Annotated in this window: 66 protein-coding genes, 7 tRNA genes, 3 rRNA genes and 1 other annotated feature (1 of these 77 running past the window's edge); of the genes, 75 read left to right on the top strand and 1 reads right to left on the bottom strand. The window is 33.3% G+C overall.

Annotated elements, in window-relative coordinates:
• Positions 1-11: 11 nt before the first annotated feature.
• The 16 genes from murD to disA all read left to right on the top strand — a co-directional run bounded on the left by murD (position 12) and on the right by disA (position 15449).
• Positions 12-1391: a UDP-N-acetylmuramoyl-L-alanine--D-glutamate ligase gene (gene murD / locus CLPA_RS18095; RefSeq protein WP_004455600.1), complete on the top strand. Its 1380-nt coding sequence runs from the start codon at positions 12-14 to the stop codon at positions 1389-1391.
• 230 nt (positions 1392-1621) lie between these two features.
• Positions 1622-1698 (top strand) — tRNA-Ile (locus CLPA_RS18090).
• 3 nt (positions 1699-1701) lie between these two features.
• Positions 1702-1777: transfer RNA gene (locus CLPA_RS18085), tRNA-Ala, on the top strand.
• Positions 1778-2486: 709 nt separating this feature from the next.
• Positions 2487-3993, top strand: a 16S ribosomal RNA gene (locus CLPA_RS18080).
• Positions 3994-4101: 108 nt separating this feature from the next.
• Positions 4102-4177, top strand: a tRNA-Ala gene (locus tag CLPA_RS18075).
• Positions 4178-4182: 5 nt separating this feature from the next.
• A tRNA-Ile gene (locus CLPA_RS18070) sits at positions 4183-4259 on the top strand.
• A 161-nt stretch (positions 4260-4420) separates the two neighbouring features.
• Positions 4421-7318, top strand: a 23S ribosomal RNA gene (locus CLPA_RS18065).
• Positions 7319-7511: 193 nt separating this feature from the next.
• Positions 7512-7628 (top strand): 5S ribosomal RNA (gene rrf, locus CLPA_RS18060).
• The 16S, 23S and 5S rRNA genes sit together here with 3 tRNA genes alongside, the layout of an rRNA operon.
• A gap of 9 nt (positions 7629-7637) precedes the next feature.
• A tRNA-Asn gene (locus CLPA_RS18055) sits at positions 7638-7712 on the top strand.
• A 144-nt stretch (positions 7713-7856) separates the two neighbouring features.
• Positions 7857-8114, top strand: a complete 258-nt coding sequence (locus CLPA_RS18050; RefSeq protein WP_003447943.1) for a hypothetical protein — start codon at positions 7857-7859, stop codon at positions 8112-8114.
• 149 nt (positions 8115-8263) lie between these two features.
• A complete protein-coding gene (locus tag CLPA_RS18045) occupies positions 8264-8722 on the top strand; it encodes a CtsR family transcriptional regulator (RefSeq protein WP_003447944.1) in 459 nt (152 codons plus the stop codon).
• 73 nt (positions 8723-8795) lie between these two features.
• Positions 8796-9311, top strand: coding sequence for a UvrB/UvrC motif-containing protein (locus CLPA_RS18040; RefSeq protein ID WP_003447946.1), 516 nt, complete (start codon positions 8796-8798; stop codon positions 9309-9311).
• 17 nt (positions 9312-9328) lie between these two features.
• Positions 9329-10351 (top strand): protein arginine kinase, encoded by a 1023-nt coding sequence (locus CLPA_RS18035; RefSeq protein WP_003447948.1) that lies wholly within the window; start codon positions 9329-9331, stop codon positions 10349-10351.
• A 12-nt stretch (positions 10352-10363) separates the two neighbouring features.
• On the top strand, positions 10364-12802 hold the full coding sequence (locus CLPA_RS18030; RefSeq protein ID WP_003447949.1) for an ATP-dependent Clp protease ATP-binding subunit: 2439 nt from the start codon (positions 10364-10366) through the stop codon (positions 12800-12802).
• 205 nt (positions 12803-13007) lie between these two features.
• Positions 13008-14360: a DNA repair protein RadA gene (radA, locus tag CLPA_RS18025; RefSeq protein ID WP_003447950.1), complete on the top strand. Its 1353-nt coding sequence runs from the start codon at positions 13008-13010 to the stop codon at positions 14358-14360.
• A gap of 15 nt (positions 14361-14375) precedes the next feature.
• Entirely contained in the window at positions 14376-15449 is a 1074-nt protein-coding gene (gene disA / locus CLPA_RS18020) for a DNA integrity scanning diadenylate cyclase DisA (RefSeq protein WP_003447951.1), read from the top strand.
• Positions 15450-15493: 44 nt separating this feature from the next.
• On the opposite strand, the gene CLPA_RS18015 is transcribed toward disA, so the two are convergent.
• Complete coding sequence (locus tag CLPA_RS18015) at positions 15494-15898, bottom strand: nucleoside triphosphate pyrophosphohydrolase family protein (RefSeq protein WP_003447952.1); 405 nt, start codon at positions 15896-15898, stop codon at positions 15494-15496.
• A 145-nt stretch (positions 15899-16043) separates the two neighbouring features.
• Between CLPA_RS18015 and CLPA_RS18010 the strand changes: the two genes are divergently transcribed.
• The 59 genes from CLPA_RS18010 to CLPA_RS17720 form a co-directional block, all read left to right on the top strand.
• A complete protein-coding gene (locus CLPA_RS18010) occupies positions 16044-16514 on the top strand; it encodes a CarD family transcriptional regulator (protein WP_003447953.1) in 471 nt (156 codons plus the stop codon).
• A gap of 128 nt (positions 16515-16642) precedes the next feature.
• Positions 16643-17749, top strand: a complete 1107-nt coding sequence (locus CLPA_RS18005; RefSeq protein WP_003447954.1) for a PIN/TRAM domain-containing protein — start codon at positions 16643-16645, stop codon at positions 17747-17749.
• Positions 17750-17762: 13 nt separating this feature from the next.
• Complete coding sequence (gene ispD, locus CLPA_RS18000; protein WP_003447955.1) at positions 17763-18464, top strand: 2-C-methyl-D-erythritol 4-phosphate cytidylyltransferase; 702 nt, start codon at positions 17763-17765, stop codon at positions 18462-18464.
• Positions 18465-18779: 315 nt separating this feature from the next.
• The gene (cysS, locus tag CLPA_RS17995; protein WP_003447956.1) at positions 18780-20177 is read left to right on the top strand and encodes a cysteine--tRNA ligase; all 1398 of its coding nucleotides are present in this window, start codon (positions 18780-18782) and stop codon (positions 20175-20177) included.
• A 16-nt stretch (positions 20178-20193) separates the two neighbouring features.
• Positions 20194-20613, top strand: coding sequence for a Mini-ribonuclease 3 (locus CLPA_RS17990; RefSeq protein ID WP_003447957.1), 420 nt, complete (start codon positions 20194-20196; stop codon positions 20611-20613).
• Positions 20614-20616: 3 nt separating this feature from the next.
• Positions 20617-21411: an FAD-dependent thymidylate synthase gene (gene thyX, locus CLPA_RS17985; protein WP_003447958.1), complete on the top strand. Its 795-nt coding sequence runs from the start codon at positions 20617-20619 to the stop codon at positions 21409-21411.
• Positions 21412-21425: 14 nt separating this feature from the next.
• The gene (gene rlmB, locus CLPA_RS17980; protein ID WP_003447959.1) at positions 21426-22256 is read left to right on the top strand and encodes a 23S rRNA (guanosine(2251)-2'-O)-methyltransferase RlmB; all 831 of its coding nucleotides are present in this window, start codon (positions 21426-21428) and stop codon (positions 22254-22256) included.
• Between the two features lie 2 nt (positions 22257-22258).
• A complete protein-coding gene (locus CLPA_RS17975; RefSeq protein ID WP_003447960.1) occupies positions 22259-22774 on the top strand; it encodes an NYN domain-containing protein in 516 nt (171 codons plus the stop codon).
• Positions 22775-22847: 73 nt separating this feature from the next.
• Positions 22848-23495 (top strand): RNA polymerase sporulation sigma factor SigH, encoded by a 648-nt coding sequence (sigH, locus tag CLPA_RS17970; protein ID WP_003447961.1) that lies wholly within the window; start codon positions 22848-22850, stop codon positions 23493-23495.
• Positions 23496-23560: 65 nt separating this feature from the next.
• Positions 23561-23635: transfer RNA gene (locus tag CLPA_RS17965), tRNA-Gly, on the top strand.
• Positions 23636-23645: 10 nt separating this feature from the next.
• Positions 23646-23721: transfer RNA gene (locus CLPA_RS17960), tRNA-Thr, on the top strand.
• Between the two features lie 94 nt (positions 23722-23815).
• Positions 23816-25009 carry an elongation factor Tu gene (tuf, locus tag CLPA_RS17955; RefSeq protein ID WP_003447962.1) on the top strand — a complete coding sequence of 398 codons (1194 nt, stop codon included), beginning with the start codon at positions 23816-23818 and terminating at the stop codon, positions 25007-25009.
• Between the two features lie 187 nt (positions 25010-25196).
• Positions 25197-25346: a 50S ribosomal protein L33 gene (gene rpmG / locus CLPA_RS17950; RefSeq protein WP_003447963.1), complete on the top strand. Its 150-nt coding sequence runs from the start codon at positions 25197-25199 to the stop codon at positions 25344-25346.
• A gap of 42 nt (positions 25347-25388) precedes the next feature.
• On the top strand, positions 25389-25613 hold the full coding sequence (gene secE / locus CLPA_RS17945; protein ID WP_003447964.1) for a preprotein translocase subunit SecE: 225 nt from the start codon (positions 25389-25391) through the stop codon (positions 25611-25613).
• Positions 25614-25662: 49 nt separating this feature from the next.
• Positions 25663-26184 (top strand): transcription termination/antitermination protein NusG, encoded by a 522-nt coding sequence (nusG, locus tag CLPA_RS17940; protein WP_003447965.1) that lies wholly within the window; start codon positions 25663-25665, stop codon positions 26182-26184.
• Positions 26185-26259: 75 nt separating this feature from the next.
• Positions 26260-26685 carry a 50S ribosomal protein L11 gene (rplK, locus tag CLPA_RS17935; RefSeq protein WP_003447966.1) on the top strand — a complete coding sequence of 142 codons (426 nt, stop codon included), beginning with the start codon at positions 26260-26262 and terminating at the stop codon, positions 26683-26685.
• Positions 26686-26737: 52 nt separating this feature from the next.
• Positions 26738-27427, top strand: coding sequence for a 50S ribosomal protein L1 (gene rplA / locus CLPA_RS17930; RefSeq protein WP_003447967.1), 690 nt, complete (start codon positions 26738-26740; stop codon positions 27425-27427).
• A 38-nt stretch (positions 27428-27465) separates the two neighbouring features.
• Positions 27466-27596, top strand: a sequence feature (ribosomal protein L10 leader region).
• Positions 27597-27628: 32 nt separating this feature from the next.
• A complete protein-coding gene (rplJ, locus tag CLPA_RS17925) occupies positions 27629-28141 on the top strand; it encodes a 50S ribosomal protein L10 (protein WP_003447968.1) in 513 nt (170 codons plus the stop codon).
• 29 nt (positions 28142-28170) lie between these two features.
• Positions 28171-28542, top strand: a complete 372-nt coding sequence (rplL, locus tag CLPA_RS17920) for a 50S ribosomal protein L7/L12 (RefSeq protein ID WP_003447971.1) — start codon at positions 28171-28173, stop codon at positions 28540-28542.
• 373 nt (positions 28543-28915) lie between these two features.
• Positions 28916-32620, top strand: a complete 3705-nt coding sequence (gene rpoB, locus CLPA_RS17915) for a DNA-directed RNA polymerase subunit beta (protein WP_003447972.1) — start codon at positions 28916-28918, stop codon at positions 32618-32620.
• 22 nt (positions 32621-32642) lie between these two features.
• Complete coding sequence (gene rpoC, locus CLPA_RS17910; protein ID WP_003447973.1) at positions 32643-36167, top strand: DNA-directed RNA polymerase subunit beta'; 3525 nt, start codon at positions 32643-32645, stop codon at positions 36165-36167.
• A 104-nt stretch (positions 36168-36271) separates the two neighbouring features.
• Entirely contained in the window at positions 36272-36511 is a 240-nt protein-coding gene (locus CLPA_RS17905; RefSeq protein WP_003447978.1) for a ribosomal L7Ae/L30e/S12e/Gadd45 family protein, read from the top strand.
• Positions 36512-36571: 60 nt separating this feature from the next.
• The gene (gene rpsL, locus CLPA_RS17900) at positions 36572-36949 is read left to right on the top strand and encodes a 30S ribosomal protein S12 (RefSeq protein ID WP_003447980.1); all 378 of its coding nucleotides are present in this window, start codon (positions 36572-36574) and stop codon (positions 36947-36949) included.
• Between the two features lie 194 nt (positions 36950-37143).
• The gene (rpsG, locus tag CLPA_RS17895; RefSeq protein ID WP_003447987.1) at positions 37144-37614 is read left to right on the top strand and encodes a 30S ribosomal protein S7; all 471 of its coding nucleotides are present in this window, start codon (positions 37144-37146) and stop codon (positions 37612-37614) included.
• 84 nt (positions 37615-37698) lie between these two features.
• Positions 37699-39762, top strand: a complete 2064-nt coding sequence (gene fusA / locus CLPA_RS17890; RefSeq protein WP_003447988.1) for an elongation factor G — start codon at positions 37699-37701, stop codon at positions 39760-39762.
• 30 nt (positions 39763-39792) lie between these two features.
• Positions 39793-40986: an elongation factor Tu gene (gene tuf / locus CLPA_RS17885; protein WP_003447962.1), complete on the top strand. Its 1194-nt coding sequence runs from the start codon at positions 39793-39795 to the stop codon at positions 40984-40986.
• A 369-nt stretch (positions 40987-41355) separates the two neighbouring features.
• Entirely contained in the window at positions 41356-41664 is a 309-nt protein-coding gene (gene rpsJ, locus CLPA_RS17880; RefSeq protein ID WP_003447989.1) for a 30S ribosomal protein S10, read from the top strand.
• 72 nt (positions 41665-41736) lie between these two features.
• Entirely contained in the window at positions 41737-42366 is a 630-nt protein-coding gene (gene rplC / locus CLPA_RS17875) for a 50S ribosomal protein L3 (RefSeq protein ID WP_003447990.1), read from the top strand.
• Positions 42367-42390: 24 nt separating this feature from the next.
• Complete coding sequence (rplD, locus tag CLPA_RS17870; RefSeq protein ID WP_003447991.1) at positions 42391-43011, top strand: 50S ribosomal protein L4; 621 nt, start codon at positions 42391-42393, stop codon at positions 43009-43011.
• Positions 43011-43307, top strand: coding sequence for a 50S ribosomal protein L23 (rplW, locus tag CLPA_RS17865; RefSeq protein WP_003447992.1), 297 nt, complete (start codon positions 43011-43013; stop codon positions 43305-43307). Before rplD ends, rplW begins: the two co-directional genes overlap by 1 nt.
• A 58-nt stretch (positions 43308-43365) precedes the next feature.
• Positions 43366-44199 carry a 50S ribosomal protein L2 gene (gene rplB / locus CLPA_RS17860; RefSeq protein ID WP_003447993.1) on the top strand — a complete coding sequence of 278 codons (834 nt, stop codon included), beginning with the start codon at positions 43366-43368 and terminating at the stop codon, positions 44197-44199.
• Positions 44200-44261: 62 nt separating this feature from the next.
• A complete protein-coding gene (rpsS, locus tag CLPA_RS17855) occupies positions 44262-44546 on the top strand; it encodes a 30S ribosomal protein S19 (RefSeq protein ID WP_003447994.1) in 285 nt (94 codons plus the stop codon).
• Positions 44547-44568: 22 nt separating this feature from the next.
• The gene (rplV, locus tag CLPA_RS17850) at positions 44569-44904 is read left to right on the top strand and encodes a 50S ribosomal protein L22 (protein WP_003447995.1); all 336 of its coding nucleotides are present in this window, start codon (positions 44569-44571) and stop codon (positions 44902-44904) included.
• 16 nt (positions 44905-44920) lie between these two features.
• Positions 44921-45589: a 30S ribosomal protein S3 gene (rpsC, locus tag CLPA_RS17845; protein ID WP_003447996.1), complete on the top strand. Its 669-nt coding sequence runs from the start codon at positions 44921-44923 to the stop codon at positions 45587-45589.
• A gap of 17 nt (positions 45590-45606) precedes the next feature.
• Positions 45607-46050: a 50S ribosomal protein L16 gene (gene rplP / locus CLPA_RS17840; RefSeq protein ID WP_003447998.1), complete on the top strand. Its 444-nt coding sequence runs from the start codon at positions 45607-45609 to the stop codon at positions 46048-46050.
• Complete coding sequence (gene rpmC / locus CLPA_RS17835; protein ID WP_003448001.1) at positions 46040-46243, top strand: 50S ribosomal protein L29; 204 nt, start codon at positions 46040-46042, stop codon at positions 46241-46243. Before rplP ends, rpmC begins: the two co-directional genes overlap by 11 nt.
• A 20-nt stretch (positions 46244-46263) precedes the next feature.
• Positions 46264-46518, top strand: a complete 255-nt coding sequence (gene rpsQ / locus CLPA_RS17830; protein ID WP_003448002.1) for a 30S ribosomal protein S17 — start codon at positions 46264-46266, stop codon at positions 46516-46518.
• A gap of 28 nt (positions 46519-46546) precedes the next feature.
• Positions 46547-46915 (top strand): 50S ribosomal protein L14, encoded by a 369-nt coding sequence (gene rplN / locus CLPA_RS17825; protein WP_003448004.1) that lies wholly within the window; start codon positions 46547-46549, stop codon positions 46913-46915.
• A gap of 18 nt (positions 46916-46933) precedes the next feature.
• Complete coding sequence (gene rplX, locus CLPA_RS17820; RefSeq protein WP_003448006.1) at positions 46934-47257, top strand: 50S ribosomal protein L24; 324 nt, start codon at positions 46934-46936, stop codon at positions 47255-47257.
• Positions 47258-47279: 22 nt separating this feature from the next.
• Entirely contained in the window at positions 47280-47822 is a 543-nt protein-coding gene (gene rplE / locus CLPA_RS17815; protein WP_003448007.1) for a 50S ribosomal protein L5, read from the top strand.
• A 15-nt stretch (positions 47823-47837) separates the two neighbouring features.
• Positions 47838-48023 carry a type Z 30S ribosomal protein S14 gene (locus tag CLPA_RS17810; RefSeq protein ID WP_003448009.1) on the top strand — a complete coding sequence of 62 codons (186 nt, stop codon included), beginning with the start codon at positions 47838-47840 and terminating at the stop codon, positions 48021-48023.
• A gap of 29 nt (positions 48024-48052) precedes the next feature.
• Positions 48053-48451, top strand: coding sequence for a 30S ribosomal protein S8 (gene rpsH, locus CLPA_RS17805; protein ID WP_003448010.1), 399 nt, complete (start codon positions 48053-48055; stop codon positions 48449-48451).
• A gap of 23 nt (positions 48452-48474) precedes the next feature.
• On the top strand, positions 48475-49014 hold the full coding sequence (gene rplF / locus CLPA_RS17800; RefSeq protein ID WP_003448011.1) for a 50S ribosomal protein L6: 540 nt from the start codon (positions 48475-48477) through the stop codon (positions 49012-49014).
• Between the two features lie 24 nt (positions 49015-49038).
• On the top strand, positions 49039-49401 hold the full coding sequence (gene rplR / locus CLPA_RS17795) for a 50S ribosomal protein L18 (RefSeq protein WP_003448012.1): 363 nt from the start codon (positions 49039-49041) through the stop codon (positions 49399-49401).
• A gap of 16 nt (positions 49402-49417) precedes the next feature.
• Positions 49418-49915: a 30S ribosomal protein S5 gene (gene rpsE, locus CLPA_RS17790; protein ID WP_003448013.1), complete on the top strand. Its 498-nt coding sequence runs from the start codon at positions 49418-49420 to the stop codon at positions 49913-49915.
• A 12-nt stretch (positions 49916-49927) separates the two neighbouring features.
• Positions 49928-50107, top strand: coding sequence for a 50S ribosomal protein L30 (gene rpmD / locus CLPA_RS17785; protein WP_003448014.1), 180 nt, complete (start codon positions 49928-49930; stop codon positions 50105-50107).
• A gap of 26 nt (positions 50108-50133) precedes the next feature.
• The gene (gene rplO / locus CLPA_RS17780; RefSeq protein ID WP_003448015.1) at positions 50134-50574 is read left to right on the top strand and encodes a 50S ribosomal protein L15; all 441 of its coding nucleotides are present in this window, start codon (positions 50134-50136) and stop codon (positions 50572-50574) included.
• A gap of 1 nt (position 50575) precedes the next feature.
• A complete protein-coding gene (gene secY / locus CLPA_RS17775) occupies positions 50576-51859 on the top strand; it encodes a preprotein translocase subunit SecY (protein WP_003448023.1) in 1284 nt (427 codons plus the stop codon).
• A 20-nt stretch (positions 51860-51879) separates the two neighbouring features.
• Positions 51880-52527 carry an adenylate kinase gene (locus tag CLPA_RS17770; protein WP_003448024.1) on the top strand — a complete coding sequence of 216 codons (648 nt, stop codon included), beginning with the start codon at positions 51880-51882 and terminating at the stop codon, positions 52525-52527.
• A 2-nt stretch (positions 52528-52529) separates the two neighbouring features.
• Positions 52530-53288, top strand: coding sequence for a type I methionyl aminopeptidase (gene map / locus CLPA_RS17765; protein WP_003448025.1), 759 nt, complete (start codon positions 52530-52532; stop codon positions 53286-53288).
• 4 nt (positions 53289-53292) lie between these two features.
• Entirely contained in the window at positions 53293-53571 is a 279-nt protein-coding gene (locus CLPA_RS17760) for a KOW domain-containing RNA-binding protein (protein WP_003448026.1), read from the top strand.
• 7 nt (positions 53572-53578) lie between these two features.
• Positions 53579-53797, top strand: a complete 219-nt coding sequence (gene infA / locus CLPA_RS17755; RefSeq protein ID WP_003448027.1) for a translation initiation factor IF-1 — start codon at positions 53579-53581, stop codon at positions 53795-53797.
• 18 nt (positions 53798-53815) lie between these two features.
• The gene (gene rpmJ / locus CLPA_RS17750) at positions 53816-53929 is read left to right on the top strand and encodes a 50S ribosomal protein L36 (protein ID WP_003448032.1); all 114 of its coding nucleotides are present in this window, start codon (positions 53816-53818) and stop codon (positions 53927-53929) included.
• 146 nt (positions 53930-54075) lie between these two features.
• Positions 54076-54447, top strand: a complete 372-nt coding sequence (rpsM, locus tag CLPA_RS17745; protein ID WP_003448033.1) for a 30S ribosomal protein S13 — start codon at positions 54076-54078, stop codon at positions 54445-54447.
• A 17-nt stretch (positions 54448-54464) separates the two neighbouring features.
• A complete protein-coding gene (gene rpsK / locus CLPA_RS17740) occupies positions 54465-54860 on the top strand; it encodes a 30S ribosomal protein S11 (protein WP_003448034.1) in 396 nt (131 codons plus the stop codon).
• Between the two features lie 29 nt (positions 54861-54889).
• Positions 54890-55510, top strand: coding sequence for a 30S ribosomal protein S4 (gene rpsD / locus CLPA_RS17735; protein ID WP_003448035.1), 621 nt, complete (start codon positions 54890-54892; stop codon positions 55508-55510).
• Between the two features lie 60 nt (positions 55511-55570).
• A complete protein-coding gene (locus CLPA_RS17730; protein ID WP_003448036.1) occupies positions 55571-56518 on the top strand; it encodes a DNA-directed RNA polymerase subunit alpha in 948 nt (315 codons plus the stop codon).
• Positions 56519-56530: 12 nt separating this feature from the next.
• Positions 56531-56872, top strand: coding sequence for a 50S ribosomal protein L17 (gene rplQ, locus CLPA_RS17725; RefSeq protein ID WP_003448037.1), 342 nt, complete (start codon positions 56531-56533; stop codon positions 56870-56872).
• 296 nt (positions 56873-57168) lie between these two features.
• Positions 57169-57501, top strand: the 5' end (the start) of a protein-coding gene (locus CLPA_RS17720) for an energy-coupling factor transporter ATPase (protein ID WP_003448038.1). It continues 513 nt past the right edge of the window; the window shows 333 of its 846 coding nt (coding positions 1-333); its start codon is at positions 57169-57171; its stop codon lies beyond the right edge, outside the window.

Genomic DNA, 57501 nt, shown 5'->3' with positions numbered 1-57501 from the left:
CGGGGGTAATTATGAGCAGAAATTTTGATGATTTTAAAAAGTTTATAAATAATAAAAAAACTGCAGTTGTAGGAATCGGTATAAGCAATAGACCTCTAATTAATTTTTTGTTAGAATTGGGAGCTGAAGTAACAGCTTTTGATAAAAAAACAAAAGATGAGATAGGTGATGCTGTTAATGAATTTACTCAAAGAGGAGTGAAATTGGTTCTCGGGAAAAATTATTTGGATTTTCTTGAAGGGTATAAAGTAATATTTAAAACTCCTTCTATGAGAATAGATAGTCCTGCATTGGTTAAAGCAAAAAAAAGTGGAGCATATATAACTTCCGAAATGGAAGAGTTCGTTAAATATTGCCCTGCTAAAATTATTGGAGTTACAGGAAGTGATGGTAAAACTACCACTACAACTTTGATATATAATATCCTTAAAGAAGAAGGTTACAAAACATGGGTGGGAGGAAATATAGGAACTCCATTATTTGCGAATATTACAGATATAAGTGAAAAGGATAGGGTAGTTTTGGAATTGTCAAGTTTTCAACTTATGACTATGGATGTATCTCCTCAAATATCTGTTATAACAAATTTAAGTCCAAATCACTTGGATATCCATAAGGATATGGATGAATATGTAAATGCAAAAAAAAATATATATAGATTTCAAAATAAAGATGATTTACTTGTAGTAAATAGAGATAATGCAATTACAGCTTACATGATAAATGAAGCAAAAGGAAAAGTTATGGAGTTTAGTAGAAAATGTAGAATAAATAATGGAGCATATTTTAGTGATGGGAAACTATATATATTACAAAAGTTCGTTTGCAATAAAGAAGATATAATAATAAAAGGAATGCATAATGTGGAGAACTTTTTAGCAGCTTTTTGTGCTACTGTAGATGATGCTAGTATTGAATCTATGAAAAAAATAGCAACTACATTTTCTGGTGTGGAGCATAGAGCTGAATTTGTAAGGGAACTTAATGGAGTTAAATATTATAATGATTCTATCGCTTCTAGTCCTACTAGAACATTAGCAAGTTTAAGAGCCTTTGAAAGGAAAGTTATATTAATTGCTGGTGGATATGATAAAAATATTCCTTTTGAACCGTTAGCTGAACAAGGACTAAGTATGATTAAAAAACTTATACTTTTAGGTAATACAAAAGATAAGATAGAAAACACATTTAGTCAAGTGATGAATAAAAGACAAATGTATATTCCTATAATTAAAGTTAATACATTAGAGGAAGCTATAAATACTGCCAAAAATGAAGCTAGCGAAGGTGATATAGTTACGCTTTCACCGTCTTGTGCAAGTTTTGATATGTTTCCTAATTTTGAAGTGAGAGGGAATAAATTTAAAGAAATTGTGAAAAAAATGAAATAGATAAATTATTAAATAAAATAATTTAAAAAAACAGTTGACAAAATACATCAATCCATATATAATTGATTACTGTAATGAGCTTGTAGCACATGAAAATGTGATTTGCATTTTAAGTCTAATAGTTATTTTAAAGGTATATATTATTGTTGCTTTGTTTGGTAATTGGAAAATATACTTTGTTTTATGATAAATATTGTGGCTTTACATTTAGCTTATTAATAAGTGATTAAGGATCTTTAGCTCAGTTGGTTAGAGCAACCGGCTCATAACCGGTTGGTCCGGGGTTCGAGTCCCTGAAGGTCCACCATATGGGGGTATAGCTCAGCTGGGAGAGCATCTGCCTTGCACGCAGAGGGTCAAGAGTTCGAATCTCTTTATCTCCACCAAAAATCAGCCTATTAATAGGCTGATTTTTTTATAGAGTCATATTTTTATTTTATATAATATTGATTTTACAATAATTTGTTCTATCTCATCCTCTGTTAAAGAGTGATTTTTTTACAAAATTAAAAATTTCAGCTTTATTTTATATGAGATGTATATGCATTGTGAAGCGGCTTTTTGATTATTCTAAAACTAAAAATAGTTATTGAAATCTAATTTTTAATAATTAAATGGATATTAAAGTTCATAAATATTTATTACTTTGGAGAAAGTAATTATAATTTTAACATTAAAATTATAAAGAGGATCAATATGTATAAATTTATTAATAAGAAATAAAAAAAACGCTACCAAGTGTATCTGTATAAGAAAAATCAAGTATTGATGAGAAATTATAAGATTACATGAGATAAACACAAAAAATAAGAGATATGTGTTATTCATATATATTTATTTATGATAGAATACTACTTGTCGTTTGGAGAGAGAACAACTTTCTGATTAATAATAAAAAGTTATTAAAAAGTAGTTGACATCAAATGATTATTTTGATAGACTATAACAGTCGCAAGTAGATATAATGATCTTTGAAAATTAAACAGAGTATAAGAATAGTAAGTAAACCAGCAATTCTTTAGATTTTAAGAAATTAAAATTGAGAGTAACAAACTCTTCATTGAGAAGAGAAGCGATGAGCTAACATCAAACTTATAAATTGAGAGTTTGATCCTGGCTCAGGACGAACGCTGGCGGCGTGCTTAACACATGCAAGTCGAGCGAGAAACCTTCGGGTTTCTAGCGGCGGACGGGTGAGTAACACGTGGGTAACCTGCCTCAAAGAGGGGAATAGCCTCCCGAAAGGGAGATTAATACCGCATAATATTAAAGTTTCACATGGAGCTTTAATTAAAGGAGTAATCCGCTTTGAGATGGACCCGCGGCGCATTAGCTAGTTGGAGAGGTAACGGCTCACCAAGGCGACGATGCGTAGCCGACCTGAGAGGGTGATCGGCCACATTGGAACTGAGACACGGTCCAGACTCCTACGGGAGGCAGCAGTGGGGAATATTGCACAATGGGCGAAAGCCTGATGCAGCAACGCCGCGTGAGTGATGACGGTCTTCGGATTGTAAAGCTCTGTCTTTTGGGACGATAATGACGGTACCAAAGGAGGAAGCCACGGCTAACTACGTGCCAGCAGCCGCGGTAATACGTAGGTGGCAAGCGTTGTCCGGATTTACTGGGCGTAAAGGATGTGTAGGCGGATACTTAAGTGAGATGTGAAAGCCCCGGGCTCAACCTGGGGACTGCATTTCAAACTGGGTATCTAGAGTGCAGGAGAGGAAAGCGGAATTCCTAGTGTAGCGGTGAAATGCGTAGAGATTAGGAAGAACATCAGTGGCGAAGGCGGCTTTCTGGACTGTAACTGACGCTGAGGCATGAAAGCGTGGGGAGCAAACAGGATTAGATACCCTGGTAGTCCACGCCGTAAACGATGAGTACTAGGTGTAGGAGGTATCGACTCCTTCTGTGCCGCAGTTAACACAATAAGTACTCCGCCTGGGAAGTACGGTCGCAAGATTAAAACTCAAAGGAATTGACGGGGGCCCGCACAAGCAGCGGAGCATGTGGTTTAATTCGAAGCAACGCGAAGAACCTTACCTAGACTTGACATCTCCTGAATAGCGTAGAGATACGTGAAGCCCTTCGGGGCAGGAAGACAGGTGGTGCATGGTTGTCGTCAGCTCGTGTCGTGAGATGTTGGGTTAAGTCCCGCAACGAGCGCAACCCTTATCATTAGTTGCTACCATTAAGTTGAGCACTCTAGTGAGACTGCCCGGGTTAACCGGGAGGAAGGCGGGGATGACGTCAAATCATCATGCCCCTTATGTCTAGGGCTACACACGTGCTACAATGGTGAGAACAACGAGATGCAATACCGTGAGGTGGAGCTAAACTTGAAAACTCATCCCAGTTCGGATTGCAGGCTGAAATTCGCCTGCATGAAGTTGGAGTTGCTAGTAATCGCGAATCAGAATGTCGCGGTGAATACGTTCCCGGGCCTTGTACACACCGCCCGTCACACCATGAGAGCTGGTAACACCCGAAGTCCGTGAGGTAACCTTTATGGGGCCAGCGGCCGAAGGTGGGATTAGTGATTGGGGTGAAGTCGTAACAAGGTAGCCGTAGGAGAACCTGCGGCTGGATCACCTCCTTTCTAAGGAGTAATTGCAGCAGGATAACTGTTGTATACACTGGTTGCTTACTCTTATCTCTGTTTAATTTTGAGAGATTAATATTATATATTAATTCTCAATAGTAATATGGGGGTATAGCTCAGCTGGGAGAGCATCTGCCTTGCACGCAGAGGGTCAAGAGTTCGAATCTCTTTATCTCCACCATTTATGGGCTTATAGCTCAGCTGGTTAGAGCGCACGCCTGATAAGCGTGAGGTCGATGGTTCGAGTCCATTTAAGCCCACCATTTTGGAGTAATATCCAAAATAAATTGTACTTTGAAAATTGCATAGAGAAACAAAGTAAAGTAAAAAATAATCCTTTGTATAATATGATTTTAATCGAAAGATTGAAATTAAAACAAATAAAGACTAAACTCTAAAAGGCTAACGCCTAAAAGAGTAACAAGGTCAAGCTACAAAGGGCGCATGGTGAATGCCTTGGCACTAGAAGTCGAAGAAGGACGTGACAAGCTGCGATAAGCTTCGGGTAGGCGCAAATAGCCTGTGATCCGGAGATTTCCGAATGGGGCAACCCACATGTTTAACGACATGTACTGTATACTGAATTCATAGGTATATGGAGACATACCCGGGGAACTGAAACATCTAAGTACCCGGAGGAAGAGAAAGAAATATCGATTTTCTTAGTAGCGGCGAGCGAAAAGGAATCAGCCCAAACCAGGGACTTTGTCCCTGGGGTTGTGGATAGATCATCACTGCATAATATCTTAACCGAAGAGTTCTGGAAAGCTCTACCGCAGAAGGTAATAGTCCTGTAGGTTAAAAGAGAAAATTGCAAGATCTAATCCAGAGTACCACGAGACACGTGAAACCTTGTGGGAAGCTGGGAGGACCACCTCCCAAGGCTAAATACTAACTAGTGACCGATAGTGAAGCAGTACCGTGAGGGAAAGGTGAAAAGAACCCCGGAAGGGGAGTGAAATAGAACCTGAAACCGTGTGCCTACAACCGGTCGTAGCACTTTTTATGTGTGACGACGTGCTTTTTGTAGAACGAGCCAGCGAGTTACGGTATGCAGCAAGGTTAAGCACTTATGGTGCGCAGCCGAAGGGAAACCAAGTCTTAACAGGGCGACTAGTTGCATGCTGTAGACCCGAAACCGGGTGACCTATCCATGGCCAGGTTGAAGCGGAAGTAAAATTCCGTGGAGGACCGAACCACATTGGTGTTGAAAAACCATGGGATGAGCTGTGGATAGCGGAGAAATTCCAATCGAACTCGGAGATAGCTGGTTCTCCTCGAAATAGCTTTAGGGCTAGCGTCGATTAATTGAGTTATGGAGGTAGAGCACTGAATGAGGTAGGGGCTGACAACAGTTACTGAACTCTATCAAACTCCGAATGCCATATACTTTTATTTCGGCAGTCAGACTGCGAATGATAAGATCCGTAGTCAAAAGGGAAACAGCCCAGATCATCAGCTAAGGTCCCAAAGTGTAAGTTAAGTGGTAAAGGATGTGGGATTTCTAAGACAACTAGGATGTTGGCTCAGAAGCAGCCACTCATTTAAAGAGTGCGTAATAGCTCACTAGTCAAGAGATCCTGCGCCGAAAATGTCCGGGGCTAAAACTTACCACCGAAGCTATGGGCTCGTAAGAGCGGTAGAGGAGCTTCCTGCACCGGTTGAAGTCGTACCGTAAGGAGCGGTGGACAGTGCAGGAGTGAGTATGCTGGCATAAGTAGCGAGAACTAAGTGAGAATCTTAGTGGTCGAAAACCTAAGGTTTCCTGAGGAAGGCTCGTCCGCTCAGGGTTAGTCGGGTCCTAAGCCGAGGCCGAAAGGCGTAGGTGATGGATAATCGGTTGATATTCCGATACCACCTTTCTCCGTTATGAGAGATGGGGTGACGCAGAAGGATAAGATGTGCGCACTATTGGATGTGCGTCTAAGCACTAAGACGTGCAGGCTGGCAAATCCGCCTGATTAGTCAAGGTGTTATGGGGAGCTAATTTTTAGCGAAGTATCTGATTTCACACTGCCAAGAAAAGCCTCTATCAAGGAAAAAGGTGCCCGTACCGCAAACCGACACAGGTAGGTGAGGAGAGAATCCTAAGACCATCGGAAGAATCGTTGTTAAGGAACTCGGCAAATTGACCCCGTAACTTCGGGAGAAGGGGTGCCTGCTTTTAGCAGGCCGCAGAGGATAGGCCCAAGCAACTGTTTAGCAAAAACACAGGTCTCTGCTAAAGCGAAAGCTGATGTATAGGGGCTGACGCCTGCCCGGTGCTGGAAGGTTAAGGGGATCCGTAAGAGTAATCGAAGCGGTGAACTTAAGCCCCAGTAAACGGCGGCCGTAACTATAACGGTCCTAAGGTAGCGAAATTCCTTGTCGGGTAAGTTCCGACCCGCACGAATGGCGTAATGATTTGGGCACTGTCTCAACAACGAATCCGGCGAAATTGTAGTGCAAGTGAAGATGCTTGCTACCCGCGATTGGACGGAAAGACCCCGTAGAGCTTTACTGTAGTTTAGCATTGAGTTTCGGTATTGTCTGTACAGGATAGGTGGGAGACTGGGATACAGTGGCGTCAGCTGCTGAGGAGTCGACCTTGGGATACCACCCTGACAGTACTGGAATTCTAACCGGAGGCCATGAAGCTGGTCACGGGACATTGCTAGATGGGCAGTTTGACTGGGGCGGTCGCCTCCTAAAAAGTAACGGAGGCGCCCAAAGGTTCCCTCAGCGCGGTTGGAAATCGCGCGAAGAGTGCAAAGGCAAAAGGGAGCCTGACTGCGACACAAACAAGTGGAGCAGGGACGAAAGTCGGGCTTAGTGATCCGGTGGTTCCTCGTGGGAGGGCCATCGCTCAACGGATAAAAGCTACCTCGGGGATAACAGGCTGATCTCCCCCAAGAGTCCACATCGACGGGGAGGTTTGGCACCTCGATGTCGGCTCGTCGCATCCTGGGGCTGAAGTAGGTCCCAAGGGTTGGGCTGTTCGCCCATTAAAGCGGCACGCGAGCTGGGTTCAGAACGTCGTGAGACAGTTCGGTCCCTATCCGTCGCGGGCGTAGGAAATTTGAGAGGAGCTGTCCTTAGTACGAGAGGACCGGGATGGACTGACCTCTGGTGCACCAGTTGTCACGCCAGTGGCACAGCTGGGTAGCTATGTCGGGAAGGGATAAACGCTGAAAGCATCTAAGCGTGAAGCCCACCTCAAGATAAGATTTCCCATAGCGTAAGCTAGTAAGACCCCTGAAAGAACATCAGGTTGATAGGTCAGAGGTGTAAGTGCAGTAATGTATTCAGCTGACTGATACTAATAGGTCGAGGGCTTGACCAAAATAAAACGAAGAAATAAAATTACTTTACCAGTTACTATGCAATTTTGAGAGTATAATTTTTTAGTTAAAAATTAAGAATTAAGAGTTTAGGAAAAAACTCCCAAGGAGTTTTAAAAGATTAAATTAAAGGAATTCCATAGGAATTTCATCAATAATTCTCAACTTTTAACTATTCACTCTTAACTTAATATATCCAGTGTCTATGACTTAGAGGTAACACTCCTTCCCATTCCGAACAGGCAGGTTAAGCTCTAATGTGCTGATGGTACTGCAGGGGAAGCCCTGTGGAAGAGTAGGTCGACGCTGGGTTCACAATGATCCGCGATAGCTCAACGGTGGAGCACTCGGCTGTTAACCGATAGGTTGAAGGTTCGAATCCTTTTCGCGGAGCCATTTTATTTTTTGAGTATAATATAATTATTGATAAAAAACGTTAATTACATTTGTGTAATTAACGTTTTTTTAGTAAAATCATTCCAGGCATATTTTTAGAAATATAACAAAAAATAAAATAAAATCTTTAAAGGAGAGTTCCTAATGTCAGAATATAAATTAGAAGTTAAAGGTTTTATTACCCTAAATGATTATGGAAATATATATGATTATATAGGTATCGTTGGGATGAATGATAAATTTACAATAACTATAGATTATTTAGATGAAAAAAATATGGATTTAATTAAGAGTATGTTAAAATATAAAGATTTTATAGTAACAGACAGTGGTAAAAGTGAGGATGGTAATTACTATATACAAGCGCAGAGAAATGATAATGAATATAAAAACAATATTTAGAGTTTATTGGCAAAACTTATAAAAATTTTAAAAAAATATTACAATATAAGTTCAAAAATATTATTGATAAATTTATAAATTGGATGTATAATAAAATAAAAGTCAAAGAAAGTCAAAGATAATTAAATCTGTAACAGGAGGGATGCTCTATGATAAGGCTATCTGACATTATAGAAAGTTTTATAAAAGAAATGATGGCAGAAGCAGATAAAAATGAATTGGAAATACAGCGAAATGAATTAGCTAATCAATTTAGTTGTGCACCTTCTCAGATAAATTATGTATTAACGACGAGATTTACTACGGAGAAAGGATATTATATTGAAAGTAAGCGAGGTGGGGGAGGATGTATTCGTATAAAAAAAATAGAATACATCGAAAATAAACCGCTTGCCGATGTTATTATAGAAAAGATAGGTAATAACATAACTTATAGTAAAGGAGTACAAATTATTGAAGCTTTAAAAGATGCAGATATTATATCCAATAGAGAAGTAAATATATTAAAATTAGCTATAAATGATAGGACTTTGTCAATAGTTAATGATTTAAGAAATAAGGTCAGAGCTGAAATTTTAAAAGCTACTATAGTGGCTATAATGTTGTAGGTTTACAGTTAATGGAATAAAATATATAATGATAGTATATAAATTTCTCATTATAGGGAAGGATTGAAAAGGTATGTTATGTGAAATGTGTAAAAAGAAAGAAGCTACTTTTTTTATAACTAAAATTGTAAATGGTAATAAACAACAAATCTGTTTATGTGAAAATTGTGCTAAAGAATTTGATGGATTTAATGTTTCAGGAGAAATAGGAATAATATCACCTTTTTCACTTCAAAATATACTAAGTGGACTTATGAATTATATGACTGATACCCCAAATGTCTATAAAGAGTCTCAGGTAAGATGTCAGAATTGTGGTATGACTTTAGATAAATTTAAAAAAACTGGATTATTGGGATGTAGTGAATGTTATAAAAATTTTAATTCTACTGTAAATCCAGTTATATATAGAGTACAAGGAAAAGTAGAACATGTTGGCAAAATACCTAAAAAATCTGGAAAGGGAATAATTGAAAGAAAGAGAATAATAAATTTAAAGGAAGATTTACAAAAAGCTATTGCTCTTGAAAATTATGAGGAAGCGGCAAAAATTAGAGATAAAATTAGGTCACTAGAAGATAATAAATAAGAGAGGGGGTATATAATATGCAGAATTGGTTAAAATGTGATGATAGCCCTGATAATTTAGTTATAAGTAGTAGAATAAGATTGGCTAGAAACATTAAAAATGAACCATTTCCAGATAGTCTTGATGCAAATAAAGCTAGAGAAATTGTAAATCATGTAGAAGATGCCTTTTTTACATCTTCTCATATAAATAATGAGTTTAAGAGTATACATTTATGGGATTATGATAAAATTTACAATAAATCTTTTATAGAAAAACATCTAGTTAGTAATAAATTGATAGATAATAAAGATAAGTCGGCTTTTATTGTAGATAGTAATGAAACAGTTAGTATTATGATAAATGAAGAAGATCATATAAGATTGCAATGTATAAGTTCTGGGTTTAATCTAGAAGAAATTTTAAATTATTCAAATAAATTTGATGATCTTTTAGAAGAAAAGATAGAATATGCTTTTGATGAAAAATTAGGATATTTAACAGCTTGTCCTACGAATGTTGGAACTGGACTTAGGGCCTCAGTAATGATACATTTGCCTGTTCTTACGATGAATAATCAAATTAATGGAGTATTGAATGCATTAACTCAAGTTGGAATGACAATTAGAGGTTTATATGGAGAAGGTTCTGGAGCATATGGTAATTTATATCAAATTTCTAACCAAACAACACTTGGAATAAGTGAAGAAGATATTTTATCAAACTTAAAAGCAGTTGTAAATCAACTTATTAATCAAGAAAAACTTTCAAGAGAACAAGCACTAAATAAATATAATTATGAATTAGAGGATAAAATATTTAGATCATTAGGTATTTTAAAATCTGCTAGAATTATGGATTCAAAAGAATGCTTAAAGTTATTGTCCGATGTAAGGATGGGAGTGGAAATGGGAATTATTAAAGAAATAAATAAAAATTTACTTAATGACTTGCTAGTAAACACTCAATCCGCTACACTTAGTATTATATATGAAAATAAACTAAATGAAAAAGACTTAAACATAAAAAGAGCAGATTATATTAGAAAAAAATTAAATTAGGTGGTGAATAATATGTTTAGCAATAGGTTTAATGAAAGAACAGAAAAAGTATTGTTTTATGCTAAAGAAGAAGCTCAAATGTTTCAACATGGATATATAGGGACTGAGCACATACTTCTTGGTATATTAAAAGAAGAAAATGGAATATCAAAGAAGATACTTAATAATTTAGGTATAACAATTGATGCCGTAAGAAATTTAATTGCTGAATATGAAGGCAAAGGAGATGTGGATTTATATAGAAATGAAGTTCCATTAACTCCAAGGACTAAAAGGTTATTAGAAATTAGTGCCCTTGAAGCTACAAATTTAAATCACAATTATATAAGTCCAGAACATATACTGTTAGCTTTAATAAGAGAAGGAGAAGGCGTGGCCTTTACAATACTGGGAAATTTAAATGCTGATTTTGATAGATTAAGAAAAGAAATTTTAGAAAAATTAGCTGCTGGAGAGGGTAATGTTTCAAATAATAAGACTTCTAATTCAACAAATAATTCTACTCCTGCATTAAACCAATTTGGAAGAGATCTTACATTAATGGCTGCCGAGGGAAAGCTTGATCCAGTTATAGGAAGAGATGGTGAAACCCAGAGAGTTTTAGAGATACTTTGCAGAAGAACAAAAAATAATCCTTGCTTAATTGGTGATCCTGGTGTTGGTAAAACGGCTATAGCAGAAGGCCTAGCACAGAGAATTGTATCCGGGAATATTCCAGAAATATTAAAAGATAAAAGAGTAATTACTTTAGATATATCTTCTATGGTAGCTGGTTCAAAATATAGAGGTGAATTTGAAGAAAGGTTAAAAAGAGTTATGACTGAAATAAGAAACTCTGGAAATGTAATTCTTTTTATCGATGAAATTCATACTATAATTGGAGCTGGAGGTGCTGAGGGAGCTATAGACGCATCTAATATACTAAAACCTTCTTTGGCTAGAGGTGAAATACAATGTATTGGAGCTACAACTATTGATGAATATAGAAAATATATAGAAAAAGATTCTGCATTAGAAAGAAGATTTCAGCCAGTAACTGTTGGGGAACCATCTAAAGAAGAAGCTGTTCTTATATTAAAGGGCCTGAGAGATAAATATGAAGCTCATCATAGAGTTAAAATTACAGATGATGCTCTCGAAGCAGCAGTAAATTTATCAGATAGATATATTACAGATAGATATTTGCCGGATAAGGCAATAGATTTAATTGATGAGGCTGGAGCAAAAGTTAGAATAGAAAATCTTACTGCACCACCAGATTTAAAAAATCAAGAAGAAGAACTGGAAAAAACAGAAAAAGAAAAAGCAGATGCTATAAGATTACAGGATTTTGAGAAAGCTGCAAGGCTTAGAGATAAAGAGAAAGAATTAAAAGAAAAAATAGAGGATTTTAAAAAGAATTGGAAAAATAGAAAAGATGTGAAAAACCATATTGTAGCTGAAGCACAAATAGCTGCTGTAGTAGCAAAGTGGGCTAATATACCAGTTGAAAAGCTTACTGAAAAAGAATCAGAAAAATTATTAAAACTGGAAGAAATACTTCACAAGAGGGTAATAGGACAAAATGAGGCAGTAAAATCAGTGTCTAGAGCTGTAAGAAGAGCAAGAGTGGGATTGAAGGATCCAAAGCGACCTATAGGTTCATTTATATTTTTAGGACCAACAGGTGTAGGAAAAACAGAATTGTCAAAAGCTTTAGCAGAGGCTATGTTTGGTGATGAAAACAGTATAATTAGAATAGATATGTCTGAATACATGGAAAAACATACTGTTTCAAGATTAATTGGATCACCTCCAGGATATGTAGGCTTTGATGACGGCGGACAGTTAACAGAAAAAGTTAGAAGAAAGCCATATTCAGTAGTACTATTTGATGAAATAGAAAAAGCTCATCCAGATGTATTTAATATTTTACTTCAGATTCTTGAGGATGGAAGATTAACAGATGGTAAAGGAAAAACTGTTAATTTCAGAAATACAATAATAATCTTGACATCAAATGTGGGGGCTTCAACTATTAAAAAACAGAAATCCTTAGGATTTGCTGTGAATAATAATGAAGTAGAAGATGAATATGAAAAAATGAAAGAAAATGTTATGGAAGAATTAAAGAGGTCTTTTAGACCGGAATTCTTAAATAGAATTGATGACATAATTGTATTCCATCAACTTTTAGAAGAAGATTTACAGGAAGTTGTGAAACTTATGTTACAATCTGTAAGTGTTAGATTGAGTGATCAGGATATCAATATTAAGTTTACAGAAGAGGCAGAAAAGCTATTAGCTAAAAAAGGATTTGATCCGACTTATGGAGCAAGACCTCTAAGAAGAACTATAACAAAGATAGTTGAAGATAAAATATCAGAAGAAATATTAAATGGATCACTTAGTAAGGGAGATAGTGTTTCAGTTACTGTTAATGACAATAAGTTGGAATTTTCTAAAGCTTAAATTGTATTAGGCAGAGTTTACTTAGGTTTCTCTGCCTTTTCTTTTAAGCTTTTATATTTTTACTGTAGATTGTATAATCTTCTATAAATTTATTTTATATAGAATTTCTAGATATAAGATAAAATTCAGAAAAGTTTTTAATTAATAGATAACAAAGACGTGAAAATATTGTATAATATTTTATGTAGTAATAGGAGGTGTATTAATGCCTAAAAATAAAACTACTTTTATATGTCAGGAATGTGGATATGAATCTTTGAAGTGGATGGGTAAGTGTCCTAGTTGCGGAAATTGGAATAGTTTTGTAGAGGAGTTAGCAAAATCAAATAAGAATAATGTATTTTTGGATAAAAATAATGAGTCTAAATGTATAGTTAATATAAAATCGGGAGAACATGAGAGATATGATACTGATATAAAAGAATTAAACAGGGTATTAGGTGGAGGTTTAGTAAAAGGATCATTAACATTAATTTCAGGAGCACCTGGTATTGGTAAGTCGACTTTATTGTTGCAAACGGCTAATAATATTGCTGAAAAATATGGAAAGGTATTATATGTATCAGGGGAAGAGTCCGAAGAGCAAATCAAAATGAGAAGCGATAGACTGGGTATAATCTCTAGTAATTTATTTGTTTTTTCTGAAATCAATATGGACATTATTCTAAATCAAATAGAACAATTAAAACCTATATTTGTTATTATTGATTCAATTCAAACAATTTTCAAACCTTCCATAACTTCTGCTCCGGGAAGTGTATCACAAGTTAGGGAATGTGCCAATGAAATAATGAGAACAGGTAAAATTAAGGGGATTTCTTTTTTTATAGTGGCGCATGTTACAAAGCAAGGTGAATTAGCTGGACCTAGAGTACTAGAACATATGGTTGATAGTGTTCTTTCTTTTGAGGGTCAGAGAACTGAAGAGTTTAGAATATTGAGGACTATAAAAAATCGTTTTGGGACTACTAGTGAAATTGGTGTTTTTGAAATGGAGGAGGAAGGTCTTGTAGAAGTAAATAATCCCTCTAATGTTTTTTTGGAAGAAACTAGTTTCAAACAAGAAGGATCTATTGTAATAGGAATTATGGAAGGAACTAGACCTATTCTAGTTGAAATTCAAGCTTTAGTAAGTGAAACCAAAGCTATTATGCCAAGAAGAACGGCTGTTGGTATTGATTCTTCAAGACTTAATTTGATACTAGCCGTATTAGAAAAAAAATTAAAAATATCTTTTTATAATTGTGATGTTTATGTTAATGTAGTTGGTGGTTTGAATATAACTGGAACTTTTGCTGATTTAGGATTAGCTCTGGCCTTAATTTCAAGTGTAAAAGGCAGAAGTATAAATATAGATAGAATGATAGCAATCGGAGAAATAGGACTTACAGGAGAAATAAGACCTATTTCATATTGTGATAGAATTGTAAATGAGGCAGAAAAAATGGGATTTGAAAATATCGTAATTCCTAAAAGAAATAGAGAAAAAATAAAAAGGAATAATATAAATGTAATTGGAGTATCTTCATTGAGAGAAGTTATAAATAAAGTATTTTAGATAAGGTGATATAAGGTGAATGAATTAAGATTAAAAAAAGACAAAGAACTTATGGGTGTTTTAAAAATGATGGCACCAGGAACTCCATTAAGAGAAGGATTAGAAAATATTTTGAGGGCAAAGACTGGTGGATTAATAGTATTAGGTGATAATTCAGAAATTTTAAGTATAATGGATGGAGGATTTAAAATAAATTCAGAGTATAGTCCATCTTATGTATATGAATTAGCCAAAATGGATGGAGCCATAGTTTTAAGTTCGGATTTAAGAAAAATATTAAGTGCAAATGTTCAGCTTATACCAGATTCATCAATACCTACTTTTGAAACGGGAACAAGACATAGAACTGCACATAGGGTTGCAAAACAAACTGGGAATATAGTAGTAGCCATATCTCAGCGAAGGAATGTAATAACTATCTATAAAGATGATATAAAATATGTACTTAGAGATAGCAGTATTATATTAGGCAAAGCTAACCAGGCATTACAAACTCTTGAAAAATATGTATCGGTTTTAGATAGAGTTGTAACGAATTTAAACTTATTGGAATTTCAAGATTTAGCTACTCTTTTTGATGTAGTAACGTCCATTCAAAGAACAGAGATGGTTATGAGAATAGTATCAGAAATTGAGAGGTATATATGTGAACTTGGAAATGAAGGAAGACTTATTTCAATGCAGTTAAATGAATTGGCTAAAAATGTAGAGCAAGATGGAATGCTTCTTATAAGAGATTATTGTGAAGATGATGTTGATTATAAAGAAGTACAGAAAGTTATACAGAGTATGAATTCGGATGAATTTTTAGATTTAGACATAATATCAAAGCTAATAGGATATCAAGGAGTCCCATTGGTTGATACACTTATTTCCCCTAGAGGTTATAGAATGATAAATAAGATACCTAGAATACCAAGTAATGTAATAGAAAATTTAGTTAAACATTTTAAAGAATTAAAGGCTGTTATGGAAGCCTCTTATGAAGAGTTGGATAACGTAGAGGGAATAGGTGAAGCAAGAGCAAAGGCAATAAAAAATGGACTTAGGAGACTTAGAGAACAATTTATTTTAAATAAGCAATTTTGATAAAAATAAGAGTTATACCATATACTTGTATAACTCCATGAATATTATCTTAGATTATATTTGCCTAAAGTATTAATTTTATCATATTCTTTTAATAAAATATCATATAAATTAAGGCCTAATGTATTGCAAAGAGAAGTCAAATAGAATAAATTAGTTCCAATCTCACTTTCTATTATATCTCTGCAATTTTCACATAGCTTTCCTTTTATGTGTGTTTGTAAACATTGACTTAAATTTTCAATGTTTAAGTCAGAGTCTTTACTCGGGAGTTTTTGTTTTTTAGCTTCTACACTTATACATCCACAATTAGTAACAGATTTTGCTATAGCTCTATTTATTCTACTTTCCGATTCCTGTAATTTAGTCATGATATCCAGCAGACTTCTATGTCTTATTAATGATTCATCAACATTATTTTGAAAATCATCAAAAATTATATCTTTCATTAAGCTCATCTCCCCTATAAATAATTAATATCCCTAAAATGATTATAGATTTTTTAATACAATTTTGTCAATAAAAGTATAGTACAAATTCTTAAGTACAACTATATAATAAATCAAGAGTACTTTTATTGATAGGGGGATTTGTATGCTAAAAGTTGGTGAAAATACATTTATTGCTAAATACGGAGCTGGAATTGTCACTTCGATGGAAGATAGGGAATTATATGGTAAAACGTATAATTATATAGTTATAACTTTTGTAGTTAATGGTATGAAATTCTATATACCTAAAGAGAGAATAAGTATGTATCCTATAAGAGAGCTATCTAGTAAAGATAAAATAAATTGTGCCTTAAGAATAATAGAAGATGATATAACTGAGATAAATAGTGATTGGAATAAAAGGTATAGAGGAAATAGAAAAAAAATAAATACAGGGAATATATTGAAAATAGCTGAAGTTATAAGAGATTTATATTATATGAAAGATAAAGAAGTGATGCCCCCTGGAGAAGAAAAAATATTAGAGGAAGCGGAAAATATGTTAGTAGGAGAAATAATGTTAGTTTTTAATTTAGATTTAAATACGGCATATGAATTAATTAGAAAAATTTAATATTTTATACAAAACGTTTACTTTTCTTGAAAATAATTTTTTGTTATAATATAGTAATAAGAAAAGTTATTTTTATATATGAATTTAAAAATTAGTAATTGGTAATAATTATAAGGGAGGTGGAATTTTTGTTAAAAAAATTATTGAGAGGGCTTTTGACCTTAATTGGACTTGTATTTGGTTATATTCTGGGTGAAGGACTATTAAAAATAAATTATTTCAATTTAATAATAGCTAAAAGTGGTGTGATTCAAAGGGTCTTATTTTCAATTTTATGTATTTTAGTGGTTGGATTAATATTTTTCTTTATATCACCTTGGATTGTTAGGGGAATTACAAAAGCAATGGATTATTTTGAAACTAATATGCAAAAGGTACCAATTTCAGAAATTCTCTTCGGTACAGCAGGAGCTGTTGTAGGTTTGTTTATATCCGCTATGTTTGTAAGCCTATTCCCAAGAACATCTATATTATGGACTTTTGTAGAAGTGATAATATGTCTTATAGTAGCTGCTTTTGTAGCCGATATTTCAATAAAGAAAAGAGAAGAAATAGTATTATTTTTTTCTAACGCAAGAAAAGTAGCAATAAGTAAGGAAAAAAAGAGTAAAGTTGTTGCTAAAGCAGGAGCAAAGGTTTTAGATACATCAGTAATAATTGATGGAAGAATATTTGATATTTGTCAAACAGGATTTATTGAGGGTACTCTTATAATACCGAATTTCGTATTACAAGAACTTAGACATATAGCCGATTCATCAGATGCGCTTAAGAGAAACAGAGGAAGAAGAGGATTAGATATATTAAATAAAATTCAAAAGGAATTAAATGTTGAAGTACAGATATATGAAAAAGATTTTCCGGAAATTGAAGAAGTGGATAGCAAACTTTTGAAATTAGCACAAGTTATGAGTGGTAAAGTTATAACTAATGATTATAATTTAAATAAAGTAGCTGAGTTTCAAGGGGTTCCTGTACTTAACATAAACGAACTTGCCAATGCTGTAAAGCCTGTAGTTTTGCCAGGAGAAGAAATGATAATTACTATTATAAAGGATGGTAAAGAATCAGGACAAGGAATAGCATACTTAGATGATGGTACGATGATAGTTGTAGAAGGTGGCAGAAAGCATATTGGTGAAACACTTAACGTTGCAGTTACATCCGTTCTTCAAACTGCGGCAGGAAGAATGATATTTGCAAAGCAGAAAGAAAATTTAAGTAGAGTTCAATGAGGAGTTATATAGGATGGAAAAAAACTGTGCTATAATATTAGCAGGTGGAAAAGGAACCAGAATGGGTAAAAAAATAAATAAACTATTTCTTAAAATAAAAGATAGGCCTTTGCTGTCATATACTTTAGAGGCTTTTCAAAAAAATAAATATATTGATACCATAATATTAGTATCAGCAAGGGAAGAATTGGAATATTGTAAAAGTGAAATAGTATTAAGATATTCTTTTGATAAAGTTAAGAAAATAGTATGTGGTGGAAATACTAGACAACAATCAGTATTAAATGGATTAAATGCCACTGATAAATGTGATATAGTACTTATTCATGATGGTGCAAGACCATTTGTCAGTCAAAAGATTATAAATGATGGTGTAAAGTATGCAAATTTATATGGAGCTTGTGCTTGTGGAGTAAGACCCAAGGATACAATTAAAGTTAAAAATGATGATGGATTTTCAGAGTCTACATTGGATAGAAATAAATTATTTTGTGTTCAAACACCACAAAGTTTTAAACGGAATGTAATAATTAACTCCCACAGAAGTGTTATGAATAAAAATATACCTGTAACAGATGATACTATGACAGCTGAAATATATGGATATGATGTATTTTTATATGAGGGCAGCTATACAAATATAAAAATTACTACTCCAGAAGATTTATTTTTAGGAGAGAAAATACTTGATAACTTTAATTGTTTAGATGTTTAAACCTAAAAATATATATAATTTTAGAAAGTAGAGACTTTTAACTCGCCCTTATTGTTATAGGGTGAGCTTTTTTACTCTATAAAATATATAGTTTTAAATAATTAATATATAAAATATAGATTATTTTAGGTTATAAAGTGATTTAATCTTTGCTATGAAATAGCTGTAATGCTATAATCGTACCATGGATAAAATAAATTTTAAATAGATAAAATACAGCAATGTTTATATAGTTAAAATAAATAATGGTAATAATAATATTAATTCCTAATATTTCAACGGTTTTAATAGCTATATAAAATTAGGAGGTAAAGTATGAAAATATTTAATACAATGTCTAAAGAAAAGGAAGAATTCGTACCAATTAATCCTGGGGAAGTTAAAATGTATGTTTGTGGACCTACAGTATATAATTTTTTTCATATAGGTAATGCAAGAACTTTTATTATATTTGATACAGTGAGACGATATTTTGAGTATAAAGGTTATAAAGTGAGTTTTATACAAAATTTTACTGATATTGATGATAGAATGATAAATAAAGCAAATCAGGATGGAATAAGTATTAAAGAATTGGGAGATAAATTTATTTCTGAATATTATAAAGATGCAGATGGCCTACACATAGAAAGGGCAACTGCAAATCCGAGAGCTACAGAATTTATTTATGATATTATAAGTTTTGTTAAAGATCTTGTAGATAAAGGATATGCTTATGAAGTTGATGGGGATATTTATTTTAGTACTGAGAAATTTAAGGATTATGGTAAGTTATCTGGGCAAGATCTCGAGCAATTGGAAAGCGGCGTAAGAATAAATGTGGATGAAAGGAAAAAAAATCCTATGGATTTTGCTATATGGAAAAAACAAAAAGATGGCGAACCTGCTTGGGAAAGTCCATGGGGACCAGGTAGACCAGGGTGGCATATAGAATGTTCTTGTATGGCTCATAAGTTGTTAGGAGATACCATAGATATCCATGCTGGTGGTATGGATTTAGTTTTCCCACACCATGAAAATGAAATTGCACAGAGTGAAAGTAGAAATGGTAAAAAATTCGCCAATTATTGGATGCATTCTGCTTATTTAAATGTTAACAATCAAAAGATGTCAAAATCTCTAAATAATTTTTTGACAGCAAGAGATGCTCTTGAAAAGTTTGATTATGAGGTTATAAGATTTCTTATGTTAAGTGCCCATTACAGAACACAATTAAACTATAGTCCTGAATTATTGGAATCCAGTAAATCAGCTCTTGATAGAGTATATAATTCTATCTACAATCTAGAAAGTTTACTTGAAAAATCCACTGTAAGTAAGCTAAAGGATGATGAAAAGGAATATTTAGATAATTTAAAATCCTATAGAGACAAATATATTGAAAAGATGGATGATGATTTTAATACCGCAGATGCAATTTCTGTAATATTTGATATAGTTAGAGATGTAAATTCTAATTTAGATATTAATTCTTCTAAAGAAATTGTAGAAGCTTCCATTTCATTAATTAGAGAATTAGGGAAACCTCTTGGAATACTTCAAAAATCCACAAAAGTTGATTTAGAAAGAGAAATAGAAAAATTAATTGAAGAAAGGCAAAAGGCTAGGAAAGAAAAAAACTTTGCACTTGCAGATAAAATACGAGATGACCTAAAAGATAAAGGTATAATACTTTTAGATACTCCGCAAGGTGTACGATGGAAAAAGGCATAATTTAAGAGGTGTAAATATGGAGTTTAATTTATTGAGAAATAGTTTTACTAAGCAAGAAGCAAAAAATTTAAATCCGTTAGTACTTGCTTTTGTAGGCGATGCGATTTATGAATTATTTATAAGAGCTTATATTGTAAATGAAAATAGAACTACCCATGTTCATAAACTGCATGTAAAAGCTGTTTCTTTTGTAAAAGCTCATGCTCAAAGTGAATTTATAAAAAAGCTGTTGGATTCTTTGAACGAAGAAGAATTATCTATTTATAAACGAGGAAGAAATTCTAAATCTGGTACAGTACCTAAAAATGCAGATTTATGCGAATATAGATCAGCTACGGGATTTGAGGCTATTTTTGGATATTTATATTTAACAGAACAAAATGATAGGATAAATTATTTACTTGATAAGATTATTAAAATTAAGATAGGAGAATAAAAGATGACATTAAAAATAAATTTAATAGAGTATACTCCAAATCCAGAAAAGGTTATAGCTGCGGCAGCAAAACTTTGTTATAGCCCTAGTGGAGTAGATAATATTATGGAGAATTTAGATAAGACAAATATAGCTAAATTTATAGAAATGTTGATGTCTTATGGACATCATTCTCCTATTGAACATGTTTCTTTTACTTTTGCAATAGAAGGGGTCTCAAGAAGCTTAACCCATCAATTGGTAAGACATAGACTTGCATCATATTCTCAGCAAAGTCAAAGATATGTAAAGCTTAGTCAATTTCAATACATAATACCTCCAGAGATTGAGAAAAATAGAAAAGCTAAGGAAATTTTTGTGAAAACTATGGAGCAAGATCAAAAGTCTTATGATGAATTAGTTGAACTATTAAAAAAATCAGCTTTTGATGAATTAAAAGGAGATTATATTAAAAAAAACAAGACGGAATTAGATGATAAACATATGACTTTGCTCTTAAATAAAGCTGAAAAGAAGGCTATTGAAGATGCTAGATATGTATTTCCAAATGCTTGTGAAACCAAAATCATAGTAACCATGAATGCTAGGGAGCTTATGCATTTTTTTAATGAGAGATGCTGTAATAGAGCACAATGGGAAATTAGAATTATGGCTGCAAAAATGCTAAAGGAAGTAAAAAGTGTAGCACCCGTATTATTTAAATTTAGTGGACCTAGTTGTGTGAGAGAAGTATGTCCAGAAGGTACTATGACCTGTGGTAAAAGTGAAGAAATAAGAAAACTTTACTTGAATAAATAGAAAGGAAATAAACTATGAGAGAAAAGGGATTTGTACAAAAAAGTAATAAAATTGCTTTTAAAAAAAATGCAAAATCAGATAAAAGTAATATAAAGGATTCAGGAAGAGAGGATTTAGTAGAAGGAAGAAATGCTGTAATTGAAGCATTGAAATCAGATAGAACTGTAGAGCAAATATTAATAGCTAAAGGAGATAATGAAGGTTCAATTAATGTTATCTATGCATTAGCTAAAGAAAAACATATAGTAGTAAAAGAAGTAGATAGAAAAAAGCTGGATCAGATGTCAGATACAGGAGTGCATCAAGGCGTTATAGCAATAGTGACACCTTATAAATATTTTGAAATTGATGATATTATAAATTATGCAGAAAGTAAAGGTGAAAAACCTTTTATAATAATTTTAGATGAAATTGAAGATCCACATAATCTGGGATCCATAATTAGAAGTGCTGAAATATGCGGTGCTCACGGTATCATAATCCCTAAACGAAGGAATGTTGGAATTACGCCTATAGTTTATAAAGCAGCAGCTGGTGCTGTGGAATATATGAAAGTTGTGAAAGTTACTAATATAAATTCCACTATAGATATATTGAAAAAAAAGGGGATTTGGATTTATGGAGCAGATATGGAAGGCAAAAGCTATTGCTATGAAAATAATTTCCTTGGAGCTACTGCACTAGTTATTGGTAGTGAAGGAAAAGGAATATCAAAATTAACTAAAGAAAAGTGTGATGTTTTAGTTAAAATACCTATGATTGGAAAGATAACATCTTTAAATGCATCTGTAGCAGCAGGTATAATTATGTACGAAGTACTAAGGCAGAAACTTCAAAGAGGATAAAAGTGAAAAATATATTTATTGATGGTTATAATGTAATTAATAGCTGGAAGGAATTAAGGCAAGAAAATACAGGAAGTATGGAGAACTCAAGAATGAAGTTGAAAGATATACTTCTTAATTATGGAGTTTATAATGGTTACAGAATTTTTTTAGTATTTGATGCACATTTACAGGCTGGAAGTATTGAAAAAAGAGAAAAAGTTAATAACAATTTAATTATTGTATTTACTAAAGAAGGGGAGACTGCAGATAGTTTTATAGAAAGATATGTAAATAACATTGGAAGAAAGTATGAAGTTTTAGTTGTTACTTCTGATTCCTTAGAACAACAATTAATATTCCAAAGAGGGGCTGTAAGAATGTCCTCTCTAGAATTTTATCATGAAATAAAGTCTATTGAAGATAAAATAAGAAAACAAAGTATAAAAAAACAAAAAAATAATTCTAGATATAATTTGAAAGATAGGATAGATAGAGATGTTGCAGAGAAATTGGAAGAGATACGTAGAAGTAAATAAAATACTTGACTTGTAAATTATTGCTAATGTATAATTTAATAGATGCTTTTACTCATTAGGGGGAGATAACTTGGTGAAAAGGGGAATTAGAGAAGAAATTCAATGTTCAAAATATCATGAATGGTTAGATGAAGAAATTGCTATTGAAGCAAAAAAGGGAGATAAAAAGGCTGAGGAATATATAATTAATAAATATGAGAATTTTGTAAAGGCTAAAGCTAAATCTTATTTTTTGATTGGAGCAGACAAAGAGGATATTTACCAAGAAGGAATGATAGGATTATACAAGGCAATTAGAGATTTTAAACCACATAAATTGGCATCGTTTAAAGCTTTTGCAGAACTTTGCATAACTCGCCAAATTATAACTGCTATTAAAACTGCAACTAGACAAAAACATATACCACTTAATACATATATTTCTTTAAATAAGCCTATATATGATGAAGAGTCAGACAGAACACTTTTAGATATATTGTCAAGTGTGAAAATAGCAGACCCAGAGGAGCTTGTTATTAGCAGAGAAGAGGTAGTAAGTATCGAAAATGAAATTGGACAAGTACTTTCTGATCTTGAATTAGAAGTTCTTATGTCTTATTTAGAAGGTAAGTCTTATCAAGAGATTGCCTGCGATCTAGATAGACGTGCTAAGTCTATAGATAATGCTCTTCAAAGAGTTAAAAGAAAATTAGAAAAGTGTTTAGATAAAAGATTATTTTAATATTGACAAAACTGTGCAGTAGTATTAGAATAAGTAATTAGTGTATGCCATGTACTATATAATGTGCGGGAGTAGCTCAGTGGTAGAGCACTAGCTTCCCAAGCTGGGGGTCGCGGGTTCGAAACCCGTTTCCCGCTCCAAAGTGAAATTGCCCATGTAGCTCAGTAGGCAGAGCGTCACCTTGGTAAGGTGGAGGTCACCAGTTCGATCCTGGCCGTGGGCTCCATACTTGGAATTTACAATACACGTGGAACAGTGTACACTAAAATATAATAATAGCTTATAATGAGTATAATAGCTTAATAAAAGGAGGAATAAAAATGGCAAAAGCAAAATTTGAGAGAAATAAACCACATGTAAACATAGGAACAATAGGACACGTAGACCATGGTAAGACAACATTAACAGCAGCAATAACAACAGTATTAGCACAGACAGGTGGAGCAACAGCAACAAACTATGCAGAAATAGATAAAGCACCAGAAGAAAAAGAAAGAGGAATAACAATCAATACAGCGCACGTAGAATATGAGACAACAAACAGACACTATGCGCACGTAGACTGTCCAGGACATGCTGACTATGTAAAGAACATGATAACAGGAGCAGCACAAATGGATGGAGCAATCCTAGTAGTAAGTGCAGCAGATGGTCCAATGCCACAGACAAGAGAGCATATATTACTTGCGAGCAGAGTTGGAGTACAACACATAGTAGTATTTTTAAACAAAGCAGACATGGTAGATGATCCAGAATTAATTGAATTAGTAGAAATGGAAGTAAGAGAATTATTAAGTGAGTATGGATTCCCAGGAGACGATACTCCAGTAATAGTAGGAAGTGCATTAAAAGCATTAGAGAACCCAACAGATGAAGAAGCAATAAAACCAATATTAGAATTAATGGAAGCAGTAGATAGTTATATACCAACACCAGAAAGAGCAACAGATAAGACATTCTTAATGCCAGTAGAGGATGTATTCACAATAACAGGAAGAGGAACAGTTGCAACAGGAAGAGTTGAAAGTGGAGTTCTTCATGTAGGAGACGAAGTAGAAATCGTAGGATTAAAAGACGAAATAGGAAAGACAGTAGTAACAGGAGTAGAAATGTTCAGAAAGCTGTTAGATGAAGCAATGGCTGGAGATAACATAGGAGCATTACTAAGAGGAATACAGAGAACAGATATTGAAAGAGGTCAAGTATTAGCTAAACCTGGTTCAGTAACACCACACAAAAAATTTGTAGGTCAAGTGTATGTATTGAAAAAAGAAGAAGGTGGAAGACATACACCATTCTTTGATGGATATAGACCACAATTTTATTTCAGAACAACAGACGTAACAGGATTAATCAAATTACCAGAAGGAATGGAAATGGTAATGCCAGGAGACCATATAGATATGACAGTTGAATTAATCAGCCCAGTAGCAATGACAGATAATTTAAGATTTGCTATAAGAGAAGGCGGAAGAACAGTTGGTTCAGGTGTTGTTACTTCTATTGTTGAATAGTTTTTTAATATGGGCTAGGCTTTATGACCTGGTCCTTTCAAAGTCATAAATTAGGCTTACATTTCATATAGTTTTATTTTGATATATTTATTGACATGAATAGTTAATTGTGATAAATTAACTAGGTAGCACATGTTTTGAAAGACGTATGTTATGTATAAGGCTTCAAGACCAGGAGGTGTGGATTGTGAGAGTTAAAGTAACTTTAGCATGCACAGAGTGTAAACAAAGAAATTACAATACTATGAAAAATAAAAAAAATGATCCAGATAGACTTGAAATGAGAAAATACTGTCCTTTCTGCCGTACACATACAATTCATAAAGAGACGAAATAGTTAAGACCTATTTGCGCAATTTTTGATTAGGATGTGAATAGAATGTCTGATAATGGAAAAACTGAAAAAATGAAGGAATCACCGTTAAAAAGGTTAGTAAATTTTTTTAAGGAACTTAAGGCGGAAACTAAAAGGATTACTTGGCCATCTAAATTTGATGCTAAGAAAGCTGCTGCAGTAGTTGCGGTATTTTGTGCAATTTATATTATAATAATTGCCATTTTGGATTTTGGTTTTAGTAACCTCTTCAAGGTGATCTTTAAATAAGGTATAAAAGGAGGTTATAGAACTAGGAATAAATCCTAATTCTAATGCTATGGGAGAAAAAGCTAGATGGTATGTAGTACATACATATTCGGGATATGAAAATAAGGTTAAAGCCAATATAGAAAAGACTATAGAAAATAGAAACATCCATGATTTGATTTATGATATTCAGGTTCCTATGGAAGAAGAAATTGAAGAAAAAGATGGTAAGAAAAAAGTAACTCTTAAAAAGGTTTTCCCTGGGTATGTTTTAATTAAGATGATAATGACCGATGATTCTTGGTATGTTGTTAGAAATACAAGAGGAGTAACTGGATTTGTTGGTCCAGGGTCTAAACCGGTAGCTCTTACTGATGAAGAAGTTGATTCTATGGGTATTGTAGAAAAACCTGTAAAAATTGATATTGAAATTGGTGAGAGTGTAAAAGTTATAAGTGGACCTTTAGAAAATCAGATTGCTTTAGTTCAAGAGATTACTGAAGATAAACAGAGAATTAAAGGATTAGTTAATATGTTTGGCAGGGAAACTCCTGTTGAACTTGAATTTAATCAAATACAAAAATTAGATTAGTGAGTAAAGACGAAAGTCTTAATAAAGTGGGTGAATTTTAAAATTCGTATACCACATATAGGAGGTGTAAAACTCATGGCTAAAAAAGTAGTAGGTTTGATAAAACTTCAATTACCTGCAGGAAAAGCGACTCCAGCACCACCAGTTGGACCAGCACTTGGACAACACGGTGTTAATATTATGGCATTCTGTAAAGAATATAATGCTAAAACTGCTAATCAAGCAGGTCTTACTATACCAGTTGTAATTACAGTATACCAAGACAGATCTTTTAGTTTTATACTAAAAACTCCACCAGCAGCAGTATTGATTAAAAAAGCCGCTGGAATTGCAAGTGGTTCAGGTGTGCCTAATAAAACAAAAGTTGCAAAAATCACTAAAGATCAGGTTAAACAAATAGCTGAAACAAAGATGCCTGACCTAAATGCTGCTTCAATAGAAGCTGCTATGAGCATGATAGCTGGAACAGCTAGAAGTATGGGCGTAGAAGTTACAGAATAGTTTTTAATTTAGTGGGAGGCAGAAGCCGTTATACCACAAAGGAGGATTTTTAATGGGAAAGAATTATGTTGAGAGTGCAAAACTCATAGACAAAAGTGTTCTATATACACCAAGTGAAGCTATTGAATTAGCTGTAAAAACTTCAAAAGCAAAATTTGATGAAACTATAGAACTTGCTATTAGACTTGGGGTAGATCCAAGACATGCAGATCAACAGGTTAGAGGTGCAGTAGTTTTACCTCATGGAACTGGAAAAAAGGTAAGAGTTTTAGTTTTTGCTAAAGGTGAAAAAGCTAAAGAAGCTGAAGCAGCAGGTGCTGAATTTGTTGGAGCAGATGAATTAGCTACAAAAATTCAGAATGAAAATTGGTTTGATTTTGATGTGGTTGTAGCTACTCCTGATATGATGGGTGTAGTAGGAAGACTTGGTAGAGTATTAGGACCTAAAGGATTAATGCCTAATCCTAAATCAGGTACAGTTACATTTGATTTATCTAAAGCCATTTCTGAAATAAAAGCTGGTAAAGTTGAATATAGAGTTGATAAGACCTCTATTGTACATGTACCAATTGGAAAACATTCTTTTGGAAATGACAAACTTGCAGAAAACTTCCGTACATTGATGGAAGCTGTAGTAAAAGCAAAGCCAGCAGCAGCTAAAGGACAATATTTGAAATCAGTATCATTAAGTAGTACTATGGGACCAGGAATAAAAATTAATCCTGTAAAAGTTTTAGATTAGTATTGACTTATAATTATATATTTGATATAATTTTTAAAGTTAAATAAGTAAATACTCCGTAGATAGTAGGTGCTTAGGCGTAACGGGAAACCAACCTACCGAGGATTCCGATATATGAGCGTGTATTTGGTCTCTTCGTTTTCTGCGGAGAGACTTTTGGTTTTAATGAGCAGTTTTAAACTGTGAGGAGGTGGATACACAGTGGCAAGTAAATTTAGAGAATTAAAAGAAGCAAAAATTTTAGAAATAAAAAATAAGTTAGGTAAAGCTGAAGCTATCATAATGGTAAATTATCAAGGTTTGACAGTTGAAGAAGATACTGAACTTAGAAAAAATTTAAGAGATGCTGGTGTTGAGTATAAAGTATATAAAAATACATTAGTAACTCGTGCTGCAAATGAACTTGGATTTGAAAAGATGGCTCAATTTCTTGAAGGTCCAGTAGCAGTAGCTATAGGGTATGAAGATCCTACTGCTCCAGCGAGAATTTTAAATGACTTTGCTAAGTCACATAAAGCATTAGAATTGAAGGCTGGATTAGTACAAGGCGAGATATTTGATGAAAGTAAAATCAAAGAACTTGCATCTGTTCCTTCAAAAGAAGTGCTTATTGCAAAACTACTTGGAAGTTTCAAAGCTCCAATATCCAATTTCGCATACTTGTTAAGTGCTATAAAGGATAAAAAAGAATCAGAATCATCTGAACAAGCTTAAAAAGAAAATATATTCGGAGGTGCTATAAAATGTCAAAAGAAGAAATAATTGAAGCTATAAAAGGTATGACTGTTTTAGAGTTAAATGAATTAGTAAAATCTTGCGAGGAAGAATTTGGTGTTAGTGCTGCTGCTCCTGTAGCTGTAGCTGGTGCTGCTGGTGCTGGTGCAGGTGCCGCTGCTGATGAAAAATCAGAATTTGATGTAGTGTTAGCAGAAGCAGGTGCTAATAAGATTAAGGTTATTAAAGCAGTTAGAGAAATAACTGGATTAGGATTAAAAGACGCTAAAGAAATAGTTGATGGAGCTCCAAAAACAATTAAAGAAGGCGTAGCTAAAGAAGAAGCTGAAGAAATAAAGACTAAGATTGAAGAAACAGGTGCAAAAGTAGAATTAAAGTAGTCAGTTTTTAAAATGGCACTCTTAAGAGTGCCATTTTTTTTAAGCTATAATATTAAACATAAATAAGAATATTTAATGTACAATTTATTTTAAATTCTTAGCAAAAGAATAAAATCAATGATAAAATATTTAATTAATATGTAGTTCGAATTTATGAAAAATAATTTTTTCATTGACATTTAGTATGTTTTGTGATATTATATGGAAATGCAACGAAATATTTAGATTTTGTTTAACAAAATTACGTATTATATGAATTAATGTTTATTTAATGGTTATAATAACCAAATAGTAATGTGATTAACCCAGAAATGTAATTCCACAGGTGAAGTGCGTTTTTGGTTATTTTAGTTTATACAAGGGGTGAAAGTTAATGGTACATCCTGTGCAAGTAGGTAAAAGAACAAGAATGAGTTTTTCTAAGCAGCATGAAATTGGAAAGATGCCTAATCTTATAGAAATACAATTAGATTCATATGAATGGTTTCTTAAAGAAGGTCTTCAAGAAATATTTGATGACATTAATCCGATTCAAGATTATACAGGTAATCTTGTTCTAGAGTTTGTAGGATACAAACTTGATATGGAAAATATCAAGTATTCTGTAGAGGAATGTAAAGAAAGAGATACTACATATGCAGCACCTTTAAAGGTAAAAGTTAGATTACTTAACAAAGATACTGGTGAAGTTAAAGAACAGGAAGTTTTCATGGGAGACTTTCCGTTAATGACGGAACAAGGAACCTTTGTAATTAATGGTGCAGAAAGAGTTATAGTAAGTCAGCTAGTAAGATCACCAGGAGTTTATTATGATTTTTTAGTTGATAAAACTGGTAAGAAATTGTTTTCATCTACAGTAATACCTAATAGAGGCGCTTGGTTAGAATATGAAACTGATAGTAATAGTGTTATTTATGTAAGAATAGATAAGACTAGAAAATTGCCAATTACTATATTAGCTAGAGCTATGGGATATGGTTCAGATGCGGATATTATTGAATATTTTGGAGAAGAAGAAAGACTAAAATCAACAATTGAAAAAGATAATACTAAAACTAAAGAAGAAGCATTATTGGAAATATATAAAAGATTGAGACCTGGTGAGCCTCCTACTGTAGATAGTGCGGTGTCACTTATTGATTCTCTATTCTTTGATCCTAAAAGATATGATTTATCTAGAGTAGGAAGATATAAGTTTAACAAAAAACTAGCTATAAGTCTTAGAATTGCAAATAAAATAGCAGCAGAGGACATAATTAATGATGAAACCGGTGAAATAATAGTTCAAAAGGGAGAAAGAATAGACAGAGATAAAGCTATAGAAATTCAAAATTGCGGTATTAATAAAGTGGATATTATAATGGATGATAAGATTGTTAGAATTATAGGAAACCATTTTGTTGATATAAAGCATTTTATAAAATTTGATATTAGTGATTTAAATATCAAAGAATTAGTCCATTATCCCGTGTTAAATGAAATATTGCAAAATTATACTGAAGAAGATTCTATAAAGGAGCAGCTTAAAAAAAATATATATAGACTTGTTCCAAAGCATATTGTAAAAGATGATATATATGCAACAATAAGTTATGAACTAGGATTAGCTTATGGTATAGGTAATGTAGATGATATTGATCATTTAGGAAATAGAAGACTTAGATCTGTTGGTGAATTATTACAAAATCAATTTAGAATTGGATTATCAAGAATGGAAAGAGTAGTTAAGGAAAGAATGACTATTCAGGATCAGGAAGTGATAACTCCTCAAGCACTTATAAATATAAGACCAGTAGCAGCAGCTATTAAGGAATTCTTTGGTAGTTCACAGCTTTCACAATTTATGGATCAGACTAATCCATTGTCAGAATTAACCCATAAAAGAAGGTTGTCAGCACTTGGACCGGGTGGACTTTCAAGAGAAAGAGCAGGATTCGAGGTTAGAGATGTTCATCATTCACACTATGGTAGAATGTGTCCTATAGAGACGCCAGAAGGACCGAATATAGGTCTTATAAATTCATTAGCTACTTATGCTAAAGTTAATGACTATGGATTTATAGAAAGTCCATATAGAATTGTTGATAAAAAGAATGGTAAAGTATTAAATGATATAAAATACTTTACTGCAGATGAAGAAGACCAATTTTTAATTGCACAGGCCAATGAACCTTTGGATCAAGATGGTAATTTTGTAGATAGTAAAATAACTGTCAGGACTAGAGATGACGTGTTAGTTGTATCTAATACAGAGGTTGACTTAATGGATGTATCTTCAAGACAGATTGTATCAGTTGCTACAGCTATGATACCATTCCTTGAAAATGATGATGCAAGCCGTGCACTTATGGGATCAAACATGCAACGTCAAGCTGTACCATTATTGAAGCCTCAAGCACCTATAGTAGGAACTGGTATAGAGTTTAAAGCAGCTGTTGACTCGGGAGTTCTTCCTAAAGCAAAGCATGCAGGTGTGGTTGATTATGTAAGTGCTAATGAAGTAAGGGTAAAGAGAGACGATAATGGATCTGTTGATTCTTATAGATTATTAAAATTTAAGAGATCAAACCAAGGTACATGTATAAATCAAAGACCAATAGTATGTAAAGGTGAAAGAGTAGATGTAGGTACGGTGTTGGCTGATGGTCCATCTACTGATTTAGGAGAAATAGCATTAGGTAAGAATATCCGTATGGGATTTATAACTTGGGAAGGGTATAACTACGAAGATGCTATGCTTATATCTGAAGAACTTGTTAGAGAAGATGTGTTTACATCCATTCATATAGAAGAATATGAAGCAGAAGCTAGGGATACTAAACTTGGACCTGAAGAAATTACTAGAGATATACCTAATGTAGGCGATGATGCTCTTAAAGACATAGACGAAAGAGGAATTATAAGAATAGGTGCGGAAGTACGTTCTGGAGATATATTAGTTGGAAAAGTAACACCTAAGGGTGAAACTGAATTAACAGCAGAAGAAAGGCTTTTAAGAGCTATTTTTGGAGAAAAGGCAAGAGAAGTAAGAGATACATCACTTAGAGTCCCACATGGAGAAGCAGGTATAATTGTTGATATAAAAGTCTTCACAAGAGAAAATGGAGATGAATTGCCTCCAGGAGTTAATGAATTAGTAAGATGTTATATAGCACAAAAGAGGAAGATATCTGTTGGAGATAAGATGGCAGGAAGACACGGTAACAAAGGTGTTATTTCAAGAGTCTTACCAGAGGAGGATATGCCATTCTTACCGGATGGAAGACCACTTCAAATATGCTTAAATCCATTAGGTGTTCCTTCACGTATGAATATAGGTCAGGTTTTAGAAGTCCATTTAGGATGGGCAGCGGCTAATCTTGGATGGCATATTGCAACGCCTGTATTTGATGGAGCTACAGAGCCAGAAATAGTTGAGTGCTTACAAAAGGCAGGATATGATGAAGATGGTAAGACTTTGTTATATGACGGAAGAACTGGAGAAGCTTTTGATAGTAGAGTTACAGTAGGATATATGTATATATTAAAGTTGGCGCATTTGGTTGATGATAAGATACATGCTAGATCTACGGGACCATATTCTTTAGTTACACAACAACCACTAGGTGGTAAAGCACAGTTTGGTGGTCAGAGGTTTGGAGAAATGGAAGTATGGGCACTTGAAGCTTATGGTGCTGCACATACTCTGCAAGAAATATTAACTTTTAAATCTGATGATGTTGTTGGTAGAGTTAAGACATATGAGTCTATAGTTAAGGGTGAGAATATACCAGAACCAGGCGTTCCAGAATCTTTTAAAGTTCTCATAAAGGAACTTCAGGCACTATGTCTTGATGTAAAAGTTCTAGCAGGAGATAATGAAGAAATAAAATTAAAAGATTCAGTAGATGAAGGATTAGAAGGTTTAGATGTAAATATTGAAGGAAATGAAGATAGTGTTCCTCCATCTCCTCCAGATGATTACGTTGAATCTGATGATCAAGATGTTGAGGAAGACATTGAATTGGATTATGATGATTTACCTTTAGATGATCTTCAAGATGGATTAGAACTTGAAGATTTCAATGATGAACACTAATTTATGAAGGGAGGATGTACCCTTGGAATTAAATAATTTTGATGCTTTACAAATAGGATTGGCTTCACCTGAAAAAATAAGAGAATGGTCTAGAGGTGAAGTAAAGAAACCAGAAACAATAAATTATAGAACATTAAAGCCAGAAAAAGATGGTTTATTCTGTGAGAGAATATTTGGACCTATGAAGGATTGGGAATGTCATTGTGGTAAATATAAAAGAGTTAGATATAAGGGTATAGTATGTGATAGATGTGGTGTTGAAGTCACAAAGGCAAAGGTTAGACGTGAGAGAATGGGGCATATAGAACTTGCTGCTCCAGTATCTCATATATGGTATTTTAAGGGGATACCATCTCGTATGGGATTAATACTAGATATGTCTCCTAGAGCTTTAGAAAAAATACTTTATTTTGCATCTTATGTTGTTCTAGATCCAAAAGAAACAGCTTTATTAAAGAAACAACTTTTAAATGAGAAGGAATATAGAGAAGCTGTTGATAAATATGGTGAAGATAGTTTTGATGCTGGTATGGGAGCTGAATCAATTAAAAGATTGCTTGAAGAAATAGATTTAGAGCAATTGTCTATTGAATTGAAAGATGACTTAAAAACTAGCACAGGGCAAAAGAAAATTAGAATAATAAGAAGATTGGAAGTTGTAGAGTCTTTTAGAAAGTCAACTAATAGACCCGATTGGATGATTATTGATGTGATACCCGTTATTCCACCAGATTTAAGACCTATGGTGCAACTTGACGGGGGTAGATTTGCTACTTCTGATTTGAATGATCTTTATAGAAGAGTTATTAATAGAAATAATAGACTTAAAAAACTTTTAGATTTAGGAGCACCAGATATAATTGTAAGAAATGAAAAGAGAATGTTACAAGAAGCTGTAGATGCTCTTATCGATAATGGGAGAAGAGGAAGACCGGTTACTGGTCCAGGAAATAGGCCTTTGAAGTCTTTATCAGATATGTTGAAAGGTAAACAAGGTAGATTTAGACAAAATCTTCTTGGAAAACGTGTTGATTACTCAGGTCGTTCTGTTATAGTTGTTGGGCCAGAATTGAAAATGTATCAATGTGGTCTTCCAAAAGAAATGGCATTAGAATTATTTAAACCATTTGTAATGAAAAAACTTGTGGAAAGTGGAGTAGCACATAACATAAAGAGTGCAAAGAGAATGGTTGAAAGAGTTCAGCCGCAAGTTTGGGATGTTCTTGAAGAAGTAATATCAGATCACCCTGTATTGTTAAATCGTGCACCTACTCTGCATAGATTAGGAATCCAGGCATTCCAGCCAATATTAGTGGAAGGAAGAGCTATAAAATTACATCCACTTGCTTGTACTGCATACAATGCTGATTTTGATGGTGACCAAATGGCTGTCCATGTTCCTCTTTCTGTGGAAGCACAGGCAGAAGCAAGATTTTTAATGTTAGCAGCTCACAATATATTAAAGCCATCAGATGGTAAGCCGGTGTGTGTACCTACACAGGATATGGTATTAGGATCTTATTATCTAACAATTGATAAAGATAATGTTAAGGGAGAAGGAAAATCATTTTCTTCGCCTGAAGAGGTTATTATGGCATATCAATTGGGAGAAGTAGATGTTCATGCTAAAGTAAAGGTTAAATTATCTAAAGTTATTGATGGAGAAAATATATATAGAATAATAGATACTACCCCAGGAAAACTTTTATTTAATGAATCTATTCCTCAAGATTTAGGGTTTATTGATAGAAGCATTCCAGGAAATGAATTTAAATTGGAAGTTGATTTTCTAGTTGGTAAAAAGAATTTGGGTAAAATTATAGATAAATGCTATTTAAAACATGGGCCAACTAAAACATCTATTATGCTTGATAAGATAAAAGCAAAAGGATATCATTATTCATCCATAGGAGCTATAACGGTATCAACATCTGATATGACAGTTCCTCCAGAAAAGAAGACATTACTTAACGAAGCACAAATGTCTGTTGATAAAATAGAAAAATTATATAGAAGAGGATATATTTCTGAAAATGAGAGATATGAACGAGTAATAGATGTTTGGACAAAAACCACTGAAGAAGTTGCAGATGCCCTTATGAATAATTTGGATAGATTTAATCCTATATTTATGATGGCTGATTCAGGTGCTAGAGGTTCTAAAAGTCAAATTAAGCAGCTTGCCGGTATGAGAGGACTTATGGCTAATCCATCAGGTAAAATTCTTGAAATGCCAATTAAGGCATCTTTTAGAGAAGGTCTTGATGTACTTGAATACTTTATCTCAACACATGGAGCTAGAAAGGGTAATGCAGATACAGCACTTAAAACAGCGGATTCAGGATATCTTACTAGAAGACTTGTAGATGTATCTCAGGATGTTATTGTAAGAGTTGACGATTGTGGTACAGACGATGGTTTTGAAGTATCTGAAATAAAAGAAGGAAGCGAAGTAATAGAACCTTTAAAGGAGAGACTTACAGGAAGATATAGTGCTGAAGATATTATAGATCCTAAGAATAAAGAGATAATTGTGCATAAAGATTCATATATGGATGTGCATTCAGCTGAAAAAGTAGAAAATGCTGGAGTTAAAAAAGTAAAAATAAGATCTGTATTTACATGCAATTGCAAATATGGTGTATGTGCTAAATGTTATGGTATGGATATGGGAACAGCACAACAAATTGGTATTGGAGAGGCTGTTGGTATTATAGCAGCTCAGTCAATTGGTGAACCGGGAACACAATTGACAATGAGAACATTCCACACAGGTGGAGTTGCTGGAGCAGACATAACTCAAGGTCTTCCTAGAGTCGAAGAACTTTTTGAAGCAAGAAAACCAAAAGGTCTTGCAATAGTAAGTGAGGTTTCAGGGACTGTTAGACTTGAAGACACTAAGAAAAAGAGAATAGTTTATATAGTTACTGATACAGGAGAAGAAGTTAATTATGATATACCTTTTGGATCAAGTCTTAAAGTGCAAAATGGAGATTTTATAAATGCTGGAGATGAGATTACGGAAGGATCTATAAATCCACATGACATATTGAGAATAAAGGGCGTTAATGCGGTTAAAAATTATCTTCTATCAGAGGTTCAAAAAGTTTACAGATTGCAGGGTGTTGACATAAATGATAAACATCTTGAAGTTGTAGTTAGGCAAATGACTAGAAAAGTTAAAGTTGAAGATTCAGGAGATACAGAATTATTACCAGGTACAATGATTGATATCTTTGATTTTAATGAGGCAAATGAGAAAATAGAAGCTGATGATGGTGAACCAGCAAAGGGAAGAATTGCTTTGCTTGGTATAACAAAAGCAGCACTTGCAACAGATTCATTTTTATCAGCAGCCTCTTTCCAAGAGACAACTAGAGTTCTTACAGATGCAGCTATTAAGGGGAAAATTGATCCATTAATAGGTCTTAAGGAAAATGTAATTATTGGTAAACTTATACCAGCAGGTACAGGACTGGCAAGGTATAAAAATATAAATATAGAAGATGAAAAAGAAATTGATGAAGTTTTAGTAAAAGAAAGTTAATACTTAATAAATGATTTATTGACATAAAAAGATGAAAATGATAAAATACAATTTGTGTGATTTTAATTAAAATCACACAGTATTTATCATAAGGAGGGTATTTTATGGTAAACAGACTTAGCGGCAAAAAAGTTGTTGGTATAAAACAAACTATCAAAGCTATAAAAAATGGAGATGGTAGGATTGTTTATATTGCGAAAGATGCTGACAATAAATTAGTTAATACTGTTGAGGCGTTATCCATAGAGCATTCTTTAGAAATTGTTTATGTTGAAACTATGAAAGAATTGGGAAAGCTTTGCGGAATAGATGTTGGAGCTGCAAGTGCTTTAATTCTCGAGTAGAATGAGTTGCTATTATCTAAAATTAATATATTGATAGTAGATTTTAAAGGAGGTGTAAGTATGCCAACAATTAATCAATTGGTAAGAAAAGGTAGAAAGACTGCTATCGTTAAGTCAACTGCACCAGCACTAAAAGAATGTCCACAAAAAAGGGGAGTATGTACTGTAGTTAAAACAACAACTCCTAAAAAGCCTAACTCAGCTTTAAGAAAAATTGCCAGAGTAAGGCTTGTTAATGGATATGAGGTTACTGCTTATATACCAGGTGTAGGTCACAACTTACAAGAGCATAGTGTTGTTCTTATAAGAGGTGGAAGAGTTAAGGATTTACCAGGTGTTAGATACCATATTGTCAGAGGTACATTAGATGCTGCTGGCGTAGCTAACAGAATGCAGGCTAGATCAAAATATGGTGCTAAAAAGCCAAAACAAAAATAGTTTATTTTAATTAGTGCTGTGTCTTCAGCTTATATATATATTGTAAGATTGTTTTAATTTAAATACTTTACTTACCCTCATGAATAGAAATATTATGAGTATATTATAGATTTTGCAGAAGTACAAAGCACTTTGCGACAGAAAATGTCGAGTACCTATGAACTTAAATTTTATTTATTAAGGAGGGAAGAAAAGTGCCAAGAAAAGGACATATAGCAAAGAGAGATGTATTGCCAGATCCAGTATATAATAGTAAAGTTGTTACTAAACTTATAAATAACATAATGGAAGATGGTAAAAAAGGAGTAGCTCAAAAAGTATGTTATGGTGCTTTTGAGTCTATAGCAGCTAAAACAGGAAAAGATGCTATAGAGGTTTTTGAAGCAGCTATGAATAACATAATGCCATTACTTGAAGTAAAGGCTAGAAGAATAGGTGGAGCAACTTATCAAGTTCCTATAGAAGTTAGACCAGAAAGAAGACAGACATTAGGAATTAGATGGATGCTTGATGCAGCAAGAAAAAGAGGAGAAAAACATATGAAGGATAAACTTGCTGGAGAACTTATTGATGCTTCAAATAATACAGGCGCTGCTGTTAAGAAAAGAGAAGATACTCATAAAATGGCAGAAGCTAATAAAGCATTTGCACATTATAGATACTAATATAAATATAGCAAAACTGTTTTGGTTGTATCCAAAGCAGTTTTATCCAATTTTATAATTTGATAGTCGAGAGGAGGAAAAATAGTGGCTAGAAAATATCCATTAGAAAAGTTCCGTAATATAGGAATAATGGCACATATCGATGCTGGTAAAACAACTACTACAGAACGTATATTGTTTTATACAGGTAGAACCCATAAAATAGGCGAAGTTCATGAAGGTGCAGCTACAATGGACTGGATGGTACAAGAACAGGAAAGAGGTATTACAATAACCTCAGCTGCAACTACTTGTTATTGGAAAGAACATGAAATAAATATCATAGACACACCAGGACACGTAGATTTTACAGTGGAAGTTGAAAGATCACTAAGAGTTCTAGATGGAGCTGTTGCTGTTTATGATGCAAAAGGTGGAGTTGAACCACAATCGGAAAATGTATGGAGACAGGCAAATAAATATAATGTACCTAGAATGGCTTATGTAAATAAGATGGATATATTAGGTGCAGATTTTTTCAGAACTGTTAATATGATGAGAGATAGACTTCAAGCAAATGCAGTACCAATACAGTTACCAATAGGTAAAGAAGATCATTTTACAGGAATAATTGATCTTATAAAAAATGAAGCCGTAATATATGAAGATGAATTAGGAACACAAATGGAAGAAACAGCTATACCTGAAGATATGAAGGAATTAGCAGAAGAGTATAGAGCTTCAATGATTGAATCCATTGTAGAATTGGATGAAGATTTAACAATGAAATACCTTGAAGGTGAAGAAATAACTGAGGAAGAGCTAAAGGCAGCAATTAGAAAAGGTGTTATTGCAAATGAATTTGTACCAGTTACTTGCGGTTCTTCTTATAAAAATAAAGGTGTTCAACAAATGTTAGATGCTGTTATTGACTATATGCCATCACCACTTGATATTCCTCCTATAAAAGGAGAAACACTTGATGGTGAGGAAGATGTAAGACATACTAGTGATGAGGAACCAATGTCTACATTAGCATTTAAGATTGCTACAGATCCATTTGTAGGAAAACTTGCATTTGCAAGGGTTTACTCAGGAATAATTAAGAGTGGTTCTTATGTACTGAATTCTACAAAAGGTAAAAAAGAGAGAATCGGAAGACTTGTTAAAATGCATTCTAATCACAGAGAAGAAGTTGAAGAATTAGAGGCAGGAGACTTAGGTGCTATAGTAGGACTTAAATTTACTACTACTGGGGATACTTTATGTGATGAAGCTCATCCAATAATACTTGAAAGTATGGAATTCCCAGAAACGGTTATTGATGTAGCTATTGAACCAAAGACAAAAGCTGGTCAAGAAAAGATGAGTATTGCTTTGGCAAAGCTTGCTGAAGAAGATCCAACATTTAAAACTCACACAGATCACGAAACTGGTCAAACAATTATATCAGGTATGGGTGAGTTGCACCTTGAAATTATAGTTGATAGACTTACAAGAGAATTTAAGGTTGAATGTAATGTTGGTAAGCCACAGGTTGCTTATAAAGAAACTATAAGAAAAGTAGTAAAAGCAGAAGGTAAATTTGTTAGACAGTCTGGTGGTCGTGGACAGTATGGTCATTGCTGGATTGAAATGGAGCCAACTGAAGATGAATATACATTTGAAAATGCTATAGTAGGTGGAGCAATACCTAAAGAATATATACAACCAATTGATGATGGTATCAGAGAAGCGGCAGAAAGTGGTGTTGTAGCTGGATATCCAACTATAAACTTTAAAGTTAAAGTAGTAGATGGTTCTTACCATGATGTTGACTCAAATGAAATGGCATTTAAAATTGCTGGATCTATGGCATTTAAGAATGCTATGGCAAAAGCCGATCCAGTACTACTTGAACCAATGATGAAAGTTGAAGTAACAGTACCAGAAGAATACATGGGAGATGTAATGGGAGATATCAATGGTAGAAGAGGAAGAATTGAAGGCATGGAAGCCCAAGCTGGAGCTCAAATTATAAGAGCCTTTGTTCCGCTATCAGAGATGTTTGGTTATGCTACTGCTCTTAGATCAAGAACTCAAGGTAGAGGAAATTATACAATGATATTTGATCACTATGAAGAAGTACCTAAAAGTATTCAAGAACAAGTAATTGGAGAAAGAAAATAATTAGTTTTTTGATTTTGAGGAGGAATAAAAATGGCAAAAGCAAAATTTGAGAGAAATAAACCACATGTAAACATAGGAACAATAGGACACGTAGACCATGGTAAGACAACATTAACAGCAGCAATAACAACAGTATTAGCACAGACAGGTGGAGCAACAGCAACAAACTATGCAGAAATAGATAAAGCACCAGAAGAAAAAGAAAGAGGAATAACAATCAATACAGCGCACGTAGAATATGAGACAACAAACAGACACTATGCGCACGTAGACTGTCCAGGACATGCTGACTATGTAAAGAACATGATAACAGGAGCAGCACAAATGGATGGAGCAATCCTAGTAGTAAGTGCAGCAGATGGTCCAATGCCACAGACAAGAGAGCATATATTACTTGCGAGCAGAGTTGGAGTACAACACATAGTAGTATTTTTAAACAAAGCAGACATGGTAGATGATCCAGAATTAATTGAATTAGTAGAAATGGAAGTAAGAGAATTATTAAGTGAGTATGGATTCCCAGGAGACGATACTCCAGTAATAGTAGGAAGTGCATTAAAAGCATTAGAGAACCCAACAGATGAAGAAGCAATAAAACCAATATTAGAATTAATGGAAGCAGTAGATAGTTATATACCAACACCAGAAAGAGCAACAGATAAGACATTCTTAATGCCAGTAGAGGATGTATTCACAATAACAGGAAGAGGAACAGTTGCAACAGGAAGAGTTGAAAGTGGAGTTCTTCATGTAGGAGACGAAGTAGAAATCGTAGGATTAAAAGACGAAATAGGAAAGACAGTAGTAACAGGAGTAGAAATGTTCAGAAAGCTGTTAGATGAAGCAATGGCTGGAGATAACATAGGAGCATTACTAAGAGGAATACAGAGAACAGATATTGAAAGAGGTCAAGTATTAGCTAAACCTGGTTCAGTAACACCACACAAAAAATTTGTAGGTCAAGTGTATGTATTGAAAAAAGAAGAAGGTGGAAGACATACACCATTCTTTGATGGATATAGACCACAATTTTATTTCAGAACAACAGACGTAACAGGATTAATCAAATTACCAGAAGGAATGGAAATGGTAATGCCAGGAGACCATATAGATATGACAGTTGAATTAATCAGCCCAGTAGCAATGACAGATAATTTAAGATTTGCTATAAGAGAAGGCGGAAGAACAGTTGGTTCAGGTGTTGTTACTTCTATTGTTGAATAGTTTTTTAATATATTAAAATTTAAATAATGTCAGACATTACACATATAAAATAAAGCTTTATTTTAAAAAGGGAAGAGGACGCTCTTCTCTTTTTAATTGTAATCTATATTTAAAAATAAAATACTTGTCAAATTATAAATTTAGTTGTATAATATAAGAGTTGTTATGTGAAAACAGTGATGAGGTAAGAGGTAGCCGCACTTACGGGGAATTCTTACTGAGCATGTCACGGTCTTGAACCGGGCGACGGGTAGTCTATAAATTTCACGTCATATATTTGCATAATTTATGCAACACGTGGAACAGTTTATAGAACGTCCGCTGTTGTACGTAAGAAGATGAGCGTGCGATGAAAAGGAGGGAAATAAAATGGCAAAACAAAAAATAAGAATTAGATTGAAAGCATTTGATCATACAATACTTGATCAATCAGCTGAAAGAATAGTTGAGACTGCTAAAACTACAGGAGCAAAGGTGGCAGGTCCTGTACCATTACCAACAGAAAAAGATGTGGTTACAATATTAAGAGCACCACATAAGTATAAAGATTCAAGAGAACAATTTGAAATAAGAACACATAAAAGACTTATAGACATATTAAGTCCTTCACCTAAAACTGTTGATGCCCTAATGAGGCTAGATTTACCAGCAGGTGTTGATATTGAAATAAAGTTATAAATTGTAAAAAATAGTTTTGACCATTATGATTGCCAGAAGGTAATCCACTAATGAGTTTAGGAGGTGCTATATATGAAAAAAGCTATACTGGGTAAAAAACTTGGTATGACTCAAATATTTAATGAAGCAGGGAAGATAGTTCCTGTAACAGTTATAGAAGCGGGTCCGTGCGTTGTTTTACAGAAAAAAACAATTGAAAATGATGGATATCAAGCAATACAAGTTGGTTTTTATGATACAAGAGAAAAATTAATTAATAAACCTTTAAAAGGACACTTTGAAAAGTCAGGATCATCTGTAAAAAAATTCATAAAAGAATTTAGACTGGAAGATATAAATGCTTATGAATTAGGTGCTGAAATAAAAGTTGATACTTTTACAGCCGGAGAAAAGGTAGATGTTTCAGGGATTTCTAAAGGTAAGGGATTTCAAGGTACAATAAGAAGATGGAATGGACACAGGGGACCAACTACTCATGGTTCAAAGTTTCACAGAGCAGTAGGTTCTATGGGAGCTTCATCAGATCCATCAAGAACATTTAAAAATAAAAAAATGCCAGGTCATATGGGGCATGTTAATACAACAGTATTAAATCTAGAAGTAGCAAAGGTAATTCCAGAGAAGAACGTAATTTTAATTAAAGGTGGAGTTCCTGGACCAAACAAGGGTTTTCTTGTAATAAGAAACTCTGTTAAAGCCTAGTTTTATTGGAAAGGAGGATACAGAATGCCTACAGTAGGATTGTTTAATAAAGAAGGAAAAAAAGTTGGAGATATTGAATTATCATCTGAAGTTTTTGGAACAGAAGTAAATAGTGATGCTTTACATCAAGTTGTAGTAGCGTTGCTTGCAAATAAAAGACAAGGAAATCAAAGTGCTAAGACTAGATCAGAGGTTTCTGGAGGCGGAATTAAGCCTTGGAGACAAAAAGGAACGGGTAGAGCAAGACAGGGTTCAATTAGATCTCCACAATGGATACACGGTGGAATTGTTTTTGCACCAAAGCCAAGAGATTATAGAATGTCAGTTCCAAAATCTATGAGAAGAGTAGCAATGAAATCTGCACTTAGTAGTAAAGTGGCAGAAAATGAAATTATTGTTTTAGAAGACTTAGAATTTGAAGTTCCAAAGACAAAAGAAGTAGTAAAATTATTGAATGCATTCAATTCAAAAAAAGCTTTAATTGTTGTAGCTGAGTCTAATCAAAATGTATATAAATCAGTTAGAAATATTCAAGGAGTTACAGTGATTCCAGCTAATAATCTAAATGTTTATGATATTTTGAAATATGATAATTTTATAATAACTAAGGATGCTGTGTCAAAAATTGAGGAGGTGTATGCATAATGAATTTAACTAGCCATGATATTATAAGAAAACCAATAATAACTGAAAAAAGTATGGCTGAAATGTCAGATAAAAAGTACACCTTTGCTGTTGATGTGCACGCAAATAAAAGCCAGATTAAAAGAGCGGTTGAAGAAGTCTTTGGAGTTAAAGTTGAAGATGTAAAAACAGCTAATATATTAGGAAAAACTAAAAGAGTTGGAGTACATGTAGGTAAAAGAGCTGATTATAAAAAAGCTATTGTAAAACTTACAGCTGAAAGTAAAGCAATTGAGTTTTTTGAAGGATTACAATAGTTAAAAAAGCTAGTATTGGTTGATGACCAGATAAGCGAAAAAAGGAGGAGAAAAGAAAATGGCAGTTAAGGGATTTAACCCTACTTCACCTTCCAGAAGACATATGACAGTATGTACATTTGAAGAAATTACAACAAATGTACCTGAAAAATCTCTTCTTGTGGAAAAGAAGAGAAAAGGTGGAAGAAATGCTCAGGGTAAAATAACTGTTCGCCACATAGGTGGAGGAGCTAAACAAAAATATAGATTGATTGATTTTAAGAGAAATAAGGATAATATACCAGCAAAGGTATCAACAATAGAATATGATCCTAACAGATCTGCATTCATTGCTCTTGTTTCTTATATTGATGGTGAAAAAAGATACATAATTGCTCCTGTTGGTTTAAAAGTTGGAGATACAATTGTATCAGGACCAGAATCAGATATAAAAATAGGTAATACATTACCACTTAAAAATATACCTGTAGGTACTGTGGTTCATAATGTTGAATTGTCAGTAGGAAAAGGTGCTCAATTAGTTAGATCAGCGGGTGCTAGTGCTCAGCTTATGGCTAAGGAAGGAGATTATGCAACATTAAGACTTCCAAGCGGTGAAATGAGATATGTAAGAATTGAGTGTAGAGCTACTATCGGAACAGTTTCTAACTTAACACATGAAATTGTAAATATAGGTAAAGCGGGAAGAAAGAGACACATGGGCGTAAGACCAACAGTTAGAGGTTCTGTTATGAACCCTAATGACCATCCACATGGTGGTGGTGAAGGTAAATCACCAGTAGGACATCCAGGACCTCTTACACCATGGGGTAAACCAGCACTTGGTTATAAAACAAGAAAAAATAAGAAATATTCAGATAGATTTATTATTAAGGGAAGAAAAACTAAATAATTAGAAGAGAACAAAATTCTCTTCTAATTTAAAGTTAAGTTATGTGAAGGGAGGCCAACAAGGTGAGTAGATCAGTAAAAAAAGGACCTTTTGTGCAAGAAGCACTTTTAAAAAGAATTAATGAAATGAATAAAAGTGGTGAAAAGAAAGTAATAAAGACTTGGTCAAGAAGTTCAACAATTTTTCCACAGATGGTAGGTCATACTATAGCTGTTCATGATGGAAGAAAACATGTTCCAGTATATGTTAGTGAAGATATGGTTGGACATAAATTAGGAGAATTCGTCCTAACAAGAACTTTCAAAGGACACGGAGATAACACTGAAAAGTCATCAAGACTTAAATAGCTTAGAAGGGAGGTAATTATTTATGGAAGCTAGATCAATAGCTAAGTATGTAAGAATGTCTTCAATGAAGATAGGTATTGTTCTTGATTTAATAAGAGGTAAAAATGTAAATGAAGCTTTTGCTATATTACAATATACTCCAAAGGATGCAGCTGTTGTTGTAAGTAAGGTCTTAAAATCAGCAGTTGCAAATGCTGAAAATAACTTAAATTTAGATGCTAATAGATTATATGTATCTGATGCATTTACTGGTCAGGGTTCAACTTTAAAGAGATTTAGACCTCATGCACAGGGAAGAGCATTTAGAATTAAGAAAAGAACTAGTCATATCACTCTAGTTGTAAAAGAAAGAGAATAAGAAGGAGGGAAATAGTTTGGGACAAAAAGTTAATCCGCATGGACTAAGAGTTGGCGTAATAAAAGATTGGAATGCTAAATGGTATGCTGATAATAAAAATTTTGCAGATTATTTAGTTGAAGATAATAAAATTAGAGAATTTATTAGTAAAAAGCTTCACAATTCAGGAGTTTCAAAAGTTGAAATTGAAAGAGCAGCAAAAAGAATAAAGCTAAATATACATACTGCTAAGCCAGGAATGGTTATAGGAAAAGGCGGTCAAGGTATTGAAGCTTTAAAGAAAGAAGCTAAAAATTTAATTTCTGATAAAAATATTCTTATTAATATTGTAGAAGTTAAGAATGCAGATAGTAATGCTCAACTTATGGCTGAAAATATAGCATCACAATTAGAAAGAAGAATTTCTTTTAGAAGAGCTATGAAGCAAACTATTCAAAGAGCTATGAAATTTGGAGTAAAGGGTGTTAAGACTGCATGCGCAGGAAGACTTGCTGGAGCTGAAATAGCAAGAACTGAGCAGTATCATGAAGGAACAATTCCACTTCAAACTTTGAGAGCTGATATAGATTATGGTTTTGCAGAAGCAGATACTACATACGGAAAAATCGGTGTAAAAGTATGGGTATATAAAGGTGAAGTTCTTCCTACAAAGAATAATGAAAAGAAGGAAGAAGTAAACGCATAGGGAAGGAGGAATACGATATGTTAATGCCTAAAAGAGTTAAACGTCGTAAAGTGCAACGTGGTAGGATGAAAGGTAAAGCAACAAGGGGTAACTTTATTGCTTATGGTGATTACGGATTACAAGCTACAGGATGTTGCTGGATAACAAGTAATCAAATTGAAGCTGCCAGAATAGCTATAAATAGATATGTTAAAAGAGGAGGAAAACTTTGGATAAAGATTTTCCCAGATAAGCCAGTTACTGAAAAACCAGCAGAAACTCGTATGGGTTCTGGTAAAGGTTCACCAGAATATTGGGTTGCAGTAGTTAAGCCAGGTAGAGTACTATTTGAAATATCAGGAGTAACAGAAGCACAAGCGAGAGAAGCTATGAGACTTGCTTCACATAAACTTCCAGTAAGCACTAAATTTGTTACTAGGAAAGACTTTGAGGAAATGGGTGGTGAAATTAATGAAGGCTAAAGAATTAAGAGAAAAGACTCCTCAAGATTTACAAACTCAATTAGTTGATTTAAAAGCAGAATTATTTAGACTTAGGTTTCAATTGGCTACAGGTCAACTTGAAAATCCTATGAGAATAAGAGAAGTTAAAAAATCTATAGCCCAGATTAAAACCATCCTTAGAGAAGAAGAACTAAGGGCGTTTGAACAGTAAAGCTGAAAGGAGGTTATCTTGTGGAAAGAGGAAATAGAAAGACAAGAATTGGTAAAGTTGTTTCAGATAAAATGGATAAAACTGTGGTAGTTGCCGTTGAAACTAAAGTTCGTCATCCTTTATATGGTAAGACTGTTAATAGAACTACCAAGTTTAAAGCACATGATGAAAATAATGAGGCTAATATCAATGATAAAGTATTAATAATGGAAACAAGACCATTATCAAAAGATAAAAGATGGAGACTTGTGGAAATAGTTGAAAAGGCTAAATAGTCTTTTGAATTGAAAGGAGGGTATTTAGATGATACAACAGCAAACTGTATTAAAAATAGCAGATAATTCTGGTGCGAAAGAAATTATGTGCATAAGAGTATTAGGTGGATCCAAAAGAAAATGGGGAAACATCGGTGATGTGATAGTTGCTAGCGTTAAAAGTGCAACACCAGGCGGTGTTGTCAAAAAAGGTGAAGTAGTTAAAGCAGTAATTGTTAGATCTGTAAAAGGCTTAAGAAGAGCAGATGGTTCATATATAAGATTTGATGAAAATGCGGCTGTAGTTATAAAAGATGACAAACAGCCAAGAGGAACTCGTATTTTCGGACCTGTTGCTAGGGAGTTAAGAGATAAAGAATTTAATAAAATTTTATCACTAGCACCTGAAGTTCTATAAGATAGGAGGTGGCTTTAAATGACAATAAATAAAATTCATGTTAGAAAAACAGATACAGTTGTTATTATTTCAGGAAAAGATAAAGGTAAAACAGGAGAGGTTTTAGCTGTATATCCTAAAAAATCAACTGTATTAATTAAAGATGTAAATGTTGTTACTAAACATCAAAAACCTAATAAGGCTAATGTTCAAGGTGGAATTATAAAAAAAGAAGCTCCAATTAATAGTTCAAAAGTTATGCTTTATTGTACAAAATGTAACTCAGCTACAAGGATAAGTAATAAAATATTAGATGACGGAACAAAAGTAAGAGTATGCAAAAAGTGTGGAGAAACATTTTAGATTTTGAAAGGAGGGCTAATGAATGACTGCAAGACTAAAAGAAAAGTATGAAAAAGAAGTTATTCCAGCATTAGTAGAAAAATTCGGATATAAAAATGTTATGGAAATACCTAAATTGGAAAAGATAGTTATTAATATGGGTGTAGGAGAAGCTAAAGAAAATTCAAAAGTTTTAGAATCTGCAACAGCTGATTTAGAATTAATAACTGGTCAAAAACCAATTTTAACTAGAGCTAAGAAATCAATTGCAAATTTTAAGATAAGAGAGAATATGCCAATTGGTTGTAAAGTCACATTAAGAAAGCAACAAATGTATGAATTTGCAGATAAGCTTATGAATGTAGCATTACCAAGAGTTAGAGATTTTAGAGGAATTTCAAGTAAAGCATTTGACGGAAGAGGAAATTATGCTTTAGGAATTAAAGAACAGTTAATATTTCCAGAGGTTGAATATGATAAGATAGATAAAGTTAGAGGTATGGATATAATATTTGTTACTACAGCAAAAAGTGACGAGGAAGCAAGAGAATTATTGAGATTCCTTGGTATGCCATTTGCTCAATAATAAGGAGGGAATAACGTGGCACGTAAGGCGATGATCGAAAAATGGAAAAAAGAACCGAAATTTTCAACTAGAGCTTACACTAGATGTAGAATATGTGGAAGACCACATGCAGTATTAAAAAAATATGGTATTTGCCGTATTTGTTTTAGAGAACTTGCTTATAAGGGTGAAATACCTGGTTGTAAGAAAGCAAGTTGGTAATTGTTATTGAATGAAAGGAGGCATAAATCATGGTTATGACAGACCCAATTGCAGATTTGCTAACTCGTATAAGAAATGCAAACGTAGTTAAACACGAAGTAGTAGAAGTACCTTCTTCAAATATAAAGAAAGCAATAGTAAATATAATGCTTCAAGAAGGATATATAAGGAATATAGAGGAATATAATGATGGATCAGTTCCTATGTTAAGACTTGGAATGAAATATGGCCAAAATAAGACAAGAGTTATAACTGGACTTAGAAGAATATCAAAGCCAGGTCTTAGAGTTTATTGTAGAAAAGAGGAAACTCCTAAAGTGTTGAATGGACTAGGAGTTGCAGTAATATCAACTTCTAAAGGTATAGTTACTGATAAAGAAGCTAGAAAACTAGGATTAGGTGGAGAGGTTATCTGCTATATCTGGTAGTTAGATGAACAGGAGGTGTAATTATGTCAAGAATAGGAAAAGCGCCTGTAGTAATACCTAATGGTGTAACTGTTTCAGTAACACCAGACAACGTTGTTACTGTTAAGGGCTCAAAGGGTCAACTTGTTAAGAATATGCATAAAGATATTAAAATAGCTGTAGAAGATAATAATGTAATTGTTACTAGACCTAGTGAAGATAGAAATCATAGAGCACTTCATGGATTAACAAGAGCATTAGTGCAAAATATGGTTACTGGAGTAACAGAAGGTTTTTCTAAAACACTTGAATTAGTAGGTGTAGGTTATAGAGCACAATTAAAAGGTAATAAATTAATATTAAGTCTTGGATATTCACATCCAGTTGAAATAAATTCTGTAGAAGGTATTCAATTTGAAACTCCTGATGCGAATAAGATAACAGTAAAAGGTATTGATAAAGAATTAGTAGGATCTGTAGCAGCAGATATAAGAAATTGGAGAAAACCTGAGCCTTATAAAGGAAAAGGTATTAAATATATTGACGAACATATAAGACGTAAAGAAGGTAAAACAGGTAAGTAATATAAGAAAGGAGTGAAAAAATATATGTTTAAAAAACAGGATAGAAGTGCAGCTAGAAATAAACGTCATAAAAGAGTACGTAATAAGATTTTTGGTACTACTGAAAGACCAAGACTTGCAGTTTTTAGAAGTGAAAAAAACATATATGCTCAATTAATTGATGATACTGTAGGTAACACTATTGTTTCAGCTTCAAGTAAAGATAAAAATTTTTCTGGTGGAGTAGGAAGCAATAAGGCAGCAGCAAGACTTGTCGGCGAAATTATTGGAAAAAAAGCTATAGAAAAAGGTATAAAGAACATAGTTTTTGATAGAGGCGGATTTGTATATCATGGAAGAGTGCAAGAACTTGCAGAAGGTGCAAGATCTTCAGGTTTAGAATTCTAGAGAAGGAGGGAAATAAATGAGAATAGATCCTAGTACATTAGAGCTTAAAGAAAAAGTTGTATTTATTAATAGAGTTGCTAAAGTTGTAAAGGGCGGAAGAAATTTTAGATTTAGCGTCTTAGTGGTAGTTGGAGATGAAAATGGTCATGTAGGAGTAGGAACAGGAAAATCAGTTGAAATACCTGAAGCTATAAGAAAAGGAATTGAAGATGCTAAAAAGAATATTGTTAAAGTAGCAATGGTAGGAACGACTACTCCACATGCTATTGAAGGAATATTTGGAACTGGTAAAGTTCTTATAATGCCAGCTAGTGAAGGTACAGGAGTTATAGCTGGTGGACCTTCAAGAGCGGTACTTGAACTTGCAGGATTAAAAGATGTTAGAGCTAAGTCTTTAGGAAGCAATAACGCAAGAAACGTGGTAAATGCTACAATAAATGGTTTATCAAGACTGAGAACTGTAGAAGATATTGCAGAGCTTAGAGGAAAAACTGTTGAAGAAATATTAGGATAGGAGGAGTTAACAATGGCTAAACTTTCAATAACATTACAAAAGAGTTTAATTGGTAGAAAAAAGGACCACATAGCTACTGTTAATGCTCTTGGACTACGTAAAATTGGTAAAAAGGTTGAAAAAGAAGATACTCCTCAAATAAGAGGTATGATAAATAAAGTTAATTATCTTCTAAAAATAGAAGAAGTTTAAAATATAAAACGAGGAGGTGCAAAATTATGAAACTTCATGAATTAAAGCCAGCAGCAGGTTCTAGAAAGGCACCTAAAAGAATTGGTAGAGGTACTGGTTCTGGTCTTGGAAGGAATGCTGGTAAAGGAGAAAAAGGACAAAAAGCAAGATCTGGCGGTGGTGTAAGACCAGGATTTGAAGGTGGTCAAATGCCGTTATATAGAAGATTACCTAAAAGAGGATTTACAAATATATTTGCTAAAGATATAGTTAGCATAAATGTAGATAGATTAAATGTATTTGATGATGGAACAGAAGTTACAATAGAAAAGCTGCTTGAAAAGGGTGTAATAGGAAAAGTTAATGATGGAGTTAAAATACTTGGTAATGGAGAGATTACAAAAAAATTAACTGTTAAAGTCAATAAATTTTCAAAAGCGGCAGCTGAAAAGATTGAAGCAGCTGGAGGAAAAGTAGAGGTGGTATAAAATGTTATCGACCTTACGTAATGCTTGGAAAGTTCCAGATTTAAGGAAAAGACTATTGTGGACACTTGTTTTAGTTATAATTTATAGGATAGGAATACATATTCCAGTACCAGGAGTTGATACTTCAAAACTTGTAAGTTTATCATCACAATCTGGTTCTTTAGCTGGATTTTATGATTTGATGTCAGGTGGAGCATTTAGTAATTTCAGCATATTTTCTATGAGTGTAATGCCATATATTAATGCATCCATCATTGTACAACTTTTGACAATTGCAATTCCATCTCTTGAACAGATGCAAAAAGAAGGTGAAGAAGGCAGAAAGAAAATACAAAAGTTAACTAGATATAGTTCTGTATTTCTTGCTGCATTTCAAACTTTTGCAATGTATGCCATAATAAATAGTCAAGGAGCTCTTAGAGATACTTCGAAGCTTAATATGTTTTTGATAGCATTAACATTAACAACTGCTTCTGTATTTTTAATGTGGTTAGGAGAACAGATTACAGTTAAAGGAATAGGAAATGGAATTTCTTTGATAATGTTTGTAAACATTGTTTCTAGAATTCCAAGTACTATCTATCAAATTATAACTTTGCAGCAGACCGGTACTGTTGATGTTGTACAGATTACTGTATTAATAGTAATAATTTTAGCATTGTTTTTAGCTGTTATAATGGCATGCTTGGCTGAAAGGCGTATACCAGTTCAGTATGCAGGTAAAGCTGTTAACAGTAAGGCATTAAAAGGTCAATCATCTCATATACCAATAAATATTAATGCTTCAGCAATTATTGCAATAATTTTTGCTATGGCAGTTATGCAGTTTCCCATGATAATTGTTCAATTTTGGCCAAATTCATGGATATATAAATCTATTGTATCTGGACAATATAGTATTTTTAGGCAGGGTAGTTGGGAATATGCAGCTGCAAGCTTTATATTTATTATATTTTTTACTTGGTTTTATACACAGATAACTTTAAAACCTGATGAAATGGCAGAGAATATGCATAAATCCTCAGGATTTATTCCAGGTATTAGACCAGGAGAACAAACTGCAAGATATATTGAAAAAATACTTGATAAAGTTTCAATATTATGGGGAGTTTTTGCAGGAGTAATAGCTATAGCTCCAATGATTCTTCAATCCTATACTAAATTCCAAGGATTATACTTTGGTGGAACGGGATTATTAATAGTGGTGGGAGTTGCTATTGAAACTATGAAAGCTATTGAAGCCCAATTAGTTATGAAACATTATGAAGGTTTCTTGAGTGAATAATAATATTTGGAGATGATTAAATGAAAATTATACTATTAGGTCCTCCAGGAGCAGGAAAAGGAACTCAAGCAAAGCAAATAAGCACTAAATATAACATACCACATATATCAACTGGAGATATATTTAGAAAGAATATATCCGAGAAAACAGAACTTGGAGTAAAAGCTCAAAGTTACATTGATAAGGGATTATTGGTACCAGATGAATTAACAATAGATATTATTAAAGATAGATTAGATAATGAAGATTGTAAAAATGGATTTTTACTTGATGGATTTCCAAGAACTGTTAAACAGGCAGAAGCTTTAGAGTTATTCCTTAACCAAAAAGGAGATAAGATTGATTATGTTCTTTTAGTCAAGGTTCCAGAATCTAGTATACTTGAAAGAATGACTGGAAGAAGGGTTTGCTTAAAATGTGGTGCTAGTTACCATATTAAGTTTAATCCACCTAAAGTTCTAGGAAAATGCGATGCTTGTAATAGTGATATAATACAGAGAAAAGATGATAGTGAGGAAACTGTCAAAGAAAGAATAGATGTTTATAATAAACAAACTGAGCCATTAATAGAGTATTATGATGATAAAAAAATTATGCATTCTGTTGATGGTACCCAAGATATAGAAGTGGTATTTAAAAGTATTTCTGATATTTTGGGAGATAATTAAAAATGATAATAATTAAAAACGATAAAGAAATTGACTATATGAGGCGAGCAGGAAATATTGTAGAGGAAGCCTTGTTGAAAATAGAAGAAGTTATAAAACCTGGAATAACAACTGCAGATTTAGATAAAGTAGCCGAAGATTTTATAATATCATGTAGTGCAATTCCATCATTTAAAGGATACTATGGATTTCCCGCTTCAATATGTACATCAATAAATGAAGAGGTTGTCCATGGAATTCCATCTAGAGATAGAGTATTACATGAAGGTGATATAATAAGTATAGATTGTGGAGCTATTTTTAATGGCTATCAAGGTGATGCAGCTAGAACTTTTCCAGTGGGGAAAGTGTCTGATAAAGCAAAAGATCTTATAAATATAACTAGAAATAGCTTTTTTAAAGGTGTAGAAAAAGCAGTTGTAGGTAATAGACTTTCAGATATATCTTCAGCTATTCAGACTTATGTAGAAAGTTTTGGATATTCTATTGTTAGAGATTATGTAGGTCATGGTATCGGAAAAGATATGCATGAGGAACCAGAAGTCCCTAATTTTGGAAGACCAAATAGAGGCCCTAAATTACTTCATGGTATGGTTTTAGCTATAGAACCTATGGTTAATGTTGGAGAATATTATGTTAGTGTAAAGTCAAACAATTGGACAGTAGTTACTGAAGATGGTAGTTTATCATCACATTATGAAAATACTGTAGCTATTTTGGATGATGGACCGGAAATACTTACTTTTAGTCAACAGAGGTGAACTGATGAATAGAGATTATTTGGGTACAGTTGTGTATTCAAAGGCTGGTAGAGATGTAGATAGAAAATTTATTATTATGGATATAATAGATAAGGAATATGTTTATATTTGTGATGGTGATTTGAGAAAAGTTGAAAAGCCTAAAAAGAAAAAAATCAGACATTTAATGTTTACCGAAATAGTTGCAGAGGACATTAGAAAATGTTTAATGTCTGATGTAGAAGTTAGTAATTCTCAGATAAGAAAGTTTCTGCAGTCACTATGCACTAATAAGGAGGTTTGATTACCTTATGTCAAAAGATGATGTAATTGAAATGCAGGGAACAGTTTTGGAAGCCCTGCCCAATACTATGTTTGAAGTTGAACTTGAAAGTGGGCAAAAAATATTAGCACATATTTCAGGAAAACTAAGAATGAATTTTATAAGAATATTGCCTGGAGATAAAGTAACAGTTGAGTTGTCACCCTATGATTTAAGTCGTGGGAGAATAACTTGGAGAGCTAAGTAAAAATAAGGAGGGTTAGCTATGAAAGTAAGACCATCAGTTAAGCCTATATGTGAGAAATGCAAAATAATCAGAAGAAAAGGAAGAGTAATGGTTATTTGCGAAAATCCTAAACATAAACAAAAACAAGGCTAACATGTTGAAAAATATTTAAGTTGTTGTTAAAATGTGTTTTAGGACGGCTGCCAATAAAAATATTTTATTGCCTAAAACTTTATATATAATTGTTAAAATATTAGTTTTAAATTTGATTTATTAATACCTGGGAGGTGTAAATTTTAATGGCAAGAATATCTGGTGTTGATCTACCAAAGGAAAAAAGAGTAGAGATAGGGCTAACATATATATTTGGTATAGGACTATCAAAATCACAAGAAGTGCTAAAGGCTACAAATGTAAATCCTGATACTAGAGTTAAAGATTTAACTGAAGAAGAAGTTAATGCTATAAGAGATTATATTAATAAGAACTTCAAAGTTGAAGGTGATTTAAGAAGAGATGTAGCTCTTAATATCAAAAGATTAGTAGAAATAGGATGTTATAGAGGTATAAGACATAGAAGAGGTCTTCCAGTAAGAGGACAAAAAACTAAAACAAATGCAAGAACTAGAAAAGGTCCAAAAAGAGCAATAGGTGCTAAAAAGAAAAAATAATATAAGGAGGGATGATAATGGCAGTTCAAAAAGGTAAAAAAACAAGAAGAAGAAAAGAAAGAAAAAACATTGAACATGGCTGTGCACATATAAAGTCAACATTTAATAATTCAATTGTAACTTTAACTGATAGTGTTGGTAATGCACTTTCATGGTCTAGTGCGGGTGGATTAGGATTTAGAGGATCAAGAAAAAGCACTCCTTTTGCTGCACAGATGGCTGCAGAAACAGCTGCAAAGGCTGCTATGGAGCATGGTTTAAAGAGTGTTGATGTTTATGTAAAAGGACCTGGATCAGGTAGAGAAGCTGCTATAAGATCTCTTCAAGCAGCTGGTTTAGAAGTTACATTAATAAAAGATGTTACTCCTATTCCTCATAATGGGTGTAGACCACCTAAAAGAAGAAGAGTTTAATTTTAGAGTACAGGAGGTGTAATTAATTAATGGCAAGATATACTGGAGCAGTTTGCAGATTATGCAGAAGAGAAGGGTTAAAACTATTTCTTAAAGGAGATAGATGCTTTACAGATAAATGTGCGTTCGCTAGAAGGGGATATGCACCAGGACAGCATGGACAAGGAAGAAAGAAACTTTCTAACTATGGACTTCAATTAAGAGAAAAACAAAAAGCTAAGAGAATATATGGAGTGTTAGAAGGACAATTCAGAACTTATTATGAAAAGTCTGAAAGAATAAAGGGAATAACAGGTGAAAATTTATTAAGACTTCTTGAATTAAGACTTGATAATGTCGTTTATAGATTAGGATATGGAGATTCAAGAAATGAAGCAAGACAATTAGTTACCCATGGTCACTTTTTAGTGAACGGACATAAAGTAGATATTGCATCATACAAATTAAGTGTTAATGATGTAATAACTGTATCAGAAAAAAGTAGAGGAACTGAAAAGTTCAAAACGTTTGTTGAAAATCCTAAAGCGTTACCAGCTTGGCTTACTTCAAATGTAGAAAACTTCGAAGGAAAAGTTATTGCTGAACCAACTAGATCAGATATAGATGTTCCTGTAAATGAAACATTGATAGTTGAGTTATATAGCAAATAGTTGACATAGAATCAGTTGCCCTCAAATAGGTTGCCACTTTATAATAAAGGAGGGTCATAGATGTTAGAAATAGAAAAGCCAAAAATTGAATGTGTAGAATCTACTGAGGATGGTTCTTATGGTAAGTTTGTTATTGAACCTTTGGAAAGAGGTTATGGAATTACTTTAGGAAATTCCCTCAGAAGAATTTTACTCTCATCACTACCTGGAGTTGCAGCCAATTCTATTAAAATAGAAGGTGTACTTCATGAATTTTCAACTATAAAAGGTGTTAAAGAAGACGTCACAGAAATAATACTTAACATTAAATCTTTAGCTTTGAAGATGAGTGGTGATGGTCCTAAAGTTATTTATATTGATTCAGAAGGAAATGGAGAAGTTACTGCTGGAGATATAAAAACAGATGAAGATGTAGAGGTTGTTAATAAAGATTTACATATAGCTACTCTTGATAATGACGGAAAATTATATATGGAAATTGAAGTTAACAGAGGCAGGGGATATGTTACTCAAAATAGAAATAAACGAGAAGATATGCCTATAGGAACTATTCCAGTGGATTCAATATATACACCAATAAAGAGAGTTAATTTTAGTGTTGAAAATACAAGAGTAGGTCAGATAACTGACTATGATAAGCTAACTATTGAAATATGGACTAATGGAACTATAAGACCTGAAGAAGCTATAAGCTTATCAGCTAAAATACTTATTGAACATTTTAAATTATTTATGACTTTAACAGATCATGCAGATGATGTTGAAATTATGGTAGAAAAAGAAGAAGACAAAAAAGAAAAAGTACTTGAAATGACCATAGAAGAACTGGATCTTTCAGTGAGGAGCTATAACTGTTTAAAGAGAGCTGGTATTAATACGGTTCAAGAATTAACAGAAAGATCTATGGAAGATATGATGAAGGTAAGAAATTTAGGTAAAAAATCACTTGAGGAAGTTGAACAAAAGCTTGAAGCTTTGGAACTATCATTAAAACAAAGTGAAGAGTAAGGAGGTAAGTATATGGCAGGATATCGTAAACTTGGTCGTCCAACTGACCAAAGAAAAGCAATGTTAAGAAATCTTGTTACTAGTCTTTTGAAATATGGTAAAATAGAAACTACTGAAACAAGAGCTAAAGAAACAAGAAACTTAGCAGAAAAGATGGTTACTCTTGCAAAAAGAGGGGATTTACACTCTAGAAGACAAGTGCTTTCATTTGTAAGAGAAGAAAAGGTAGTTAATGAATTGTTTGATACAGTAGCACCTAAGTATGTTGACAGAAATGGCGGATATACTAGAATACTGAAAATGGGTCCAAGACGAGGCGACGGAGCTGAAATAGTTATATTAGAATTAGTATAATTGAAGCAAGTTCTTAATTCAGGTGGGAATTCTTTTACTCCATCTGAATTTTAGAACTGCAAATGCATGGCTAACTTGGCGTTGAACTCCCACTTGAAGAAAAGTAGAGAGCCCAAATTTTAATTTGGTGCGAATCACTTTCACAGAGTGCAAGTAGAGAGCCAAAATCTTTTTTTTGATTTTGTGTGAGGGCTGTACAGAGTGCATTGGAGATTTACGCCAAGTTAGTCAGGTGAAAAGGGGATTAACTAGAATTCTAGCTTAGTCCCCATTTTATTAAATTTTGGGGTATTATTATGAAAAATAACATGGTAGAATGTAGAAATGTTACATATAAATATGAAGATACTGAGACTAAAACATTTAATTTGGCTTTAGATAATATAAATGTTAATGTTTCTAAAGGAGAATTTTTAGTTATATTAGGTAGAAATGGATCTGGAAAATCAACTTTTGCTAAGCATATAAATGCACTTATGATTCCAACAAGCGGTAATATAATTGTTGATGGATTAGATACTTCAGATGATAATAATGTATGGACTATAAGAAACAAAGCAGGCATGGTTTTTCAAAATCCAGATAACCAATTAGTTGCAACTATTGTGGAAGAAGATGTAGCTTTTGGA

The organism is Clostridium pasteurianum DSM 525 = ATCC 6013 (assembly GCF_000807255.1).
Taxonomy (GTDB): Bacteria; Bacillota; Clostridia; order Clostridiales; family Clostridiaceae; genus Clostridium_I; species Clostridium_I pasteurianum.
Note: the sequence above shows the minus strand (reverse complement) of the source record. Positions and strands in the feature narration are given on the sequence as shown.

What these genes read in the sequence shown, in the direction of transcription:
- nusG (WP_003447965.1), top strand. Translation starts at nt 25,663, where the DNA reads ATGGGAGAAAAAGCTAGATGGTATGTAGTACATACATATTCGGGATAT.
- rplQ (WP_003448037.1), top strand. Translation starts at nt 56,531, where the DNA reads ATGGCAGGATATCGTAAACTTGGTCGTCCAACTGACCAAAGAAAAGCA.
- cysS (WP_003447956.1), top strand. Translation starts at nt 18,780, where the DNA reads ATGAAAATATTTAATACAATGTCTAAAGAAAAGGAAGAATTCGTACCA.
- secY (WP_003448023.1), top strand. Translation starts at nt 50,576, where the DNA reads ATGTTATCGACCTTACGTAATGCTTGGAAAGTTCCAGATTTAAGGAAA.
- rplF (WP_003448011.1), top strand. Translation starts at nt 48,475, where the DNA reads ATGTCAAGAATAGGAAAAGCGCCTGTAGTAATACCTAATGGTGTAACT.
- CLPA_RS17760 (WP_003448026.1), top strand. Translation starts at nt 53,293, where the DNA reads ATGAATAGAGATTATTTGGGTACAGTTGTGTATTCAAAGGCTGGTAGA.
- rpsK (WP_003448034.1), top strand. Translation starts at nt 54,465, where the DNA reads ATGGCAGTTCAAAAAGGTAAAAAAACAAGAAGAAGAAAAGAAAGAAAA.
- rpsD (WP_003448035.1), top strand. Translation starts at nt 54,890, where the DNA reads ATGGCAAGATATACTGGAGCAGTTTGCAGATTATGCAGAAGAGAAGGG.
- rplE (WP_003448007.1), top strand. Translation starts at nt 47,280, where the DNA reads ATGACTGCAAGACTAAAAGAAAAGTATGAAAAAGAAGTTATTCCAGCA.
- secE (WP_003447964.1), top strand. Translation starts at nt 25,389, where the DNA reads ATGTCTGATAATGGAAAAACTGAAAAAATGAAGGAATCACCGTTAAAA.
- map (WP_003448025.1), top strand. Translation starts at nt 52,530, where the DNA reads ATGATAATAATTAAAAACGATAAAGAAATTGACTATATGAGGCGAGCA.
- CLPA_RS17730 (WP_003448036.1), top strand. Translation starts at nt 55,571, where the DNA reads ATGTTAGAAATAGAAAAGCCAAAAATTGAATGTGTAGAATCTACTGAG.
- rplO (WP_003448015.1), top strand. Translation starts at nt 50,134, where the DNA reads ATGAAACTTCATGAATTAAAGCCAGCAGCAGGTTCTAGAAAGGCACCT.
- CLPA_RS18050 (WP_003447943.1), top strand. Translation starts at nt 7,857, where the DNA reads ATGTCAGAATATAAATTAGAAGTTAAAGGTTTTATTACCCTAAATGAT.
- rpsE (WP_003448013.1), top strand. Translation starts at nt 49,418, where the DNA reads ATGAGAATAGATCCTAGTACATTAGAGCTTAAAGAAAAAGTTGTATTT.
- rlmB (WP_003447959.1), top strand. Translation starts at nt 21,426, where the DNA reads ATGAGAGAAAAGGGATTTGTACAAAAAAGTAATAAAATTGCTTTTAAA.
- rpsJ (WP_003447989.1), top strand. Translation starts at nt 41,356, where the DNA reads ATGGCAAAACAAAAAATAAGAATTAGATTGAAAGCATTTGATCATACA.
- infA (WP_003448027.1), top strand. Translation starts at nt 53,579, where the DNA reads ATGTCAAAAGATGATGTAATTGAAATGCAGGGAACAGTTTTGGAAGCC.
- rpsH (WP_003448010.1), top strand. Translation starts at nt 48,053, where the DNA reads ATGGTTATGACAGACCCAATTGCAGATTTGCTAACTCGTATAAGAAAT.
- rplA (WP_003447967.1), top strand. Translation starts at nt 26,738, where the DNA reads ATGGGAAAGAATTATGTTGAGAGTGCAAAACTCATAGACAAAAGTGTT.
- rplL (WP_003447971.1), top strand. Translation starts at nt 28,171, where the DNA reads ATGTCAAAAGAAGAAATAATTGAAGCTATAAAAGGTATGACTGTTTTA.
- rplW (WP_003447992.1), top strand. Translation starts at nt 43,011, where the DNA reads ATGAATTTAACTAGCCATGATATTATAAGAAAACCAATAATAACTGAA.
- CLPA_RS17905 (WP_003447978.1), top strand. Translation starts at nt 36,272, where the DNA reads ATGGTAAACAGACTTAGCGGCAAAAAAGTTGTTGGTATAAAACAAACT.
- rplK (WP_003447966.1), top strand. Translation starts at nt 26,260, where the DNA reads ATGGCTAAAAAAGTAGTAGGTTTGATAAAACTTCAATTACCTGCAGGA.
- CLPA_RS18015 (WP_003447952.1), bottom strand. Translation starts at nt 15,898, where the DNA reads ATGAAAGATATAATTTTTGATGATTTTCAAAATAATGTTGATGAATCA.
- rpsM (WP_003448033.1), top strand. Translation starts at nt 54,076, where the DNA reads ATGGCAAGAATATCTGGTGTTGATCTACCAAAGGAAAAAAGAGTAGAG.
- rplX (WP_003448006.1), top strand. Translation starts at nt 46,934, where the DNA reads ATGACAATAAATAAAATTCATGTTAGAAAAACAGATACAGTTGTTATT.
- rpmD (WP_003448014.1), top strand. Translation starts at nt 49,928, where the DNA reads ATGGCTAAACTTTCAATAACATTACAAAAGAGTTTAATTGGTAGAAAA.
- CLPA_RS18035 (WP_003447948.1), top strand. Translation starts at nt 9,329, where the DNA reads ATGCAGAATTGGTTAAAATGTGATGATAGCCCTGATAATTTAGTTATA.
- ispD (WP_003447955.1), top strand. Translation starts at nt 17,763, where the DNA reads ATGGAAAAAAACTGTGCTATAATATTAGCAGGTGGAAAAGGAACCAGA.
- radA (WP_003447950.1), top strand. Translation starts at nt 13,008, where the DNA reads ATGCCTAAAAATAAAACTACTTTTATATGTCAGGAATGTGGATATGAA.
- rplB (WP_003447993.1), top strand. Translation starts at nt 43,366, where the DNA reads ATGGCAGTTAAGGGATTTAACCCTACTTCACCTTCCAGAAGACATATG.
- rpoB (WP_003447972.1), top strand. Translation starts at nt 28,916, where the DNA reads ATGGTACATCCTGTGCAAGTAGGTAAAAGAACAAGAATGAGTTTTTCT.
- rplV (WP_003447995.1), top strand. Translation starts at nt 44,569, where the DNA reads ATGGAAGCTAGATCAATAGCTAAGTATGTAAGAATGTCTTCAATGAAG.
- CLPA_RS18010 (WP_003447953.1), top strand. Translation starts at nt 16,044, where the DNA reads ATGCTAAAAGTTGGTGAAAATACATTTATTGCTAAATACGGAGCTGGA.
- CLPA_RS18030 (WP_003447949.1), top strand. Translation starts at nt 10,364, where the DNA reads ATGTTTAGCAATAGGTTTAATGAAAGAACAGAAAAAGTATTGTTTTAT.
- rpsL (WP_003447980.1), top strand. Translation starts at nt 36,572, where the DNA reads ATGCCAACAATTAATCAATTGGTAAGAAAAGGTAGAAAGACTGCTATC.
- rpmC (WP_003448001.1), top strand. Translation starts at nt 46,040, where the DNA reads ATGAAGGCTAAAGAATTAAGAGAAAAGACTCCTCAAGATTTACAAACT.
- CLPA_RS18045 (WP_003447944.1), top strand. Translation starts at nt 8,264, where the DNA reads ATGATAAGGCTATCTGACATTATAGAAAGTTTTATAAAAGAAATGATG.
- CLPA_RS17990 (WP_003447957.1), top strand. Translation starts at nt 20,194, where the DNA reads ATGGAGTTTAATTTATTGAGAAATAGTTTTACTAAGCAAGAAGCAAAA.
- CLPA_RS17770 (WP_003448024.1), top strand. Translation starts at nt 51,880, where the DNA reads ATGAAAATTATACTATTAGGTCCTCCAGGAGCAGGAAAAGGAACTCAA.
- tuf (WP_003447962.1), top strand. Translation starts at nt 39,793, where the DNA reads ATGGCAAAAGCAAAATTTGAGAGAAATAAACCACATGTAAACATAGGA.
- rpmJ (WP_003448032.1), top strand. Translation starts at nt 53,816, where the DNA reads ATGAAAGTAAGACCATCAGTTAAGCCTATATGTGAGAAATGCAAAATA.
- rplR (WP_003448012.1), top strand. Translation starts at nt 49,039, where the DNA reads ATGTTTAAAAAACAGGATAGAAGTGCAGCTAGAAATAAACGTCATAAA.
- tuf (WP_003447962.1), top strand. Translation starts at nt 23,816, where the DNA reads ATGGCAAAAGCAAAATTTGAGAGAAATAAACCACATGTAAACATAGGA.
- rplP (WP_003447998.1), top strand. Translation starts at nt 45,607, where the DNA reads ATGTTAATGCCTAAAAGAGTTAAACGTCGTAAAGTGCAACGTGGTAGG.
- rplN (WP_003448004.1), top strand. Translation starts at nt 46,547, where the DNA reads ATGATACAACAGCAAACTGTATTAAAAATAGCAGATAATTCTGGTGCG.
- thyX (WP_003447958.1), top strand. Translation starts at nt 20,617, where the DNA reads ATGACATTAAAAATAAATTTAATAGAGTATACTCCAAATCCAGAAAAG.
- rplD (WP_003447991.1), top strand. Translation starts at nt 42,391, where the DNA reads ATGCCTACAGTAGGATTGTTTAATAAAGAAGGAAAAAAAGTTGGAGAT.
- murD (WP_004455600.1), top strand. Translation starts at nt 12, where the DNA reads ATGAGCAGAAATTTTGATGATTTTAAAAAGTTTATAAATAATAAAAAA.
- rplC (WP_003447990.1), top strand. Translation starts at nt 41,737, where the DNA reads ATGAAAAAAGCTATACTGGGTAAAAAACTTGGTATGACTCAAATATTT.
- CLPA_RS18040 (WP_003447946.1), top strand. Translation starts at nt 8,796, where the DNA reads ATGTTATGTGAAATGTGTAAAAAGAAAGAAGCTACTTTTTTTATAACT.